Raw genomic sequence first — 57,671 nt, forward strand, 5'->3', positions numbered from 1 at the left:
CTCGGCGTCTCGTGCCTGGCGGTACCGGTTTTCGATATTCACGGCCGCGTGCCTTATGCCATTTCGATTTCGCTGTCGACTTCGCGTCTGAAACAGGTTGGTGAGAAAAACCTGCTCAAACCATTGCGTGAAACGGCAGAGGCGATTTCCCGCGAGCTGGGGTTTGTTATTCGCGAAGGCTAAGGCAACTGGCGAGATCTTGCTGGGTATTTGCCTAAAACGCAGCTGATTCCATTCAGGATCAAAGCGCACAGCGGGGTTTTTCTGGCACGCTGCGTTTTTATCCCGAATGGAGTTGAGGATGAACCGGTTTATTATCGCTGATGCACAAAAGTGTATCGGCTGTCGAACCTGCGAGGTGGCCTGCGTGGTGTCGCATCAGCAGGGACAGGATTGTTCTACCGTTTCTGCAAGACGCTTTGCGCCGCGGATCCGGGTAGTGAAGAGCGATGAGCTATCAACGGCGACGCTGTGCCGTCAGTGCGAGGATGCACCCTGCGCGAACGTCTGCCCGGAAGGGGCAATACGCCATGAAGGCGACGTCTGGCGTGTCGATCAACGGCTGTGCATTGGTTGTAAAAGCTGTATGGTGGCGTGCCCTTATGGGGCGATGACGGTGATGTTGACCGACGAAGGCGTGCAGGCGCTGAAGTGCGATCTGTGCGCGCACCGGCAAACGGGACCGGCGTGTGTAGCGGCCTGTCCGACTCAGGCGCTGCGCTGTATTGAGCCCGCCGAGCTGGAAAGATTAAGCGCCGAGCGCCGCCGTTGGGCGGCGCAGGCAATGTAATCGGATGTCCCCGGTCAGTCATGGCCGGGAGACACCATCAGGCGTCTTGCTCCTGCCAGGCGCGCTCAATCTCTTCGGCAAGAATTTTCACTCCCGCCTCGATTTTCTCCGGGTCCGGCACGTAGTTCATGCGCATGCACTGATGCGTATGCGGCCACGGCTTGTCCAGCCCCGGGAAGAAGTAATCGCCCGGCACCATCAGCACGCCGCGTTGTTTCAGGCGCTGATACAGCAGCTCGGTGGAGATTGGCAGATCCTTAAACCACAGCCACAGGAAAATCGCCCCTTCTGGTTTATGAATCAGGCAGCGTTCTTCCGGCAAATAGCGGCGAATGGTAGCGATGGTTTCCTGAACACGCTGATAATAGAACGGTTTAATCACCGTCTCCGACAGCCGTAGCAGGTCCTTACGCTTGATCATTTCGCACATCATCGCTGGCCCAATCCCGCCAGGAGCGAGGCTGATAATGCCGTTCATATTACTGATCGCGGTGATGATTTTCTCGTTGGCGATGATGATTCCGCAGCGGGTGCCCGGCAGCCCGAGCTTGGATAAGCTCATACATAGCACGATGTTCGGGTTCCACAGCGGGCGCGCTTCGCTAAAAATAATGCCCGGGAAAGGCACGCCATAGGCGTTATCAATAACCAGCGGCACGCCGTGCTGATTGGCGAGGGCATCCAGCTTAATAAGCTCTTCGTCGGTAATGACGTTGCCGGTCGGGTTGGTTGGCCGGGAGACGCAGATCATTCCCGTCTCTTCGGTGATCTGCAGGTGTTCGAAGTCCACGTGATATTTGAACTGGCCTTCCGGCAGCAGCTCAATGTTGGGGCGGGTGGCGACAAACAGATCCTCTTCCAGCCCGGAATCGGCGTAGCCGATATATTCCGGCGTCAGCGGGAACAGCACCTTGCGGGTGGTGCCGTCGGCACGGCGGCCGGCAAACAGGTTAAATAAGTAGAAAAATGCGCTCTGGCTGCCATTCGTCAGAGCAATATTCTGTGGTTCGATCTCCCAACCTAATTCTTCGCGCAGCATTTGCGCAAGCAAGGTCAGAAGCTCGCTTTTCCCTTGCGGACCATCATAATTGCAAAGCGCATCAAGGGCTTTGCCGTTATCCAGCATATCGGCCAGCAGGCTATTGAAGTATTCATTCATCTCCGGGATTTGCGCGGGGTTGCCTCCGCCCAGCATGATCGCGCCCGGTGTGCGCAGGCCGTCATTGAGGTCTTCCATCAGGCGGGTGATGCCTGAATGACGGGTGAATTTGTCGCCGAAAAGTGAAAATGTCATCGCGGATATTCTGTTGGTCTTCTGGAAAGGGAATTACCATAACGCCAGCGTCAACGCGGTGCAAATCGGCACAGGAGGGAGCGATTTATTTTTTGTTCTGCTAACAGTGTAAGTTTTAGTCATTTGTGCTGAAAAGGCTCCAGCCAGCGGCAAGGAGCCCGGTAAGCGACTGCTATTGCTGTCCGGCCCAGACAACCATCACTTTATCAGCGCTGCTTTCACGTACGAAACCATAGCCCTGCTCTAGCGTCAGCGTCTGTTGTTTTCCCATACCAATGGCCGGATGGCGGGTGCGGAATTGGGCGATTTTTTGCCAGTGCGCGACGTTATCGGATGCGCTACCGGCAACATCCTGCCAGTTCATATCGGAGCGGGTACCCTGCAGCGGGTCGGAACCCGTGGGGCCGAACGGGCGCGAAGACTCATCGCCATAGAAGAGTTGTACGGCGCCTGGGGCGAGTAATAACAGTTCCGCCGCCCGGCTGCCGCCTTCGCGGAACAAGCGGGTATCGTGCGAGGAGAGATAGCTCAGCACGTTGAAATCCTGCAGCTTGTCCGCCATCTGCTGCCAGGTGGCGTCCATGTTTGCCAGACAGTCCACCGCTTTCGCCGCCCGATCCTGATAATCGAAATTGATCATCGCGTCGAAGCCGTGGCGATAGTAGTCGCTTTGCATCACGCCGTGGCCCCAGGCCTCGCCGGTCATCCAGAATGGCGCGTCATCCAGCGCTTTCTGAGGATTCGCTTTTTTCCATTCCGCCAGCGCGGCCGTGGCCTGCGTTTTGAGCTGTTGCCAGGCATCCGGTTCGACGTGTTTTGCGGTATCGACGCGAAAGCCGTCAATACCGTAATCGCGTACCCATTGGCTGAGCCAGTGGGTCAGATAGTCGCGCGGCGTGAAGCCGGCTATCTCTTTGGCGGCGGTATCCGGCTTGTGACGGTAGAAATTTGGCAAGCCAGAAGGGAGCGTCGATTCGGTTTTCAGGTCCGGCAGGAACGCCAGCGACAGGGTGAAATCGTCGAAACCGGGATTGTCGTAGTCGCCGATATCGGTGCGGATCCATTTTTTTCCCCACCATTGTTCCCAGCCTGCTTTATCGCTGAAGTTGATGTAATCATTGAAGCTGTGCCAGCTTTGCCCTGGCGCCGGTTTCCAGTCGGTCCAGCGCTCGCCAAGCGTTTTTTTCAGTTCATCGCCTTTCAGGTACAGCGAGCCGAAGTGAAATTCCTGCATATCGGCAAGCGTGGCGTAACCGGTATGGTTCATGACGACATCAAACAGGACGCGCATGCCGCGCCGATGGGCCTCATCAACCAGTTGTCGAAGATCGGCTTCGTCGCCCATGTTGGCGTCAAGACGGGTCCAGTCCTGGGTGTAGTAACCGTGATAGGCGTAGTGGGGAAAGTCGCCTTTGGTGCCACCGCCGACCCAGCCGTGAATTTGCTCCAGCGGTGAACTTATCCATAGCGCGTTGACGCCAAGCTGTTGAAGATAATCCAGCTTGCTGGTCAGCCCCTGTAAATCGCCGCCGTGGAAGGTGCCTATCTCCTGCATACCGTCTTTATGGCGCCCGTAGCTGTTGTCGTTGGCCGGATTGCCGTTAACGAAGCGATCGGTCAGGACAAAATAGATAGTGGCGTTATGCCAGTTAAACGGCGCGCTGGCGGCGCTATCCGCTTTTTCAAGCAGCACGAGCCCATTACTGCCTGCGGCGGGCTGCAGCGTGATTTTACCTGCTTTCACCGTGGCGAGATTACCGCTGTAAAAATCACGCACCTGGCTTCCCTCGGCAAACGTCTGGCCGACATCGAGCGTCAGCGGTTTACCATCCCATTTCGGACACTGGCGCATCAGCGGTTGCGTGCTGGCCGTGTCCTGTGCCGCCAGCGACAGCATCAGCGTTGGCGTGCCGGAGCGGGTATCGACTTCCAGCGTATAGCGCCCGTCGCGGAACACGCGCCACTGCGGTGGCGTATCCCGACAAGGTTCCAGCGACAGCATCTGATTGAGTTTTATCGCCCCCGCAGGCTGCCAGCACTGTTGGTCAAAACTTATCCGCAAAGGGCGGGTACCCTTCGTCACCTCATTTTGCGTCGTGAAGCGGCCAGTATCCTGTTCAGTGAAGGCGGGAAAGTCAGCGGTTGTCCAGGCGGCAAAAGCCATCCCGGGCAGCAGTAGCGAGGCGAGCGCAGCGAGTTTCATGCCGGAGTCCTGTTAGCGGTTTTTATCACAGTGTGCCTGCGCGCCATAAGGTTGAACTCATCCTGCCGGTAATTTTGCGGGGAGGATGAAAAGGGGTGAGTGATTTAGTTCAAAAAATGAGCTATAAATGAGACGGAGATAGCATTTCTGCACCTTCGCGACGGTGCAGAAACCGATTTCAGATGACAGCGATTCGGAATTGGACTATTTCTCTTGATGCTCTCTCTGGGTATTTTTGATACTATTCGCGATTCAACTATCGATTTTTTGCGAAAAACAAGGTGTTGGAATGAGTAAATCCGACCAGGAGACCTAATGATATCGATTCCCATGCGACGATATGGGGCTGCGATACTTATGTTACTTACCTGTATCTTTTCAGGTAGTGTGTTGGCGACAACGCACACAGCAACAAAGAGTCATAAAGCCTCAGTAGTTAAGAAAGTAAAGAAGCCCAGTAGTATCAAGGTTAGCAGTAAACAAGAGTATTCTCGCAATAGTGTAAAGAGCAGTTCACTTCCTGATTTGCGAAAATACCCTTCCGGGACACCAAGGAAAAAAGCGTTTCTCCGGACGGTTATGCCTTACATTACAAAGCAAAATCAAGCGATCACGGCAGATCGTAACTGGCTTGTCTCTAAGCAATACGACGGCCGTTGGTCGCCGAGCGAGCAGGCGCGTCTGAAAGACATCGCTTCACGTTACAAAGTGAAGTGGTCTGGCAATACTCGCCATATACCGTGGAATTCGCTGCTTGAGCGCGTCGACATTATTCCGAACAGCATGGTGGCAACCATGGCGGCTGCGGAAAGCGGTTGGGGCACCTCGAAGCTGGCGCGTGAGAACAACAACCTGTTTGGTATGAAGTGTGGCGGCGGCAACTGCCGCGGTGCAATGAAAGGCTACTCCCAGTTTGAATCTGTCGAGCAGTCGGTTCAGGCCTATGTTAAAAACCTGAATACGCACCCGGCTTATTCATCCTTCCGTAAGTCTCGCGCACAGCTGCGTAAGACGGACCAGGAAGTAACTGCCAGCACCATGATCCACAAGCTGAAGGGGTACTCGACGAAAGGGTCGAGCTATAACAACTATCTCTTCGCCATGTATCAGGACAATCAGCGCTTAATTGCCGCTCATATGTAATCATCAATGCCCGGTGCGTAAGCCCGGGCATTTTTCTTTCCCGCTACATCATCACTTCACTGTGCCGATCGCGGTATTCTTTCGGCGTCACATCGTACTCTTTCTTAAACACCGAATAGAAATACTGCAGCGACGGATAACCGCACATCTGCGAAATTTCGTTTATCGATAGCGTGGTGGAGACCAGCAGGCTGCGCGCTTTTTCCAGCTTTTCGCTGTGGATCACCGTGTGGATGGTTTCCCCGACCTCTTCTTTAAAGCGTTTCTCCAGATTCGATCGGGAAATACCGACGGCGTCGAGCACCTGCTCAACCTTAATGCCTTTGCAGGCGTGATTGCGGATGTAATGCATCGCCTGAATCACCGCAGGGTCGGTGAGCGAGCGATAATCGGTGGAGCGCCGCTCAATGACGCGCATCGGCGGCACCAGCAGCCGCTGCAGCGGTAGCGCTTCGTTTTCCAGTAATCGATGCAGGAGTTTCGCCGCCTGGTAGCCCATCTGCCGGGTACCCTGCGCCACGGAAGAGAGCGCGACGCGGGAGAGATAGCGGGTCAATTCTTCGTTATCGATACCGATGACGCACAGTTTTTCCGGCACCGGAATATGCAGCAGCTCGCAGGCCTGCAGGACGTGACGGGCGCGGGCATCGGTCACGGCGATAATGCCGGTTTGCGGCGGCAGCGTTTGCAGCCAATCGGCGAGCCGATTTTGCGCATGCTGCCAGTTTTCCGGCGCGGTCTCCAGCCCCTGATAGACGACGCCACGGTATTTCTCTTTGGCGACTAGCTGGCAGAAGGCATGTTCGCGCTCCCTCGCCCAGCGCTTGCCGCTGGAGGTCGGCAGCCCGTAAAAAGCGAAACGGTTCACTCCTTTTTCTTTCAGATGCAGGAACGCGCTTTCGACCAGCGCGGCATTATCGGTGGCGATATAGTGGACTGGCGGGTAGCACTCTGGTTGATGATAGGAGCCGCCGACGCCGACAATCGGTACTTTGACATCTGCCAGCAGTTTTTCTATCTCCGGGTCGTCGTAATCGGCGATAACGCCATCACCCAGCCACTCTTTGATGTTTTCAATACGCGCGAGAAAATCCTCTTCGATAAAAATATCCCATTCCAGCTGCGATGCCTGCAGATATTCGCCAACGCCTTCAACCACCTGACGGTCATAGGCTTTGTTGGCGTTGAATAACAGCGTAATGCGGTGACGCTTTTCAAACATAGATGATATTCCTGCTCTTACCCCGGTCATACAATACCGGCTAATGCCCGAATTATTTCAAGCGCCTTATGGCGAAGTTTGGCGGTGGCGCAAGTTATTCGGGCATTTTTCATCGTGATACCGTTATGTTCTCCGTTTGGTAGCCGAATCCATCCAGACCGCCAACAGTAAAATGGCGCCCTTAACGATGTATTGCCAGAAGGTGGCGACGTCCATCATGCTCATGCCATTATCCAGCGCCGACATAATAAACGCCCCCATTACCGCCCCTGCCACGCTGCCGATGCCGCCCGCCAGACAGGTGCCGCCAATCACGCAGGCGGCGATGGCGTCGAGTTCGGCGATATTACCGGCAGAAGGCGATCCCGCTCCCAGTCGCGAGCTGAGAATCAACCCGGCGATGGCGACCATCAGGCCGTTAATGGCGAAGACCGCAAGCTTGGTGCGCTCGACGTTAATCCCGGAGAGGCGGGCCGCTTCCAGATTACCGCCAATGGCATAAATGCGGCGGCCAAAAGCGGTACGGGTCGCCATAAACATGCCCGCCAGCAGCAGGGCGGCGAGTATGAGTACCGGCGTCGGCACGCCGCGATAATCATTGAGCAGCCAGATAGCGCCCAGCACGATAACCGCGGTGATGGTCTGACGGCCAACCGCGCCGGTAGAACTGGTGGTCGCCAGCCCTAACGCCTGTCGGCGCATCCGACCGCGCCATTGCCAGATGATAAAAGCCGCCATGCCAATAACGCCGATTCCAAAGCCGATGCCGTCCGGTAAATAACTTTGACCGATTTGCGACATCGCCGGCGTGGTGGGCGAGACGGTGGTACCGTTGGTAATGCCGATTAAAATTCCGCGAAACGCCAGCATGCCGGCAAGGGTTACAATGAAAGAGGGCACCTTGCGATAGGCGACCCACCATCCGTTCCACGCGCCGAGCAGTAGCCCCATGACCAACGTAACGAGGATGGTGAGCGGCAGCGGCCAGCCGAGCCAAACGTCGAAAATCGCCGCCGCGCCGCCGAGCAAACCCATCATTGAGCCGACGGAGAGGTCGATTTCCGCCGAAATGATCACGAACACCATGCCGACGGCGAGGATGCCGGTGATGGCGGTTTGCCGCAGGAGGTTGGAAATATTACGCGCGCTCAAATAGGCGCCGTCGGTAACCCAGGTAAAGAACAGCATAATGGCGATAATCGCGGCGATCATCACGAAAACCTGGAGATTAAGCCCTTTCAGCGCCGGGAAAGCGGCAGGGGCGGAAGGGGTAAGTTTGATTTCAGACGACGTGTTTTTCGACATGGCGTTCGCTCCTCAGCGCGGCTTCCATCACCTGTTCCTGGGTCAGACCTTGATTATGCAAATTGGCCTTAAGCTTGCCTTCGTGCATCACCAGTACCCTATCGCTTAGCCCGAGCACTTCAGGCAATTCGGATGAGATCACGATGACGGCGATGCCTTGCTGCACCAGTTGATTGATAAGCTTGTAGATTTCGTATTTCGCGCCGATATCGATGCCGCGGGTTGGTTCATCGAGGATCAAAATGCGCGGGTTGAGCAGCAGGCAGCGGGCCAGAATCGCCTTTTGTTGATTGCCGCCGCTCAGGCGGCCAATCGCCAGATCCGGCGATGACGTTTTGATTTTCAGCCGCTGAATCGATTGCTGAATGCAGTGCTGCTCCGCGGCGTCGTCGAGGCTGCTCGCCGGGCCGGTGAACTGATTTAACGCCGCGAGAGTGATGTTCTTGCCGACTGCCATCACCGGCACGATGCCGTCTTTTTTGCGGTCTTCCGGCACCATGGCGATACCATGGGCAATCGCCTGTTGGCAGTTTTTAATCGTCACCGGCTGTCCGTCGATAAAGATGCTTCCTTGCCAGCGCCCCGGCCAGACGCCAAACAGACACTGTACCGCCTCGGTGCGCCCGGCGCCGACTAACCCGGCGATGCCGAGGATTTCGCCGCGGCGGAGGGAAAACGACACGTCGTTGACGCGCTTGATATGGCGGTTAACCGGGTGCCAGGCGGTGAGATGCTCGACCCGCAATATCTCATCGCCATGATTATGTGGTTCGTTTGGATACAAGGCCGTGAGCTCGCGTCCGACCATCATGGTGATGATGTCATCTTCGTTCATCCCGCTGGCGTCGCGGGTGCCAATATGCTGGCCGTCACGTATCACGCAGATAGTGTCGGAGATGGCTTTAACTTCATTGAGCTTGTGCGAAATATAAATACAGGCGATGCCGTGATTTTGCAGATCGCGAATAATCGCCAGCAGCGTCGCGGTTTCTTGTTCGGTTAACGATGCCGTGGGTTCATCGAGGATCAGCAGCCGTACCTGTTTATTCAGCGCCTTGGCGATCTCGACCAACTGCTGCTGGCCGAGGCCTAAATCGCCAACGCGGGTATCGGGCGAGATCGATAAATTCACCTGCGCTAATAGTTTCTGGCAGCGCAGGGTCATGGTTTCGTAATCCAGCAGGCCATGGCGTGAGACCTCGGCGCCGAGAAAGATATTTTCCAACACCGTGAGATGTTTCACCAACGCCAGCTCCTGGTGAATAATGGCGATACCTTTGCGCTCGGTATCGCGAATATGATTCGCCTGCAGCGACTCGCCGGCGAAAATGATTTCACCATCGTAACTGCCGTGTGGGTAGATGCCGCACAGCACTTTCATTAGCGTCGATTTTCCCGAACCATTTTCACCGCATAACGACACCACTTCCCCGGCATTCAGCCGCAGGCTGACGTTATCCACGGCCTTAACCGCGCCGAAGGCTTTGGTGATGTTCTTCATTTCGAGTAACCAGGACATAGAGACTCCGCAAAAGCGATATCCGGCAGGACGAAAACGACGCCCCGAGGCGGGGCGTCAGCCATTACAGTTCACTCTTTTTGTGGAAACCGTCTTTAATCACCGTGGCGTCAATATTCTCTTTATTGACTTCAATTGGCGTTAACAGGCGCGAAGGGACATCTTTTAAGCCGTTATTCAACGTGGCGTCGGCCTTGGGTTGCTGGTCATTACCTAATTCAACGGCGATTTCGGCAGCGTTAGTGGCAAGCGTGGTAATCGGTTTATAAACGGTCATCGTCTGGGTGCCGGAAATAATACGTTTCACGCCAGCCAGATCGGCATCCTGCCCGGAAATGGCGACTTTACCCGCCAGCCCCTGGGCGCTAAGCGCCTGGATAGCGCCGCCGGCGGTCGCATCATTGGAAGCCACTACCGCGTCAATTTTGTTGTTATTCGCCGTTAGCGCGTTTTCCATGATTTTTAACGCGTTTTCCGGCAGCCAGCCGTCGACCCACTGATCGCCGACGATCTTAATTTTGCCGTCATCAACATAAGGTTTGAGCACCTTCATCTGACCGGCGCGGAACAATTTGGCGTTATTATCCACCGGCGAGCCACCCATCAGGAAATAATTTCCCTGCGGCACTTTGTCGACCAGGCTTTTGGCCTGCATTTCACCGACTTTTTCATTATCGAAAGAAATATAAAAATCGATGTCAGCATTATTAATCATGCGATCGTAGGCGAGAACTTTAATTCCTTCTTGTTTCGCTTCTTTAATAACGTTGCTGAGCACCTGGCCGTTGTAAGGAATAATCACTAAAACATCGACGCCGCGGTTGATCATATTTTCAATTTGCGACATTTGCGTTTCTTCGTTGCCATTGGCGGACTGCACAAATACTTTGGCGCCTAAGGATTCCGCTTTATTAACGAAAATATCGCGATCTTTTTGCCAACGTTCCAGACGAAGATCGTCGATGGCCATCCCAATCTTAACTTCTTTAGCCATACCCGCCATGCTGGCGAGAAGGAGCGATGAGGCGCAGAGCGTAAGGCAAAGGTTCTTTATCTTCATAATAACGATACCTTTTCAAAGGGTAGGTAAGGCGAACAGGAATAAACTTCAGGTTGCAGATACGTTGCAGATTCTTAACGGGGAAGCGAGGGCTGGCAATTACCTGTTCTTATTTTCGCATTATGAAATTTAGTTTGTTTCGTAATTTATGACCGCGATCGTATTTTATTCAAGAGTATGCAGGTTATTTCATTCTTCTTCCATCATAGGGTTCCAGAAATGATGCAAAGAGGAATTGTTTTTGCGAGCTGGCGCACGTTTGTGGATTCTCTCAATGGCGGTGTGAAATAACGTAATTGAGGAAGATGAAAATGGAATTCTATATTGGCGTATCACTTGTTACTCGCCGCACCCCTGAATATGGAGTTCTCTATGAAAACCTATTTCGATCAACTCGATCGCGTTCGTTATGAAGGCCCGAAATCGACTAACCCGCTGGCTTTTCGTCACTACAATCCGGATGAATTAGTACTGGGTAAGCGCATGGAAGACCACCTGCGTTTCGCCGCCTGCTACTGGCACACTTTCTGCTGGAATGGCGCGGATATGTTTGGCGTGGGATCCTTCGATCGTCCATGGCAGCAGCCGGGTGAAGCGCTGGAAATGGCGAAACGTAAAGCCGAAGTGGCATTTGAGTTTTTCCATAAGTTGAATGTGCCGTATTACTGCTTCCATGATGTCGACGTTTCCCCGGAAGGCGCTTCGCTGAAAGAGTACAGCAACAACTTTGCTCAGATGGTGGACGTGCTGGCGGAAAAACAGCAGCAGAGCGGCGTGAAACTGCTGTGGGGGACGGCAAACTGCTTTACCAACCCACGTTATGGCGCAGGCGCGGCGACGAACCCCGATCCGGAAGTCTTCAGTTGGGCGGCGACTCAGGTAGTTACCGCAATGAATGCGACCCACAAGTTGGGCGGTGAAAACTACGTGCTGTGGGGCGGTCGCGAAGGCTACGAAACCCTGCTTAATACCGATCTGCGTCAGGAGCGCGAGCAGATTGGCCGCTTTATGCAACTGGTGGTTGAACACAAACACAAAATTGGTTTCCAGGGCACCCTGCTGATCGAGCCGAAGCCGCAGGAGCCGACCAAGCACCAATATGATTATGATGCCTCCACGGTTTACGGGTTCCTGAAACAGTTTGGTCTGGAAAAAGAGATTAAACTGAACATTGAAGCCAACCACGCCACCCTTGCCGGCCACTCTTTCCACCACGAGATCGCCACGGCTATTGCGCTGGGCCTGTTCGGTTCGGTTGATGCTAACCGCGGCGATGCGCAGCTGGGCTGGGATACCGACCAGTTCCCGAACAGCGTGGAAGAGAACGCCCTGGTGATGTATGAGATCCTCAAAGCGGGCGGCTTCACCACCGGCGGCCTGAACTTTGATGCTAAAGTTCGTCGCCAGAGCACCGACAAATACGACCTGTTCTACGGTCATATCGGCGCGATGGACACCATGGCGCTGTCGCTGAAGGTCGCGGCGCGCATGATTGAAGATGGCGAGCTGGATAAACGCGTGGCGAAACGCTACGCCGGCTGGAACGGTGAATTGGGCCAGCAGATCCTTAAAGGCCAGATGACGCTGACCGACATCGCGCACTATGCGACTCAGCACAACCTGGCGCCGCAGCACCACAGCGGGCACCAGGAACTGCTGGAAAACCTGGTGAATCATTACCTGTTCGATAAGTAATGCCGACAAAAGCGCCCGGTAAATCCGGGCGCTGGCTATAACCATTTTTGCTGCGCCACGCTTTGCCGTGGCGTTCGTGTTAAGGAGACGCTGCATGTATATCGGGATTGATTTAGGGACCTCGGGCGTAAAAGCCATTCTGCTCAACGAACAGGGCGACGTACTGGCGACGCATACCGAAAAACTGACCGTCTCGCGCCCGCATCCGCTCTGGTCCGAACAAGATCCCGAACAGTGGTGGCAGGCGACGAATACCGCGATGCAAGCGCTGGGCGCGCAACACTCCCTGCGCGAGGTAAAAGCTTTAGGGATTGCCGGACAGATGCATGGCGCCACGCTGCTCGACAAACAGCAGCGGGTCCTGCGTCCGGCGATTTTGTGGAATGATGGCCGCTGCGGCGAAGAGTGCATGCTGCTGGAAGAAAAAGTCGGCGCTTCGCGGCAAATCACCGGCAACCTGATGATGCCGGGTTTTACGGCGCCGAAGCTGCTGTGGGTACAGCGTCACGAAGCCGAAATCTTTAAACAGGTCGATAAGGTCCTGTTGCCGAAAGATTATCTGCGGCTACGCATGAGCGGCGAATTCGCCAGCGATATGTCCGACGCCGCCGGCACGATGTGGATGAACGTCGCGCGACGCGACTGGAGCGATGAGATGCTCGCCGCCTGCGGGCTCGGCCGCGACAATATGCCGGCCCTTTTTGAAGGCTGCGAAGTGACCGGCCAACTGCGTGCTGAGGTAGCCCAGGCGTGGAATATGCCGCGGGCGCTGGTGGTAGCGGGCGGCGGTGATAACGCGGCAGGCGCTGTCGGTGTTGGCATGGCCGATGCCGGTCAGGCGATGTTATCGCTGGGGACCTCAGGCGTCTATTTCGCCGTCAGCGATGGTTTTCTGAGTAAACCGGAAAGCGCGGTGCATAGTTTCTGCCACGCCCTGCCGGGCCGCTGGCACCTGATGTCGGTGATGCTCAGCGCCGCGTCTTGTCTGGATTGGGCGGCAAAGCTGACCGGCCTCGGCAGCGTACCGGCGATGATCGCCGCGGCGCAGTCGGCGGATGACAATGCCGACCCGGTGTGGTTCTTGCCTTATCTTTCCGGCGAGCGTACGCCGCACAACAATCCGCAGGCTAAAGGCGTGTTCTTCGGCCTTACCCATCAACATGGTCCCGCCGAACTGGCGCGGGCGGTGCTTGAGGGGGTGGGTTACGCGCTGGCTGACGGTATGGATGTTGTGCACTCCTGTGGTGTGAAGCCAGACAGCGTCACCCTTATCGGCGGCGGCGCGCGCAGCGCATACTGGCGGCAAATGCTTGCCGATATCAGCGGACAACAGCTGGATTTCCGCACCGGCGGCGATGTCGGCCCGGCGTTAGGCGCGGCAAGGTTGGCGCAGTTGGGCGTTCATCAAGGTGCGGCTTTCTCTGACCTCCTACCGCAACTGCCGCTGGAGCAGGCGCACCTGCCTGATGCTCAACGGTTTGCCCGTTATGCGCCGCGTCGTGAAACGTTCCGCCAGATCTATCAGCAGCTTAAGCCACTGATGTCATAAGTTGTTCTCGCCCCATTTATTGGGGCGAATTTCCTTTCTGAATGATTCGCTTTGCATTGATTTAATTCACATATTTATTTATTCCGAATTGTGGGTTTCAATTTGCGGAAACTGCCGCAACCGGCAATTCCCCGGTCATAATGAGCGCTACCATGGCCAGGGAGGCGCAATGAGATTAAAACGTACGACGGCAAGATTAGTCATGCTGCTGGGCTCGCTGGTTTACTTAATCGGTATCTGGCGAACGTGCCCGCTATTCAGCGGCAAAGGTTACTTTCTTGGTGTACTGGTGATGGGAATGTTTGCCGTACTTACGCATCAGCGAACGGAGCTGGAAGCGCAGCGAGACGATGATTTTATCTCTCTGTGCCGGCTGGTGCTGTTGCTATCGGTGGGATTGCTGCTGGTCGGCGCCTGGTTTGTCCCGGCGCCGTGGCGTGAAAAAAGCATCTACGTGGTGGCATGGTTTGTCTGTATGTATGGCGCTTCAGCGATATCTTATCCCGCCAGAGTCGCGGATAAAGCTCGCAATAGCTCAGTGGAATAAGCTGTCAGTCGACAGCGAAGAGAGGTAGTCAGCAATGGAAATGAAAGCGACGACATATTCACCCGCGTTTCACCTGATCTCATGGATTGCGCTGGTGGGCGGTATCCTCGTGTATTTGATTGGCCTGTGGAATGCGCCAATGGAGCTCAATGAAAAGGGCTACTATTTTGCCGTATTGGTGCTGGGTCTTTTTTCCGCCGCTTCTTATCAGAAAACGGTTCGTGATAAATACGACAAAATTCCAACCACCGCTATGTATTACATGTCCTGCTTGATCGCTTTCGTGATTGCGGTGGGTCTGCTGGTGGTGGGATTGTGGAACGCAACGCTGATGCTAAGCGAGAAAGGCTTTTATGGCCTGGCATTCTTTTTGAGCCTGTTCGGCGCGGTAGCAGTACAGAAGAATATTCGCGATGCCTGGGATCGCTCGCCGCTAAGTGAGGGGAGCGCAGTAACAGAAGAGACCGCGGAGTAATCGACGGCGCCCGCGTTAAACGGCGGGCGCTTTTTTTAGCTCACTAACCGGCGACGGTCAATTCGTTGAACCAGTATAGATAGCGCCAGGCTACCCAACAGCGCGGCGGCGAAAATCCATGCAATATCCAGTAATGGCCAGCGGTTAAGTTCCAGGCCACTTGCGCGTAGCGCGTGTATAAACAGCGCGTGAAAACCATAAATGCCTAATGAATGTCTGGAAATTAACGCAATACCCGGAAGCTCACGGCTATTGAGGACGTTTTTGCCCAGCGTCAGCAACGAGGTCGCGCAGACAAACACTGCCGGCCCGCAGTACAGATACCAGGTATCGCCGAAATCACCGCGCCATTGCAGTTCATGCAGCGTGCCGCGCGAAATGACCCACACCGCGGCGGTAAACAGCAGCGCGCACAGCAGGGTTAACCCTCTTCGGTCGGTATTCATGGCGCCGATCGCCCGGCCCAGTATTCCGTACAGTACGTAGTAAAAGGTATCGCCGTTGATGTAGAGGTTTACCGGTAGCCATTCAATGCCGCCGGCTTTAATACTTACCGTATTAGGGTTGGCGATGAGGCCAATCACCAGCATCAGCGCCAGCAGCATTTTGCCGCTGACCTGCTTCACCTGAATCAGCGGCGAGAGCAGATAAATCACCACAATGGCAAAGAAAAACCACAGGTGATAAAACACCGGCTTTTGCAGTAAATTTTTTAATGACAGCTCAACGTTGATATGGGTAAACAGGGTGATATAGAGCAGCGCCAGCGCGCTGTAGAACAGAATGCACAGCCCGATGCGCAGATAATGGCGCGACTGGGCGCTGCGCTCGCCAAAAAACAGATAACCTGAAATCATGAAAAAAAGCGGGACGCTGACGCGCGATGCCGAGTTAAGCAGGTTAGCGATATTCCATTCAAACAAGCTGATGCTATGAGGATGGGTAATGTACCAGGTGGTGCTGTGAATCATCACGACCATCAGACATGCTATGCCGCGCAAGTTGGTAATCCAGCTTATTTTTTCCTGCATCTGTACCTCATTGGCCCTTGCGTAAAAAGAGTCTGACTCCCGTAGTTTGTCGTCATCACAATGGAATATTCTGAGTTTATCGCCACACTCTTGTAGAGCATCCGCGAGATTCGCAAAATGTTTGTCTGGTTTTACATGGTCTGCACGATAACAATTGGCTAACAAGGCGGTTGAGAAAAATGGTGATGAAATATTTCGTATCTGCCCTGGTGGCGCTGCTGCTGGTTGGCTGCAGCCAGACACCTGCTCAACCTGTCCAAAAAGCGCAAAAGGCACGTATCACGCCGCAAACGACGCTGAACATGGAGAAACTATGCAAGGATCAGGCGGCGTTACGTTATAGCACAGACACCCGTCGCGTCGACGTTAATCATTTCGAGCAGTTCCAGGCAAGCTATGAGCTTTCCGGCCTGACTTCGCGGAATGAGCGTTTTATCTGTTCTTTTGATCCGGACGGCCAGTTTTTGCATCTTTCTATGCGCTAAATGCGGCTTAAACGCCGCATGATGGCGCCGCTTTGCTCAAATTTCGCTAAACAAAGGCGTTTCATACTGTATATCTCGCAGCCAGCGGGTATACTGATCCCTTCCTTTAAATCCACACGTATCCAGCACGAAATAATATGCAAAAGTTTGATACCAGGACCTTCCAGGGCCTGATCCTGACCTTACAGGATTACTGGGCTCGTCAGGGCTGCACCATTGTTCAACCACTGGACATGGAAGTCGGCGCCGGCACCTCCCACCCGATGACCTGCTTACGCGCGTTGGGGCCAGAGCCGATGGCGACCGCTTACGTGCAGCCATCTCGTCGCCCGACCGACGGTCGCTATGGCGAAAACCCGAACCGCTTACAGCACTATTACCAGTTCCAGGTGGTGATTAAGCCGTCTCCGGACAACATTCAGGAGCTGTACCTCGGATCTCTGAAAGAGCTGGGTATGGACCCGACTATCCACGATATCCGCTTCGTTGAAGATAACTGGGAAAACCCGACTCTGGGCGCCTGGGGGCTGGGTTGGGAAGTGTGGCTGAACGGTATGGAAGTGACGCAGTTCACTTACTTCCAGCAGGTTGGCGGCCTGGAATGTAAACCGGTGACCGGTGAAATTACTTACGGCCTGGAGCGTCTGGCGATGTACATCCAGGGCGTGGACAGCGTCTACGATCTGGTCTGGAGCGATGGTCCGCTGGGCAAAACCACCTACGGCGACGTGTTCCACCAGAACGAAGTGGAACAATCCACCTATAACTTTGAATATGCGGACGTAGACTTCTTGTTCACCTGCTTCGAGCAGTATGAGAAAGAAGCGCAGCAACTGCTGGCGCTGGAAAACCCGCTGCCGCTGCCAGCCTACGAACGTATTCTTAAAGCCGCCCATAGCTTTAACCTGCTGGATGCGCGTAAAGCCATCTCCGTCACCGAGCGTCAGCGCTATATTCTGCGCATTCGCACCCTGACTAAAGCAGTGGCAGAAGCTTACTATGCTTCCCGTGAGGCCCTTGGCTTCCCGATGTGCAACAAAGATAAATAAGAGGCGGCCATGTCTGAGAAAACTTTCCTGGTGGAGATCGGCACCGAAGAGCTGCCACCAAAAGCACTGCGCAGCCTGGCTGAATCCTTCGCTGCCAACTTTACTGCGGAACTGGACAACGCTGGCCTTGCGCACGGCGCCGTCGAATGGTTTGCCGCGCCGCGCCGCCTGGCGCTGAAAGTGGCGAATCTGGCCGCCTCGCAGCCGGATCGTGAAGTCGAAAAACGCGGCCCGGCCCTTGCCCAGGCGTTTGACGCGGAAGGTAAACCAAGCAAAGCGGCCGAAGGCTGGGCGCGTGGCTGTGGTATTACCGTCGATCAGGCTGAACGTCTGACCACCGATAAAGGCGAATGGCTGTTGTATCGCGCCCACGTTAAAGGTGAAAGCGCGCAAACGCTGCTGCCGAACATGGTTGCGACCTCGCTGGCGAAGCTGCCAATCCCGAAACTGATGCGTTGGGGCGCTTCCGACGTTCACTTCGTGCGTCCGGTACACACCGTAACCCTGCTGTTGGGCGATCAGGTTATCCCGGCGACCATTCTGGGTATCGCTTCCGACCGTATCATTCGCGGACACCGTTTTATGGGCGAGCCGGAATTCACCATCGACAATGCCGACCAGTATCCGCAGATTCTGCTGGAGCGCGGTAAAGTGATGGCGGACTACGCCGAGCGTAAAGCCAAAATCAAAGCGGATGCTGAAGCGGCGGCGCGTAAGATTGGCGGTAACGCTGACCTGAGCGAAAGCCTGCTGGAAGAAGTGACCTCTCTGGTCGAGTGGCCGGTAGTGCTGACGGCGAAGTTTGAAGAGAAATTCCTTGCGGTGCCGTCCGAAGCGCTGGTTTACACCATGAAGGGCGACCAGAAGTACTTCCCGGTCTACGCTAATGACGGCAAACTGCTGCCGAACTTCATCTTCGTGGCGAATATCGAGTCCAAAGATCCGCAGCAGATCATCTCTGGTAATGAGAAGGTCGTTCGTCCGCGTCTGGCCGATGCCGAGTTCTTCTTCAATACCGACCGTAAAAAACGTCTGGAAGATAACCTGCCGCGTCTGGAAACCGTGCTGTTCCAACAGCAGCTGGGAACCCTGCGCGACAAGACCGATCGCATTCAGGCGCTGGCGGGCTGGATTGCCGAACAAATTGGCGCTGACGTTAACCATGCGACCCGCGCGGGTCTGCTCTCCAAGTGTGACCTGATGACCAACATGGTCTTCGAGTTTACCGACACGCAGGGCGTGATGGGTATGCACTACGCGCGTCATGACGGCGAAGCGGAAGATGTCGCAGTGGCGCTGAACGAGCAGTATCAGCCGCGTTTTGCCGGCGATGCGCTGCCGTCTAACCCGGTTGCCTGCACGGTGGCTATTGCCGACAAGATGGACACTCTGGCGGGTATCTTCGGTATCGGCCAGCATCCGAAAGGCGATAAAGACCCGTTTGCGCTGCGCCGCGCCGCGCTGGGCGTGCTGCGTATCATCGTTGAGAAGAACCTGAATCTCGATCTGCAAACGCTGACCGAAGAAGCAGTGCGTCTGTACGGTGAGAAGCTGACTAACGCCAACGTCGTTGATGACGTTATCGACTTCATGCTGGGCCGCTTCCGTGCCTGGTATCAGGACGAAGGCTACGGTGTTGACACTATCCAGGCGGTACTGGCGCGTCGTCCGACCCGCCCGGCGGATTTCGATGCGCGCATGAAGGCCGTATCGCACTTCCGTACGCTGGAAGAGTCCTCCGCCCTGGCGGCGGCAAACAAACGCGTATCCAACATCCTGGCGAAATCCGACGAGACCCTGAACGATATCGTTCATGCCTCGGTGCTGAAAGAAGCGGCGGAAATCAAGTTGGCCGGTAATCTGGTGGTGCTGCGCGATAAGCTGCAGCCGTACTTCGCCGAAGGCCGTTATCAGGATGCGCTGATTGAGCTGGCTGCGCTGCGCGAGCCGGTTGATGAGTTCTTCGAAAATGTGATGGTTAACGCTGAAGACAAAGATGTTCGCATCAACCGTCTGACGCTGCTGTCCAAACTGCGCGAGCTGTTCCTGCAGGTTGCGGATATTTCACTGCTGCAGTAACTATCTCGTGAGAGGTTAAAAGCCTGCCATCCGGCAGGCTTTTTTTTGCCTTATTGCCATGGTGAAAAAATAATCTTGAAATCCAGGCTCAGGCCTGGCTATCCTATGCCCCGACGAATCCCTCGTCTCACTGGAGCGCACACGACAAATGAACAAACACGACTGATGAATTTCACGCCTTACCTCGCAGAGGCTGCGGGTAGGGGAGTATTGATTTCATTCAGGAGTGCTTATGGCTCATTGCGCCCACACCCCCTCTTTTGTTTTACATCAGGTCACCTGTCAGTTCGCGACGGGACAGACGCTTTTTGGCCCGCTGAATTTATCGCTGGAACCGTTGCGTTGCGGCCTCGTTGGTCGCAACGGCGTTGGCAAAACACGCCTGTTACGTCTGCTGACGGGCCTCGATTCTCCCTCCGGCGGGCATATTGAACGATCGGTTTCCGTTGCCTGGGTGGCGCAGCAGCCGACCCTCATGGCCGGGACCACCATTGCCTCGCTATTGGGTTATGCACCGCTATTTGACGCCTTGTCCCGTCTTGAACAGGGGAAAGGGCTGGCGGATGACTTCGAACTGTTAGATGGTCGTTGGGATCTGCCCGATCGCCTGAGTTCAGCCTTTCGCGATGCCGATCTCCCGGCATTCTCCGCCGATCGTCCCGCTTTTTCGCTCAGCGGCGGCGAACGAATGAAGGCGCTGCTGTGCGGCGCGTTAGTTTCCGGCGCGGACTATCTGCTGCTGGATGAACCTACTAATCATCTCGATCGTCAGGGCCGGGAGTGGCTGTATCAGCAACTGGAAATCTGGCGGGGCGGGGCATTAATCGCCAGCCACGACCGTGAATTACTGGCTCGAATGTCGAAGATTATTGAGCTGACGCCGGCGGCGCTGTGCAGCTACGGTGGTAATTATGCCGAATATCAGCAGCAGCATGAAGCGGAGCAACAGGCCGCCCGCTCGGCGCTGGAGCATGCCGCAATCGAACGGCGGCGCACCCGGGCGCGGATGCAAAAGGAGCATGATGCGGCCCAGCGGCGATCGGCGCAGACGCTGCGTACCGTCGATGCGCTGAATATCGCTTCTTTCGAACGCGTGAAGTACAAAGGGGCGGCAAAAGAGCGTCCGGGAACGCTGCGCCGTCAGCATCGAGAGCAGAACAGTAGCCTGAATGCCGCCGTGCAGCAGGCGCGGGAGCGGGTAGAAGAAGATAATCCGGTGATGTTTACGCTGCCGGGCAGTGAAGTGGCCGCCGGCAAGCAGGTACTGGTGCTGGAATCACTGCAGTTAGCTCACTCATCCCCCGCCCCGCTCGACTGGCGGGTGGATGGCCCGATGCGCATTGCGCTAAGGGGGCCAAACGGCTGCGGCAAAACAACATTGTTGAAAACCCTGATGGGGCTGGAGCAGGCAACTGCTGGCGACGTTCGGCTGTCGGTGAGCGCGGCGTATCTCGATCAGCATCTGACGCAGCTGGATTTATCACTATCGGTAATGGAGCACTTGAACTTAGGAAACACTCCGCTGGATGAAGGAATGCTGCGTAGCCGTCTGGCGCAGCTCCAGTTGGGGGCTGACAAGGTGAGTCTTCCGCTAGCGGCGCTAAGCGGCGGCGAACGACTGAAAGCGGCGCTTGCCTGCGTGCTCTGGCGGCGGGACTCAACCCAACTGCTGCTACTGGATGAGCCAACCAATCATCTCGATCTGGCTTCAACGCAGGCGATTGAAAGCGCGCTGGCGGCGTTTCCCGGCGCTATGCTGGTGGTATCGCATGACGAGGCATTTTTACAAGGCCTGAAATTGACCCATAGCCTGGAGTGGCGGGATACGGGCTGGCATTTTGCCGCCCTCTGAATGACAACAGGCGCCATCTGCTGATGGCGCCTGTTGATGACAGATAAAAAAAATCCCCGCCATAAGGCAGGGATTTATTATTCTTAGCGGCTTGAACTTACAGAGAAGTTACGTTGCCAGCTGCCGGGCCTTTAGCGCCGCTTTCGATGGTGAAGGAAACTTTCTGACCTTCGTCCAGGGATTTGTAGCCATCGTTCTGGATAGCGGAGAAGTGTACGAACACGTCTTTAGAGCCATCGTCAGGAGTGATGAAGCCGAAGCCTTTGTCAGCGTTGAACCATTTTACGATACCAGTCATTTTACCGGACATAGTGAATTACCTTTAAAAAAATTAGTGAGCCTTGCGGCGTAGTGGTCTGGACTACAGATTTAAAGCGATAAAGGGAAAGTTCACTACGGGGATATCTAATGGATAACCTTTGAAGGACTGCTCTATTCGACTGCTCTGTGGTCTGTAAATCAAACCTGCGAGCATTAACGCATGTTCTCAGTCGGATAGCAAACTTTTTTTCATCAGGATATAAAACGGCCCTGCATCAGGACCGTTACCAAAAGAAGATAGTAAACCAGTTTTTCAATCTATTAGCTGCCTTGAGAGCTGGGGATTGGCCATCATCAGGCGCATCAGTTTGAGCTCAGTGGATGACGGTTTAACCCGTCGCGACTCCCACTCTTCAACCATCGCAACGCTGACGCCCATGGCATTGGCGAAATCATCGGTCTTAAGTCCTGTGCCCTTACGCAGCTGTTCAAATTCATTAAAAACGCTTGGGGTACGGGCAAGCGTGGCCGTTTGCGGCTGATCTTTAAAAACAATTTGTTCCAGGTTACTCAACAAATCAAATACGGGATCTTTATATTCCATTGAGAGCTCCTATTCTGTCTCACTGCGGAGAGGAAAATACATCGAGCCATTTAAGAATAGTCGCAAAAACAAGGAAAATAATAACCGAAGTGATTATTTGTCGGCGTGGTTTCGTTAATCACCTGGAAAAGCGGCGTGCGTAAAAGCTAAGGGGATGATTACTAAGAGTGTCAGCAGCTTTGGAAAATTTATGTAAATGATGGTTAGCGGCAAGAAAAAGCCAGCGCAGAGCGCTGGCTGGATTGATTAGGCTTTCTGTAAATTCTTGCTGTCATTTTCGCTGACGCCTGGCTGGCGCTGACTCATTTTGTATTTCACCAGTAGAGCGATAGCAGATAAAAACGCCGGGATCGCCAGCATGGTGAAGATGGTCTCAAACGACAATTGCGCCTGCATCAGGAAAGCGCCGCTGAAGGCACCGAGGATCCCGCCGAAGCGGCCGATACCGAGCATCCAGGCAACGCCGGTGGCACGGCCCTGGGTTGGATAGAAACCAGCAGCCAGCGCCGGCATTGATGATTGCGCGCCGTTCATAATGCTGCCGGCGATAAACACCATTACTCCCATCAACAGCAGGTTGCTGGTTGAGAATCCGACCAGGCAAACAAAGACGCCGGTGAGCAGCCAGCCGACGGCAACCACCTTGTTAGGGTTGATCTTGTCCATTAGCGCGCCGAGGATCAGCACGCCAATCCCGCCGCCGAGTGGGAACAGGGCGGTGATGATAGAAGCCTGGCTCATCGAGGCTCCGGTTTCACGGATCAGCAGCGGTAGCCAACTGGTCAGCAGATAGAAAATCAGCAATCCCATAAAATAGGTCAGGCACAGCATCACGGTGCCCACGGCGTAGCGCGGGGAGAAAATCACGCCAATGGCTGACTTTTCCTTCACCTGGCCTGCTTCACGTAGCTCAAATTCAACCGCATCCGGCAGCGGCGCGATACGCTTCAGGATAGCGGCGATCCGCTGTGCCGGCTGTCGTTTCACGACCATATAGCGGGCGGATTCCGGCAGCAGGAATATTAACGCTACCGCCAGCAGCAGCGGCATCACGCCGCCAAGCACCAGCACGCTTTGCCAGCCATAATGCGGGATCATCCAGGCTGACAGAAACCCTCCCAGCGACGACCCCATCGGAAAGCCGACGAACATCAGGTTTACCATCAGCGCGCGGCGGCGTTCCGGAGCATATTCGCTCATTAGCGTCGCGGCATTCGGCATTGCCGCGCCTAAGCCCAACCCGGTGAGGAAGCGTAATAATGTCAGCTGGTTAAGGCTGCTGGCAAACGCGGTTAACAAACTAAAGCCGCCGAATACCAGGATCGACATAATCAACACTTTCTTGCGGCCAATACGGTCGGCGAGCGGCCCGGCCGTCAGCGCGCCGACGGCGAGCCCGACCAGAGCGGCGCTCATTACCGGGCCCAGCGCGGATTTCTCAACGCCCCATTCCTGTACCAGGTCTGAGGCGATAAAACCAATAATCGCGGTATCAAATCCGTCCATCGCGACGGTAATAAAACATAAGGCGAGAATCATCCATTGGTACTTCGTGAATGGATGTTCGTTGATAAAAGCCTGAATATCGATGGTTGTTTTCTTCATACGGCATTCCTGGCAGGCTGAGCGGGGGACAGAGGTATTGTTATAGTCTCCCTCGCTGTCATTGATGTTGTTTGTGCGATAATCGAACATAACGCCGTTAATCGCTCATTAATCAAACCATTGAACCTGCCTGTAGACAATGCGCCGCCTTCAGGAAGCGTGCGATTATCGTCCGCTTTGCCCATTTATTTGGCTGGTGATTTCATTAATTTTAATTAAATCAAAAAGATATTTACTATTTTTGCGGGTTACGTTATCGCGTTAAATGTGATGAACTTAACAGCGGGCCTGGCTTACGCGGGGAGGCGAAAAAGGGCGTTTTCCGCGGTAAGATTATCAGGAAAGGGTATCCTGCAAGCCCGTCCTGGACTATCCTTGTCAGCGTCTGGCACGCGTGTGCCTGTTTGCGCTTTTTTTGGCTGAAGGAGTAAAAAAATGGCGACAGGAAAGTCCTGCTCTCGCTGGTTTGCGGCCGTTGCGGCCATATTAATGGTGGTTAGCCTGAGTGGGTGTTTTGATAAAGAAGGCGATCAGCGCAAAGCGTTCATCGACTTCCTGCAGAATACGGCGATGCGTAGCGGCGAACGTCTGCCAACGCTTACTGCCGATCAGAAAAAACAGTTCGGCCCCTTCGTTTCCGATTATGCGGTGATTTACGCTTATTCACAGCAGGTCAGCCAGGCGATGGATGCGGGTTTGCGCCCGGTGGTTGATAGCGTTAACGCCATTCGCGTGGCGCAGGATTATACCACTCAGCGTGAACCGCTGCGTCAGGCTAACGGCGCGCTGGGCGTGCTGAGCCAGCAGCTGGAAAACGCCAAAATGCAGGCCGATGCTGCGCATGGCGCGCTGAAGCAGGCTGAAGACCTTAAGCCGGTTTATGACCAGGTGTTTAATAAAGTCGTGACGGCGCCGGCGAATGCGCTGCAACCGCTGATCCCGGCCGCGCAGATCTTTACTCAGCAGCTGGTCCAGGTGGGTGATTTTGTCGCTCAGCAGGGGACGCAGGTGAGCTTCGTGGCTAACGGTATTCAGTTCCCGACGTCTCAACAGGCGAGTCAGTATAATGCGCTGATTGCTCCGCTGGCCGCTCAGCATCAGGCCTTTAATCAGGCCTGGACGGCGGCGGTTAACGCCACGCGTTAATCAGTATATCGCTGTTCTCCCGGCTGACTGCGCAAACGCCGTCAGCCGGGCTTTTCCTTTCCTCGCTTACTTCACCTGCGGGTTCACGCAGTTCTTCTCTACCTTGCCGTTCAACGCGTCAATCAGATTGTCTACCGCGCAGGCCGCCATGTTATAGCGGGTCTCGTGGGTAGCTGAACCAATATGCGGCAGCGCGACCACGTTCGGCAGTTTCAGTAATGGCGAATCTTTTGCCAGTGGTTCATGTTCAAAGACATCAAGACCGGCGGCGTGAATCTCACCGGCCTGCAGCGCCGCAATCAGCGCCTGCTCGTCAACCACCGGACCGCGCCCGGCGTTAATGAAGATGGCGGAAGATTTCATTTTGGCAAACTGCGCTTCGCCGAACAGGTGGTGGGTCTCTTCGCTCAGCGGCAGGATCAGGCAGACGAAATCCGCTTCCTGTAACAGGGTATCGAGATCGCAGTAGCGGGCGTTAAAGCGCTCTTCCGCCTGCGGATGCTGACGACGCGCGTTATACAGAATCGGCATGCCGAAACCGAAATGCGCGCGCTGCGCCAGCGCCATGCCAATGCGGCCCATGCCGACGATGCCTAAGGTTTTATGGTGCACATCGCAGCCGAACCAGTCCGGCCCGATGCTTTTGGTCCATTCGCCCGCTTTCACGCGTTCAGCGACCTCAACCACCCGACGCGCGGTGCTCAGTACCAGCGCCATCACCGTATCGGCGACGGTTTCGGTCAGCACGGTCGGCGTATGCATCAGCAAAATCTTGCGCGCGTTCAACGCATCGACATCAAAATTGTCGTAGCCAACGGAAACGGTAGAGGTCGCACGCAGCTTCGGCATTTTCTCCAGTAACGCGGCGTCAACCTTTTCACTCGAACCCAGTAAACCTTCCGCCTGGGCGAAGGCCTCCGCGTGTTGCGAAACGGTTTCCGGACGCAGGTTTTTCACCTGGGTGACGGAAAAATGTTCCTCCAGACGATGTAACAGGTCGTCGGGAAGCGTTTTATAGAGAATGACAGACGGCTTCATGCGAATCTCCGTAGCGTAAGTAGTTCAGGCGTGATGAGCGCCAAGCGGAAGTTTTTGATTCTTAGCAGGCTTAACAATTAAAGTAAGCCATACCGAGGCGAAAAGCGCCACACCCATGAAAATGTACGAGGCGGACGGACTGCCGGTTGCGCCGTTGAGATAGCCGACGAACCACGAGCCAAAGAAGGAACCCAGCGCTCCCATACTGTTGATCAGCGCCATCGCGCCGCCGGCGACGTTGCGCGGCAGCATCTCCGGGATAATCGCAAAGAACGGGCCATACGGGGCGTACATGGCCGCGCCGGCGATCACCAGCAGGGTATAAGAGACCCAGAAATGGTTGGCGCCGACGGCCCACGAGCCGATGAACGCCAGCCCGCCAATGAGCAGCAGCGGCCAGACAAACAGCTTACGGTTCTGCATCTTATCGGAAGCCCAGGAGACGGCGATCATCGCAATCGTTGCCGCCAGATAGGGTACTGAAGAGAGCCAGCCTACCTCGACCATCCCCATGTTTTCGCCGCCGCTGCGGATGATTGACGGCAGCCACAGTACGAAACCGTACACGCCGATGCTCCAGGCGAAATATTGCATACACAGCAGTACCACGTTGCGTGAACGGAAGGCTTCGCCATAGTTACGCACCGCTTTGATACCCTGCTGTTCGCGCTCCAGCTGTTCCTGCAGCGCCGCTTTTTCACTTTCCGCCAGCCAGTTCACCTGCGACGGTTTGTCTTTCACCAGTACCCACCAGCAGAAGGCCCAAATCACCGCAGGGATCCCTTCAAGGATAAACATTTCACGCCAGCCGAAGGCCTGGATCAGATAACCCGATACGACCGACATCCACAGTACGGTGACCGGGTTGCCGAGGATCAGGAAGGTGTTGGCGCGCGAGCGCTCTGATTTTGTGAACCAGTTACTGATGTAAATCAGCATCGCCGGCATGACCGCCGCTTCCACCACGCCAAGGATAAAGCGGATGGCCGCCAGCGCCGGAATGTTATGCACTACGCCGGTCAGCGAGGCGCAGCCGCCCCAAAGGATCAGACAGATAAAGATAAGTTTACGCACGCTGCGGCGTTCGGCGTAAATTGCCCCAGGGATTTGGAAGAAGAAATATCCAAGGAAGAAAAGGGCGCCAAGCAGCGATGAGATGCCTTTAGTGATGCCAAGGTCTTCGGTAATGCCCGCGGCCGATGCAAAGCTGAAGTTGGCGCGGTCAAGGTACGCCAGGCTATACGTGATAAACACGATAGGCATGATATACCACCAACGTTTTGCTGCATTTGTTGAACTGTTCATAGGCTTGCCTCTGTCAATGAGGTGACATACGCCCGCCGGGACGGGCGCTGCTGTGCCGCGCTGCATGTAGGGTACAGGACGGCTGTTTTAGGTGAAAAGTTTATTCGCCCAGCGTTTCGCGGGTGGGCAGCCCTTCGCTATCGCCCTGTACCTGAATGGCCAGCGAGCCAATTTTGTTACCGCGGTTCACGGCTTGCGTCAGCGTTTTGCCTTCCAGCAGCGCGCTGATCACCCCGACGGCAAAGCCATCGCCCGCGCCGACGGTGTCCACCACGTTATCGACTTTAATCGCGGCGATGGCACCCTGTTCGCCGTCGGCGGTCTTGAACCATGCGCCGTCGCAGCCGGTTTTAATCACCACCGCCTTAACGCCGCGCGACAGATAGAAATCAGCGATACCTTCCGGCGTCTGTTGGCCGGTGAGAATGACGCCCTCTTTTAAGCCTGGCAAAACCCAATCAGCCTGGAAGGCGAGGCGGTTCAGTTTCTCCACCATCTCGGCTTCGCTTTTCCACAGTACCGGGCGCAGGTTTGGATCAAATGAGAGGGTTTTCCCTTCGGCTTTCATCACCCTGGCCGCATGTTCCAGCAATGCATACGAGCTGTCGGACAGCGCGGCGGCGACGCCGCTTAAGTGCAAATGGCGGGCGCTGGTGAAGTAATCAGCGCGGAAATCTTCCGTCGACAGATGGCTGGCAGCCGATCCTTTACGGAAATATTCCACGATGGGATCGGTTCCATTTTCGACTTTAGATTTCATCTGGAAGCCGGTAGCGTAGCGCTCGTCAATGACTACGCCGCGCGCGTCGATGCCTTCTTTGGCCAGCGAATTCAGCACGAAGCGGCCAAAGCTATCGTTGCCGACGCGGCTCACCCAGCCCACCTTCAGCCCCAGGCGCGCCAGGCCGGTCGCCACGTTCAGTTCAGCGCCGGCGACGCGTTTGATAAAGCGTTCAACCTCCGCCAGTTCGCCGGTTTCGGTGGCGACAAACATCGCCATGGCTTCGCCAATGGTAATGACATCTAAGTTTTCCATGGCTTAATCCTCGCGTAACAGATCAACGTAATGGCGGGTGACGGCGGTCAGGTCGTCGCCGACCAGCGGGAATTCAATACCGCGCGGCGCGTCGGCGGGCAGGTTATCGAGCAGCGCCAGCCAGCGAGCGTCCGCCTGGTCCGGTGGGACGGCGCGATACTTCTCATGATGAGGCTTCGCCGCCTTCACATGAATATAGCTGACTGCAGGGGCGAGGTAGCGCGCGGCTTCTTCCGGCGAATCGCCGACCCACAACCAGTTCCCCATGTCGAAAGTCAGCGTCACCGGCATCTGATGGACCCGGCAGGCGGCTTTGAAACGCTGCATCGGCGCCAGTTGGCCGCAATCGGTCTGGTCATTTTCCACCACCAGCGCCATGCCGCTGGCGCTCAGAATGTCGCGCAGCGTCTCCAGCTGTTGGTTATGGATGAAATGACCGAGGGAGAGCTTCAGCCACAGAGCGTTGAGGGTTTGCGCTTCCTCAAGTAACGAGGGGAGATGGGGATTGAGCTCGCCGTGGTCGGTGAACAGCGCTTGTGGCGCGGAGTAGCAGGCCAGCAGCCCCTGTTTTTCAATGTCGGCCGCCAGCGTTGGCAACTGCTTCAGTTCCGCCGCGCTGAATAGCTCGCGGCGAATTTCCACGCCATCGGCGCCGGAACCGGCGATAAAGGGTAATACGGCGGACTGCCCGCCAAGCGCTTTAACGTGGTCGTTGCCATAAGCGGCGGTGACGACAATGATTTTTCTGGCCATTGAACAAACTCCTGGCGTGGTGGGGCTTAACTCCCTATTACGCTAGATGGTACCGGTTCCAAAGAAAAGGCCAGGATGTTTAATTTATGATCGTCATCACGATGAATCGTTAACGAGACGTTGATCCCCGGACGATAAGTTCGCCGGAGAAGACCCGCTCGCAGATGGGGTCGCTGCCGCCTTCGATACGTCTGACGACCTGTTCGACCGCGGCATAGCCAATCTGCCAGGTTGGCTGTTTGAGGGTGGTGATACCGACGCCCGCCAGCTCCGCCCATTCCAGCTCATCGAAGCCCAGCAGGCCGATATCGCTGCCCCAGATGAGATCAACGCGCTTCAGTGAACGGGCGACCTGTAACGTCAGGGCGCCATTGGCGGAAATCACCGCTTTGCGCATTCCGCGGTGGCGGGCGTGGAACTGACGCAGGACGTTATCCATCATGGCGCCGTCGTTGAGCGGGACCTCGGCGTTTTCCGCCACTATTCCGGTATGGCGCTGCAGAGTCGCGCGAAAGGCGTCCAGGCGCTCGCGGCGGGTGTTTACGGAGCCTATCGGCTCGCTTAAAAACAACAGCGCTTCAAAACCCTTTTCCACCAGATGCTCGGTGGCGGTGGTGGCGGCCTGAGTGTTATCCAACCCCACGACATCACAGGCGAAATCGGGGATTTTACGGTCGATAAGCACCATCGGCAGCGAGGATTGCTGCAGGCGGTTGAGGCCTTCTTCGCGCATGCCGACCGCATTAACCACAATCCCTTCAACCTGATAGCTGCGTAGGAGGTCGAGATAGTGAAGCTCCTGATCGATTTCGTTGTTGGTATTACACACCAGCAAGGTGAAGCCTTTTTCGCGGCAGGCGGCTTCAATCCCGCTTAACACGTTCACGGAGTAAGGGTTGGTGATATCGGCGATGATCAGGCCAATCAGGCGGGTACGACCATGTTTTAGGCCACGGGCCATCAGGCTGGGACGGTAGTTGAGCTCGGCAATCGCTTTCTCAATCCGCGCCAGCAGATCGTCGGAAAGCAGATGCTTTTCGCCGTTGAGATAGCGTGAAATGCTGGTTTTACCGGTTTTCGCGGCTTTCGCCACGTCGCTGATGGTTGCTCGCGCCGCTTTCGCCATGATGGCTTCCTTTGCTGAAAATCTGCCAACACCTTAGCGCGAAAAATAGCGATATCAAGCATTTTGCCCGGCAGGAAGGCTGCCGGGCCGGAAACAAGAGGATTACTGCAGCGGGCTGAGGGTAATTTCCACGCGACGGTTCTGCGCTTTGCCTTCCGCCGTGCTGTTGCTGGCGATCGGGTTCGCCGGGCCCATGCCGGTGGTGCGAATACGGTTGGCCGCCACGCCCTGAGTGATGAGCGCGCTGGCGACGCTATCGGCACGCTGTTGCGACAGACGCATGTTCAGATCGTTGCTGCCGGTGCTATCGGTGTAGCCGACGACGTTGACGGCGGTTTTCTCGTACTCTTTCAACACCATCGCGACGCCGGTCAGGGTGTTGGCGCCTGCAGGTTTCAGGTTGGCGCTGCTGCTGTCAAAAGTGACGTTATTCGGCATGTTAAGCACGATGTTGTCGCCATTTCGCGTCACGCTGACGCCGGTTCCCTGCATTTTTTCGCGCAGTTTCGCTTCCTGCACGTCCATGTAGTAACCGATGCCGCCGCCGAGCGCCGCGCCTGCTGCTGCGCCAATCAGCGCGCCTTTGCCGCGGTCATGCTTGGAAGAGGAGAGCGCGCCGACGCCTGCGCCCACTAAGGAGCCGATACCCGCGCCGATGCCGGATTTTCCCGCTTCGCGTTCGCCGGTATAAGGGTTGGTAGTACAACCAGAAATAGCCAGTGTGCCGCTAACGATAGCAGCAATCATGAGTACGCGTTTTTTCATCTTATTTCCTTAATCCTTTTTATTCTTTGCCACCGCAAGCGTGACGGTTGATTATGACGTCCGAATACGGAGAAAATTCCCCGCAGGGTATCTCTTTTTGTAAGTAACATTGAACGGTTGACTAACAAACCGTCACAACACCTGCATTCGCTGACCCAGGAGCCTGCTTTGCCAACCTCATCTGCAACTAAAACCATCTTAACCGCGGCCCACTGGGGGCCAATGCTGGTGGAGACGGATGGTGAAAATGTGATTTCGTCCCGCGGCGCGCTGGACACCCCCTTCGCCAACTCGCTGCAAACGGCGGTGCGCGAACAGGTGCACAGTAAAACTCGCGTTCGCTATCCGATGGTGCGAAAGGGCTTTCTTGCTTCGCCACAACAGCCGCAGGGCGTACGCGGCCAGGATGAATTCGTGCGGGTAAGCTGGGAGCAGGCGCTTGACCTGATTGATGCTCAGCATCGACGGATCCGCGAAAGCTTCGGCCCGCAGTCGATTTTCGCCGGTTCCTATGGCTGGCGTTCTAACGGCGTGTTGCATAAGGCGGCAACCCTGCTGCAGCGCTATATGAGTCTTGCCGGGGGCTATACCGGACACCTCGGCGATTATTCAACCGGCGCGGCGCAGGCGATCATGCCTTATGTGGTAGGCGGTAATGAAGTTTATCAACAGCAAACCAGCTGGCCGCTTATTCTGGAGCACAGCGAGGTGGTGGTACTGTGGAGCGCCAATCCGCTGAATACGCTGAAAATTGCCTGGAACGCCTCGGATGAACAAGGGGTCCCCTGGTTTGACCGCCTGCGCCAGAGCGGCAAACGGCTGATCTGCATCGATCCTATGCGATCGGAAAGCGTTGATTTCTTTGGCGAATCAATGGAGTGGATCGCGCCGCATATGGGCACTGACGTCGCGTTGATGCTGGGGATCGCCCATACCCTGGTAGAGCATGGCTGGCAGGACGATGAATTCCTCGCCCGCTGTACCAGCGGTTATGACATTTTCGCCCGCTATTTGAGTGGTGAAAGCGATGGCATCGCCAAAACCGCCGAATGGGCGGCGGCAATCTGCGGCGTACCGGCGGATAAAATCCGTGAACTGGCGAAACTTTTCCACGAAAACACCACCATGCTGATGTCCGGCTGGGGCATGCAGCGCCAGCAATTCGGCGAGCAAAAACACTGGATGCTGGTGACGCTGGCGGCGATGCTGGGGCAGATTGGCACGCCAGGCGGCGGTTTTGGGCTTTCTTACCACTTTGCCAACGGCGGCAACCCGACGCGCCGCGCCGCGGTGCTGGCTTCCATGCAGGGCAGCGTAGCGGGCGGCGTAGACGCGGTGGAAAAAATCCCGGTCGCCCGTATCGTTGAGGCGCTGGAAAACCCAGGGGCAAGCTATCAGCACAACGGGATGACGCGGCGCTTTCCCGACATCCGCTTTATCTGGTGGGCGGGCGGCGCCAACTTTACCCATCATCAAGATACCAACCGCCTGATTCAGGCCTGGCAGAAGCCGGAGCTGATTGTGATTTCCGAATGTTTCTGGACCGCCGCCGCGCGCCATGCCGATATCGTCTTACCGGCGACCACTTCGTTTGAGCGCAACGATCTGACCATGACCGGGGACTACAGCAATCAGCATCTGGTGCCGATGAAGCGGGTGGTCGCGCCACGCGATGAAGCGCGCGACGATTTTGATGTCTTTGCGGATCTGAGCGAACGCTGGGAGGCGGGCGGCCGCGAACGCTTCACCGAAGGAAAAAACGATTTGCAATGGCTGGAGAGCTTCTACCAGATTGCCGCCCAGCGCGGGGCGCAGCAGCAGGTGACGCTGCCGCCGTTTGCCGAATTCTGGCAGGCTAACCAGCTAATTGAAATGCCGGAAAACCCGGATAACGCCCGTTTCTCTCGTTTCGCGGCATTCCGCGCAGACCCGCAGGCTAACCCGTTAAAAACCGCGAGCGGGAAAATTGAAATTCACTCGCCGACCATTGCCGGCTTTGGCTATGCCGATTGTCCGCCGCACCCGATGTGGCTCGAACCTGATGAGTGGCACGGCAACGCCGAGGAAGGTCAGCTACAGGTGCTTTCCGCCCATCCGGCGCACCGCCTGCATAGCCAGTTGAACCAGACCTCGCTGCGCGAAAGGTATGCGGTGGCCGGGCGTGAGCCGCTGACTATCCATCCGCTGGACGCGCAGGCGCGCAATATCACCGACGGCGATCTGGTGCGGGTGTGGAATTCACGTGGTCAGGTACTGGCCGGCGCGGTGGTCACGGAAGGTATTCGTCCGGGGGTGATTTGCCTGCATGAAGGCGCATGGCCGGATATCGACCCCGATGCCGGAATATGCAAAAACGGTGCGGTGAACGTGCTGACGAAAGATATTCCGACCTCGCGTCTGGGCAACGGTTGCGCCGGGAATACGGCGCTGGCATGGCTGGAAAAATATGATGGGCCCGCGCTGGCGCTCAGCGCATTTGATCCGCCGGCCAATGCATAATCCAGGTTGGGTGCTGGGTGTCGTCCTGCCATGCGCAGTCTTCTATTCGGAAGCCCTGCGCGTGGTAGAAATTCACCGCCCGCACGTTTTTCTGATAAACCTCCAGGCTTAGCCAGTCGTAGTGCTGCTTGACCTCATCAAGCAGCGCGCGGCCGATACCGTGGCGGATCGCTTGCGGGGCGACGAAAAGCGCCCCGACGAAGCGCGAATCCATCACGCTGACAAACCCTTTCAGCGCGTCATTCTCCTGCCACACCCAAGTGGCGGCGGCGGGGAGATAGACATCACGCACGACTTCCAGACTCTCCCGCCAGTAGCTTTCGGCAATAAACGGATGCGCATAAATGGTGCTTTCCAGCCACAACTCGAGCAGCGGGCCGGTCTCTGTGGCATCCCATTTTTGGATCATGCTGGTCTCCCTGGGTGGCAAAAGCAGCCTGTCACGTGATCGTTGACTAACCCGCAGGCCTGCATAAACGAATAACAGATGGTGGAGCCGACAAACTTAAAGCCGCGCTTTTTCAGCGCCTTAGATAGGGCATCAGAGGCTGGTGTGGTGGTGGGGATTTCGGCGAGCGTCGCGGCATGGGTCATTTGCGGCTGGTTCTCGACAAATGACCAGACGAAATCGCTGAATGCTTCGCCGTTGGCTTCCATGGCGAGAAACGCCCGCGCATTGCCGATGATGGCCTGGATCTTTCCCCGATGGCGGATGATGCCCGCATCCTGTAGCAGGCGCTCGACGTCTGCTTCATCCATGGCCGCTACGCGAACTGGGTCGAACTGGTGAAAGGCCTGACGATAGTTTTCCCGTTTTTTCAGTACGGTTATCCACGAAAGCCCCGCCTGCTGGCCTTCGAGGCAGATCATTTCAAACAGCTTTTGCGGCGTTCTCTCGGCGACTCCCCATTCGTTATCGTGATACTGGATATAAAGAGGATCCTGGCTTACCCATCCGCAACGTTGCATGTTTCTCTCCCTTTCGTCAGAAAACTTTTTCATCCGCCTTGACGGCTGAAAGATAAAGATAATAGTTAATACAGGGAAACCACTTCCCATCAACTCCTTATACTTCAAGTTGCGTAGAAGTGGGCGGCAGCTCGAATTATTTTGAGTATAAAAACACAGCAACATTGCCGATTCGGCTCTTTTGGAGTCGCATTAATGATAATAAAGAAATGCAATGGCCTCCGGGGTGGGTTGATCCCGGCGTGCATCACTATCTGGGTGTCGTGTGTTTCAGGCGCTAATGCCTGGCAACAGGAATATATCGCTAACGATACAAAAAGTAATACGTCCGAACGCTATACATGGGATAGCGATCACCAACCGCGTTATGAAGACATTCTTGCCGAGCGTATGAGAGCGTCAGAAGCGCCCGCCGGACTGGCATTGAATCAGGCGCTGGCGCCGCCGGATTTGGGGCACGGCATGAGCGTGGGATGGAACTATTCACTGGCCAGCGGCGTGACCTCCGGGCCGGTCGCCAGCTTGCGTAGCGATCTCAACCCGCCGCCAGCGACGCGTCGCGCGGGCGAAAGTATTTACGTCAACACGCTCGGCTGGCGTATGGATTATCAGCAGCTGTGGGGCGTGCATCCATGGGCGCAGGTGAGCTATAACCAGTCTATCTCTATCGATAACAATGCGTCGATTAGCCGCGGCAAAGACGGTAGCTGGGGCGATGTGACGCTGGGCGCCGATATGCCGCTTGGTTCTCATCTGGCGGCATGGGCCACACTTTCGCAGGCGGATAATGTGCCGTCGGGTGAAAACACGCTATATCTGATGGGCGTCAGCGCCAATTTCTAACCTGTTTTGTTACGCATTTGAAACTCAGTCGTTACTGTTAAATCTCAGTAACGGCGCGTTTCTGTGAGATAGCGCACACTAACTTTTTAGGTAAAATTTAGGGAATGAATGTTTTGCAATGTCATTCATTCCGCCATAAATGCATTTCATTCCTCGTTGATGGCAGTTCATGCCGTTTTCCCCCACCGGATTTGGGGATTTGGTTATTGTGGCGGCAGTTAATCCTTCAGGACATCTGCTATGAACGCTGCAAACACTCAATATACCCGTTGGCTCACGCTGATTGGCACGATCATTACGCAATTCGCACTGGGATCGGTTTATACATGGAGTTTGTTTAATAGTTCTCTGGCCAGCAAACTGGACGAGCCAGTAAGCCAGGTGGCATTTTCCTTCGGCCTGTTAAGTCTTGGGCTGGCGTTATCCTCTTCCGTTGCCGGTAAATTGCAGGAACGCTTTGGCGTGAAACGCGTCACCATGGCATCCGGTATCCTGCTTGGCGTCGGGTTTTTCCTCACGGCCCATGCCAACAGCCTGATGATGCTGTGGCTGAGCGCCGGCCTGCTGGTCGGTCTGGCGGACGGCGCGGGCTATCTGCTGACGTTGTCGAACTGCGTGAAGTGGTTCCCGGAACGTAAGGGTCTGATTTCCGCCTTCTCGATTGGCGCTTATGGCCTTGGCAGCCTCGGTTTTAAATTTATCGATAGCCACCTGTTGGCGACGGTCGGGCTGGAAAAAACCTTTGTTATCTGGGGCGCTATCGTACTGGTGATGATCGTCTTTGGCGCCACCCTGATGAAAGATGCGCCGAATCATCCCGCGACAACCACCGCTAACGGCGTCGTCGAAAATGATTTCACCCTCGCTGAATCCATGCGTAAACCGCAGTACTGGATGCTGGCGGTGATGTTCCTGACGGCCTGCATGAGCGGACTGTATGTGATTGGCGTAGCAAAAGATATCGCCCAGGGTATGGTGCACCTCGATGTGGCGACGGCGGCGAATGCGGTTACCGTGATTTCTATCGCCAACCTGAGCGGCCGCCTGGTGCTGGGCATCCTGTCTGATAAGATCTCCCGTATCCGCGTGATTACCATCGGTCAGGTGGTCTCCCTGGTCGGTATGGCGGCCCTGCTGTTCGCGCCGCTAAATGCGATGACCTTCTTTGCAGCGATTGCCTGTGTGGCCTTTAACTTCGGCGGCACCATTACCGTCTTCCCTTCGCTGGTAAGCGAGTTCTTTGGCCTCAATAACCTGGCGAAAAACTACGGTGTGATTTATCTCGGCTTCGGTATCGGTAGTATTTGCGGTTCGCTGATTGCCTCCGTGTTCGGCGGCTTCTATGTCACCTTCTGTGTCATCTTCGCTCTGCTGATTTTGTCACTGGCGCTTTCCACCACAATTCGCCAGCCGAAAAGCGAAATTTACCACCAGGCGCACGCCTGATAGCGTCACCTTTCCTAAGCTAATAATGCCTTGCCAGCCAGATATTTTGTAAATATCTGGCTGAATCACATTCCTCGCGGATACTTTTGCCATTTGCTGTGGTCTACTTAGCGCGCTTTGTAGAGGTTTCCGATAACCAACCCAGACGCACTTAATTAATCTTCCTGTTTATATCGTTTTAATCAGGGCGGTTTTATCTCTTCGTTTCCCAGGTTTGCTTGCATGAAATACATTAAAACGATGTCACAGCAGAAGCTGAGTTTTTGGCTTGCGCTGTACATCGGCTGGTTTATGAACGCCGCGGTGTTTTTCCGTCGTTTCGATGGTTACGCTCAAGAGTTTACCGTCTGGAAAGGGTTGTCCGGAGTGGTGGAACTGGTGGCGACGGTGCTGGTCACCTTCTTCCTGCTGCGTCTGCTCTCGTTATTTGGTCGCCGGGTCTGGCGCATCTTAGCTACGCTGGTGGTGTTGTTTTCCGCTGGGGCAAGTTATTACATGACTTTCCTTAATGTGGTCATTGGCTACGGCATAATCGCTTCGGTGATGACCACCGATATTGACCTGTCGAAAGAGGTTATCGGCTGGCATCTGATCCTGTGGCTGGCCGCGGTTAGCGTTTTGCCGCTCCTTCTTATCTGGAGCAACCGCTGCCGTAAGACGCTGCTGCAACAGGTCAAAACGCCGGGTCAGCGGGTGAAAAATATCCTGATAGTCGTGCTGGCCGGGCTGATGGTCTGGGGGCCGATTCGCCTGCTTGAGCTACGTCAGCATGATATCGAGCGTAACTCTGAAGTCGATATGCCAAGCTACGGCGGCGTCATTGCCAACTCGTATCTGCCTTCGAACTGGCTGTCGGCGCTTGGGCTGTACGCCTGGGCGCAGGTGGATGAATCGTCTGATAATAAGTCGCTGATTAACCCAGCGAAAAAATTTACCTATGTGGCGCCGCAGGATCTTGATGATACTTACGTGGTGTTTATTATCGGCGAGACCACCCGCTGGGATCATATGGGTATTCTCGGCTATAACCGTAATACCACGCCGAAGCTGGCGCAGGAGAAGAATCTTGTCGCCTTCCGCGGCACCTCTTGCGATACCGCCACCAAGTTATCGTTGCGCTGTATGTTCGTACGCGAGGGCGGGGCGGATGATAATCCGCAACGGACGCTGAAAGAGCAGAATGTGTTTGCCGTACTGCATCAGCTGGGCTTTGCAGGCGACCTGTACGCCATGCAGAGTGAGATGTGGTTCTACAGCAATACGATGGCCAACAATATCGCCTATCGCGAGCAGATCGGCGCCGAGCCGCGCAATCGCGGCAAGAACGTGGATGATATGCTGCTGGTCGATGAAATGAAGCGCGGCATGGAGCAAAATCCTGATGGCAAGCGCTTGATTATCCTGCATACCAAGGGATCGCACTTTAACTACACCCAGCGTTATCCGCGCAGCTTCGCGCAATGGAAACCGGAGTGTATCGGCGTGGACAGCAAATGCTCGAAGGCCGAGTTGATTAACTCCTACGATAACAGCGTCACCTACGTGGATCACTTTATCGTCAGCGTGCTGGACCAACTGCGGGATAAAAAGGCTATCGTGTTCTACGCCGCCGATCACGGCGAGTCGATTAATGAACACGAACATCTGCACGGTACGCCGCGCATGATGGCGCCGCCGGAGCAGTTCCGCGTGCCGATGATGGTCTGGATGTCGGATAAATATCTGGCGAACCCGGACCATGCCGCCTCCTTTGCGCGTCTCAAGCAGCAGGCGGCGACGAAGGCTCCGCACCGTCACGTTGAGCTGTATGACACCATTATGGGTTGTCTTGGTTATACCTCGCCGGATGGCGGGATTAATGAAAACAACAATTGGTGTCGCGTACCGGCTTCGAAGAAAGCGGCGAAGGAATAGCAGTAGTGGCGAGATTCTCGCCGCTTGATTGATTTTTTGCTAATAAGGCATTGACGGGGGTGCATCCCAGCAGTAAGATGCGCCCCGCATTCGGTGATTGGCGCAGCCTGGTAGCGCACTTCGTTCGGGACGAAGGGGTCGGAGGTTCGAATCCTCTATCACCGACCAAATTCGAAAAGCCTGCTCAATGAGCAGGCTTTTTTGCATCTGCGGCCCGAAGAGGATGAGAACCTCCGGGGGCAGAGGTTCGACTCGAGCGTAGCGAGAGAACGTTGCGTCAGCAACGGCCCGTAGGGCGAGCCACGAAGTGGCGAGTCATCCTCTATCACCGACCAAATTCGAAAAGCCTGCTCAACGAGCAGGCTTTTTTGCATCTGCGGCCCGAAGAGGATGAGAACCTCCGGGGGCAAAGGTTCGACTCGATCGCAGCCCGGTAGCCCGGCTCAGCGCAGCGCAAGCCGGGGCGAAAACCCCGCCAGAGTCACAAAAATCGCATCTCCCCAGGTATCTCGCCAGCTATTCGCTATTTTGTGACATCTTCCATTGCATTTTTTTATCGATGAACAGATCTTTTTTCGCGAAGCTTATGGCTAACTACAGCATTTTCCGCTGTGCGTTTTAACGTTCGCGCTATTAATCGCTCACATAATGGTCACACGGGAAGAAATTTTCACCATTTTTAAGAATTGTTTATCACCAGATGTTGCAAACTATTAAGGGCTTTATTCTGGTTTATTGCCGGTAGCATAAATTTCTCTGCTGAAAATAGCGCCATCAAGTTTTTTTAATCTTTGCCCACCGATTCTCACCCCTGACGCAAAACCCGGTTAGCTGTATTGACGTTTCTCCATTCTGTTGACAGATTGTACGGCATGAGGGGCATTTCATGGAGAATCCGTACTGCAACTCAGTCGTTTTAGCGAACGGAATCCCCATCTCTCTCAACGCCTTCGGGCACCACCGACCAGACCGGGTAAAAAATAAATAAAGGTCTGGCGGCTATATGCAAACAACATCACAGTTTTGGAGCAGAATAATGAGTATTTCCTTGAAAAAGTCAGGGATGCTGAAGCTTGGTCTGAGCCTGGTCGCCATGACCGTCGCCGCAAGCGTACAAGCTAAAACCCTGGTTTATTGTTCTGAAGGTTCGCCGGAAGGCTTTAACCCACAGCTATTCACCTCTGGTACCACCTATGACGCCAGCTCGGTGCCTATTTACAACCGCCTGGTTGAATTCAAAACCGGTACGACAGAAGTTATTCCTGGCCTGGCTGAGAAGTGGGATGTCAGCGAGGACGGTAAAACCTATACCTTCCACCTGCGTAAAGGCGTGAAGTGGCAGGATAATAAAGACTTTAAACCAACGCGCGAGCTGAATGCCGACGACGTGGTGTTCTCCTTCGACCGCCAGAAAAATGACAAAAACCCGTACCATAAAGTCTCAGGCGGCAGCTATGAGTACTTCGAAGGGATGGGCCTGCAGGACCTGATTAGCGAAGTGAAGAAAGTGGACGATAATACCGTCCAGTTCGTGCTGACTCGCCCGGAAGCGCCGTTCCTTGCTGACCTGGCGATGGACTTTGCTTCTATCCTGTCGAAAGAGTATGCCGACAATATGCTGAAAGCCGGCACGCCGGAAAAAGTAGACCTTAACCCAATCGGTACCGGTCCATTCCAGCTGCTGCAGTACCAAAAAGACTCGCGCATTCTGTATAAAGCCTTCCCGGGCTACTGGGGCACCAAGCCGCAGATCGATCGCCTGGTCTTCTCCATCACTCCGGACGCTTCCGTACGCTACGCCAAGCTGCAGAAAAACGAATGCCAGGTGATGCCGTATCCGAACCCGGCTGACATCGCGCGCATGAAGGAAGATAAAAACATCAACCTGCTGGAACAGCCGGGTCTGAACGTGGGTTATCTCTCCTTCAACACGGAGAAAAAACCGCTGGATAACGTCAAAGTTCGCCAGGCGCTGACCTATGCGGTGAACAAAGAAGCGATCATCAAAGCCGTTTACCAGGGCGCAGGCCAGTCGGCGAAGAACCTGATCCCGCCGACCATGTGGGGCTATAACGATGACGTTAAAGACTATACCTACGATCCTGAGAAGGCGAAGCAACTGCTGAAAGAAGCAGGCATGGAAAAAGGCTTCACCATTGACCTGTGGGCAATGCCGGTACAGCGTCCGTATAACCCGAACGCGCGCCGTATGGCTGAAATGATCCAGGCCGACTGGGCGAAAGTTGGCGTACAGGCCAAGATCGTCACCTACGAGTGGGGCGAGTACCTGAAACGCGCGAAAGCGGGCGAGCATCGGACCGTGATGATGGGCTGGACCGGCGACAACGGGGATCCGGATAACTTCTTCGCGACCCTGTTCAGCTGCGCTGCGGCGAAAGACGGCTCTAACTACTCTCGCTGGTGCTATAAGCCGTTTGAAGACCTCATTCAACCGGCGCGCGCCACCGACGACCACAACAAGCGTATTGAACTGTACAAACAGGCTCAGGTAGTGATGCATGACCAGGCTCCGGCGCTGATCATCGCCCACTCCACCGTTTACGAGCCAGTGCGTAAAGAAGTCAAAGGCTATGTGGTTGATCCGCTTGGCAAACACCACTTCGATAACGTCTCTGTCGAATAATAAGCACGATGCCTGACCCCCTCTCCCCGCGCGGGAGAGGCGGGGGGCGTATTCCCGCTATTCGGGGAATACTTTTGTGAGCAATACAGACGCCTTGTCACCAGGCCTGGCGTCACTATAGAGAAACCGGGTTATGTTGCAGTTTATTCTCCGACGTTTGGGACTCGTCATCCCGACATTTATCGGTATTACCCTTCTCACCTTTGCTTTCGTTCATATGATCCCCGGCGATCCGGTGATGATTATGGCGGGCGAACGTGGTATTTCCCCCGAACGTCACGCGCAGCTGCTGGCCGAAATGGGCCTTGATAAGCCGCTGTGGCAGCAATATGCCCATTATATTTGGGGCGTACTGCACGGTGATTTAGGGATCTCGCTGAAAAGCCGAATTCCCGTGTGGCAAGAGTTTGTGCCGCGCTTCAAGGCCACCCTCGAACTGGGTGTCTGCGCGATGATTTTCGCCGTCGCGGTCGGTATTCCGGTGGGCGTGCTGGCTGCGGTAAAACGCGGCTCCATCTTTGACCACACCGCCGTGGGCCTGGCGCTGACTGGTTACTCGATGCCTATCTTCTGGTGGGGCATGATGCTGATTATGCTGGTTTCGGTACAGCTGAACCTGACGCCGGTCTCCGGGCGTATCAGTGATACGGTATTCCTTGATGATACCCTGCCGCTGACCGGTTTTATGCTGATTGACACCGCCATCTGGGGCGAGCAGGGCGACTTTATCGATGCCTTAATGCATATGATCCTACCCGCCATCGTGCTGGGCACGATTCCGCTGGCGGTGATCGTGCGTATGACCCGATCGTCGATGCTGGAAGTGCTTGGCGAGGATTACATCCGTACCGCACGCGCTAAGGGGTTGACCCGCATGCGGGTGATTGTCATCCATGCGCTACGCAACGCGATGCTGCCGGTGGTGACGGTGATTGGTCTGCAGGTGGGCACGCTGCTGGCGGGCGCCATTCTGACCGAAACCATTTTTTCGTGGCCAGGTTTAGGCCGCTGGCTCATCGATGCGCTACAGCGCCGCGATTATCCAGTTGTGCAGGGCGGGGTTCTGCTGGTGGCGACGATGATTATTCTCGTCAACCTGCTGGTCGACCTGCTGTACGGCGTGGTGAACCCGCGTATCCGGCATAAGAAGTAAGGGGCCATCATGTCACAAATTACAGAAAATAAAGTTGTCGCCGCACCGGTGCCAATGACCCCGTTGCAGGAGTTCTGGCACTATTTCAAACGCAATAAGGGTGCCGTCGTCGGGTTGGTGTATGTGGCGGTGATGATTATCATCGCGGTATTCGCCAACTTTCTCGCCCCTTATAACCCGGCAGATCAGTTCCGTGATTCACTGCTGGCGCCGCCGTTCTGGCAGGATGGCGGTAGCTTGACGCATCTGCTAGGCACCGATGACGTGGGTCGCGATATTCTCTCGCGCCTGATGTACGGCGCGCGCCTGTCGCTGCTGGTGGGCTGTCTGGTGGTGGTGCTGTCGCTGATCCTCGGCGTGGTGCTGGGGCTGGTTGCTGGCTATTTCGGCGGGGTGGTGGACTCCATCATCATGCGCGTGGTCGATATCATGCTGGCGCTGCCGAGCCTGCTGCTGGCGTTGGTGCTGGTGGCTATCTTCGGACCATCAATCGTCAATGCTTCGCTGGCGCTCACCTTCGTCGCCCTACCGCACTATGTGCGTCTGACGCGCGCGGCGGTGCTGGTGGAAGTGCACCGCGATTACGTTACCGCTTCACGCGTGGCGGGCGCCGGCGCAATGCGCCAGATGTTCGTTAATATTCTCCCTAACTGTCTTGCGCCGCTGATCGTTCAGGCGTCGCTGGGCTTTTCTAACGCCATTCTCGACATGGCAGCGCTGGGGTTCCTCGGCATGGGCGCGCAGCCGCCGACGCCTGAGTGGGGCACCATGCTCTCCGACGTGTTGCAGTTCGCGCAAAGCGCCTGGTGGGTGGTGACCTTCCCGGGTGTGGCGATCCTGCTGACGGTGCTGGCATTTAACCTGATGGGTGACGGTCTGCGTGACGCGCTCGATCCCAAACTGAAGCAGTAAGAGGTTCGAGATGGCGTTATTAAATGTAGATAAGTTATCGGTGCATTTCGGCGATGAGAATGCGCCGTTCCGCGCCGTAGACCGCATCAGCTATAGCGTGAAGCAGGGTGAAGTAGTTGGCATCGTGGGTGAATCGGGTTCCGGTAAGTCGGTGAGCTCGCTGGCGATTATGGGGCTGATTGATTACCCCGGCCGGGTGATGGCGGACAAACTGGAATTTAACGGCCGCGATTTGCAGCGAATTTCGGAAAAAGAGCGGCGCCAGCTGGTGGGGGCGGAAGTGGCGATGATCTTCCAGGATCCGATGACCAGCCTCAACCCGTGCTTTACCGTCGGCTACCAGATTATGGAAGCGATTAAGGTCCATCAGGGCGGCAATAAGCAAACCCGCCGCCAGCGGGCGATCGATCTGCTGAACCTGGTGGGTATTCCTGACCCGGCGTCGCGGCTGGACGTTTATCCGCACCAGCTTTCCGGTGGGATGAGCCAGCGCGTGATGATCGCGATGGCGATCGCCTGCCGGCCAAAGCTACTGATTGCCGATGAACCGACCACCGCGCTGGATGTGACCATCCAGGCGCAGATTATCGAACTGCTGCTGGAGTTGCAGCAGCAAGAGAATATGGCGTTGGTGCTGATTACCCACGATCTGGCGCTCGTAGCGGAAGCCGCGCATAAAATTATCGTCATGTACGCGGGTCAGGTGGTGGAGACCGGCGATGCGAAAGATATCTTCCGCGCGCCGCGTCATCCTTACACCCAGGCGCTGCTGCGCGCGCTGCCGGAGTTTGCCCAGGATAAAGCGCGTCTGGCGTCGTTACCGGGCGTGGTGCCGGGGAAATACGATCGTCCGAATGGTTGCCTGCTGAACCCGCGCTGCCCCTATGCAACGGATAAATGCCGGAGCGAAGAGCCCGCGCTCGCGGATCTCGACGGCGGCCGTCAGTCTAAATGCCACTACCCACTCGATGATGCCGGGAGGCCTGGATTATGAGTACGCAAAAGGTCGCCACGCAACAACCGCTGTTGCAGGCCATTGATCTGAAAAAACACTATCCGGTAAAGAAGGGGCTGTTTGCTCCGGAACGGCTGGTGAAAGCGCTGGACGGCGTCTCCTTTACTCTTGAGCGCGGTAAAACGCTGGCAGTGGTGGGGGAATCAGGCTGCGGCAAATCGACGCTGGGTCGTTTGCTGACGATGATTGAAATTCCGACCGGCGGCGAGCTGTATTATCAAGGGCAGGATCTGCTCAAGCACGACCCGCAGGCGCAAAAGCTGCGGCGGCAAAAAATCCAGATTGTGTTCCAGAACCCGTATGGCTCGCTGAACCCACGTAAAAAAGTGGGGCAGATTCTGGAAGAGCCGCTGTTGATTAACAGCAGTCTGAGCAAAGAGCAGCGACGTGAAAAGGCGCTGGCGATGATGGCGAAGGTGGGCCTCAAAACGGAGCATTACGATCGCTACCCGCATATGTTCTCCGGCGGTCAGCGTCAGCGTATCGCCATTGCTCGCGGGCTGATGTTGGATCCGGACGTGGTGATTGCCGATGAGCCGGTTTCCGCGCTGGATGTTTCGGTACGCGCCCAGGTGCTGAACCTGATGATGGACCTGCAGCAGGATTTAGGTTTGTCCTACGTGTTTATCTCCCACGACTTATCGGTCGTTGAGCACATCGCTGATGAAGTTATGGTGATGTATCTTGGCCGCTGCGTGGAGAAGGGGACCAAAGACCAGATCTTTAATAACCCACGTCATCCGTATACCCAGGCGCTATTGTCGGCGACGCCGCGTCTGAACCCGGACGATCGTCGCGAGCGTATCAAGCTGACCGGCGAACTGCCGAGCCCGCTGAATCCGCCGCCGGGCTGCGCCTTCAATGCGCGCTGCCGCCGACGCTTTGGCCCATGCACCCAGCTTCAGCCGCAGCTAAAGGATTACGGCGGCCAACTGGTGGCCTGCTTTGCCGTTGATCAGGATGAGAATCCGGAGAAAGCGCGAGCGTGATGGTAGGCGGGTTGTCGCGTGATGAATTCTGCGGGGGAGGGCTGGAATGCGCCTCGCAGATTGCCGAAGGGCGTGGTGAAGGCGATGACACGGAGCGGTAGAATCGACGCTAAGCCGGGTTCGCCCGGTGAGGCGCAATGTTGCGGGGGCTTGAACCCCGGCGGCATAGATAAGTTGCTGGAAAGAGAAAACCCTCGCACGTTGCTGGTGTTAACCAGGCAACTGAACGAGGGCTATCACTAACTCCAAGCAAGTTAAAGATAGCCGCGAACGGTTGCCATTGCAATACAGGCGGCTCTATGACGCTCACACAGTTAGGTCTGATCTTATGGGACGATCTGGCGGCGCCGATAATCGCTGGCATTGTGGTCAGCATTATCGTCAGCTGGATGCATAACCAGAAGTGACGGACCGGCGGGCGTGAGTCTGCTGCGTTGGCAATTTGCGCCCGAACAGGCCGCAGGAATTCTCCTGCGGCCTTTTTCGTTTTGCCAGGCTGCACGCAGAATGTGGTTGGTTGCTGGAATGCGCCTCGCAGATTACCGAAGGGCGTGGTGAAGGCGATGACACGGAGCAGTAGAATCGACGCCAAGCCGGGTTCGCCCGGTGAGGCGCAATGTTGCGGGGGCTTGAACCCCGGCGGCATAGATAAGTTGCTGGAAAGAGAAAACCCTCGCACGTTGCTGGTGTTAACCAGGCAACTGAACGAGGGCTATCACTAACTCCAGACAAGTTAAAGATAGCCGCGAACGGTTGCCATTGCAATACAGGCGGCTCTATGACGCTCACACAGTTAGGTCTGATCTTATGGGACGATCTGGCGGCGCCGATAATCGCTGGCATCGTGGTCAGCATTATCGTCAGCTGGATGCATAACCAGAAGTGATGGACCGGCGGGCGTGAGTCTGCTGCGTTGGCAATTTGCGCCCGAACAGGCCGCAGGAATTCTCCTGCGGCCTTTTTCGTATTTACTGCGGATACGGTACCCAACTGCCGCCGTTGAGCTGCACGTAAGGTTTGCCTTGATACTGAATGACAATAGCGTTGGAGTTTTCCGATACCGCAGCGGTCTGCGGCAGGTTAGCGGTGTATTGCTGCCAGTTGACGTTATCCTCGGTAAACATCTTACCGTCGAGGGCGCGTACCACCAGTTCAGAAACTGCGAGGTAGCTGGAAGGCTGAGTGATTTCCACCGCGGCGCCCTGATGCGGCGCCTTCATGCCGAAGAATTTCACCGCCGCCGGCACGTTAGTGATCGACGGGCTTGGAATATCGCGCAGCCCGGAGACCTGCATTTTATCACCCTTCAGCGCGCCGCCGTGTTCTGGCACCACCACCACCATCACTTTACGCCCGGATTTTTCCAGCGCGGTGAAGAAGGCATCCAGCTCATCAAAGAATTTCTGCGCGCGGGCCTTATAGTCGGCCGTTTTGCTTTGGCCGGGATAATGGTTGCCATCGTGCAGCGGCAGCGTGTTGTAGAAGGTCGCGGTACGCGGCGTGTTGAGCTTTTCTGTGGTTTGTAGCCAGCGATCGAGCGTTGCCCGATCGTCATAAACCGGCGATCCGTCGAAGCCCTGGAGAATAACCGGTAAACCACTCTGATCCATTAATGGACTCTGCATACCGCCGAGCGAGCGAACCTCTTTGAGGAAGTCGCCGAATACGCCGTTATGTCCCAGCATCAGCTGTTGGGTAAAGCCGAGTTTAGCCAGATTTTCGAACAGATAGCACTCGTTGCCCGACGGCTGATACAGGTTGTTATGTGATAGCTGGCCGCAGCTGGCGCGCAGCAGGCGAACCGCTGCCGGGCCGCTGTAGGAGGTGGCGGAGTTGAAGTTTTTGAAGACGATATCGAAATGTTTCCACAGTGGATGGTCCATCAACCCGGCAGCCTCAATGTCTGACCATGACAGGGAACAGATATTGATTACCAGCAGATCGAACGGCTGCGCATCACCAGGAAGCTGAGCCGGGAACGGCGTTTTTCTTTTCTGTTCAGAAGCATAGAAAGTTTTCAGCCAGTTGCTAAGGTTAGCCGAGGTGGGCGGTTCGGTCTGCGGCGGGATATCGCCGCTGGCGTCAGCGCTGGCGGATGCCGCGGCTGTTGTCGTTCCACCAGTCGTTGCCGCGGGCGTGGCCGCAGCGGTGGTCGGCTGGCCGGCGGGCCACAGAGTAAAGGAGGGCAGCAGCGGGCTGATAACCAGCCAGACCATGATCGCCGAAACAAACACGGTAACGCGCAGCCACTGGCTGATGAATAGCCACAGCACCAGCAGCACAAAGAAGGCGCCGACCATATTCCAGTTAATAAAGCGGGTGATCAGGTCCCAGATGTAATCGGCGCTGAAACCGGCGATTTGCGAGCCCTGGCTCATAATGCTTTCCGGACCGGGTAACCAGGTATCATGCCAGAACAGGGCAAAGCCGAGCGGAATCGCTATCCAGTGGCGTATCCGGTGCAGTTTTTCGCTGGGGATCGGCACCAGCAGAAAGGCGAGGAACACCAGGTTAAGCATTGGATGGAAGTTCAGGTATCCCGCCCACAGCAGGGCAAACTTCACGAGAAAATAGAAGTTCCAGCCAGACAGGCCGTGCCAGTACTGCCATAGCGGAAGCGGCGTAGCGGTAGTTTTTGTTTTGGTCATTTTTTCAGTTTGCCCTGCCTGGTCGCGTTATCCCGGCGCAGCACGCCGGCCGGTTTCACGTAACGGGGTTTAAAGAACATCAAACGTAAAGTCGTGCGAATACGGCGCTGATAATGGCGCGTTAGATACCCCAGCGGAAAAAACAGCAGGGCGCACAGTACAATCAGCTGAATGATATCGGCGATAGACATCATGACCGCGGTTCTCCGTCGGTGGAGAGGCGCCAGGGTTCCGGGATTCGCCGCCACTGGCGACCATCGTGCTTAACGTTAAGGGCTTCGTTTTTGCCCACCGTAATTGGCAGCGGCGTGTTCCAGTTGTCCGGGGAGAGGCCCCGCATCAACAGTATTTCCGCAGAAATTTGCTTGTCTTCGAACCAAATCATACGGTTAGAGAAAATGTCTCCAGTCGGTAATGGGAAGATATGGTTTAACGCCGTGTCCAGATCGTTTACCCGGCAAAACGATAAAAACAGCACTAATCGATTATTACCGATCGTCACGATATCGCCCATGCGGTTGGGTTTACACAGGGTTAATGCCTGTTCGACACGTAGTCCCGGCGCGGGGCGCAGCGCCACCATCACCCCTTTACTATCCGGCGGCAGCAGCGTGTTGCCCATGATATTGCTGACCGCTTCGCAGAAGGCGTCCCACTTTTGATAGCCGCGAAGTTTAAGCGGCCGGCTCCAGGTTAGCAGCGTGTTGAAGTCTTCCGGAACGTGGCGAGTAAACTTCTGTTTTTGCACGCTTTCAATCAGCGTCAGGCAGCGTGAAAGCCCGGCGCTGCAGGGGATCACCATGTTGGCGCCGCTGCTTAGCAGCAAACGTTCATCCGTGGCGCGCAGGCTTGGCGTTTGTTCGCGTACCACGATTTTTAAGGCGCTGCCGCGCTGGCGGCGCAGGATATGGATATAGCGGCCGAGCTGCTCTATTTGTTCGTTCTGGGTGATGGAAAATAGCAGGGTGGCCGCTTGCGCGGTACGACCGGCTTCAAAGACCGCATCGTTGGTTTCGAACAGCGTCCAATACTCGGAAAGCGCAGGCGCCCCTTCCAGCACGCGCAAATTACTGAGGACGATTTTTTCGTCGCTGCGTGGCTGTACCACAGCTTCTTCGTTCTGCGCCAGCCGCCAACCCTCATCATCGTGTAAAATAACCAGTTGCTGCTGTGCGCTAATACCTTTCTCGCTTCCCCACCACGCGATATCAAATAGATGGCTGTCGCCCTGATAACGAATGCTTGCCAGCCCGGAAAGGGCGCGGTACTGGCGTAATAATGGAGAAAGTTGTTTATCGGTATCGTTAGCCGAATTAAGTACCATAAGAGAGCAGTTATGGTATTTGGTCCATCGATTAGATTTTTCTACCCAATGGAGTAATTCATCTATTTTTATATTTTGCCAGGAATTTTCTGTACATAGCAGAATAAATAAATAGTTGCCAGGTTCCATAGAACAAAGTATGTCGCGGTGCAACTCCTGCAGGCCTTCCGGGCGATCGGGCATAGTGAATAATGCGATTTTGTTGGGACCGCGATCTTTTTTTAATGATATGACTTCATTAGGTTTTTTACCCATCACTATGGCCGCGACCTTGCTGTCCTGCGCCTGGCTTTCCAGCGTTTGATTCAGCAGGCTGACGGCGTCGGCATAGCGGTCGACATTAAGCCACCATACCCCGCCAACGGGCATATGGCATACTTCGTCCCATAACGATGAAATACCCAACGTATATACAATATCCACGATGTCCCTCGCGCGCCCTATTTACAATGATTAGTTTACTAGCGAAAGCGTGAGAGTAAACCTAACATTGAAATTAAAGGACATCAGTTTTAGCATGTACACGTAATTTTAGGGATGAGCGGTTTACACTTCCTGGTTTTATAATGTGTTTTTCGAATGGACAGAGAAATGCCGGAAAAAGACCCTGCGGTACCTGGCGATGCGACGCTGGGATATACCTTCCAAAATGATTTCCTGGCATTAAGCCGGGCATTTTCCCTGCCGGATATTGATTACCACGACATTTCCCGACGCGAACAGCTCGCTGCGGCGTTGCAACGCTGGCCGCTGTTGGCCGAATTAGCTGAGAAAAAGTAAGGAAGCCGTCGATGGCGATTCTGGGATTACAAGGCATACGCGGCGGCGTAGGCACCACATCTATTACCGCCGCACTGGCCTGGGCACTACAGCTGCTCGGTGAAACTGTGCTGGTGGTCGATGCCAGCCCGGACAATATGCTGCGCTTTTTCTTCAACGTTGATTTCGACCATCGCAACGGCTGGGCACGCTCGTTGATTGACGGTGGTGACTGGCGCGACGCCGGACTGCGCTACACCGCGCATATCGATCTCCTGCCGTTTGGCCGACTGACGCCTGGCGAACGTGAGCACGTTGATAAACTCAGTTCAGCGCTTGAACCCATCGCGGAACAAATCAAATTGCTCGACCAGCAGGGAAGCCACCGCTGGCTGCTGATTGATATACCAGAGGGTTATTCTCCGCTTACCCGCGAGTTGCTGAGCGTGTGCGATCGTGTGCTACAGGTTGTGCACCCGGACGGCAACAGCCATATTCGCCTGCATCAGCAGGCGCTGCCTGCGAACGCGGATATTTTGATTAACGACTTACGCGTAGGCAGCCAACTGCAGGAAGATCTCTATCAACTATGGCTGGAAAGCCAGCGGCGGATCCTGCCGGTCACGATTCACCGCGATGAAGCGATGGCGGAGTGTCTGGCAGCGAAACAGCCGCTTGGCGAATATCGTCAGGATGCCCTGGCGGCGGAAGAGGTGCTGACGCTGGCCAACTGGTGCCTGCTGCACTATGCCAGGGAGGGGGCGGCATGATCCGCCTGAGTACGTTGCTGCTGGCGCCGCCGGTGGGCGAGCGCTTGAGCGAACGTTATGATGACTATCGTCAGCATGGCGCGTCGGTGCTTTCGGCTTTTCTCGGTTGCCTGTGGGTGTCGTTGGCGTGGGCGTTAATGCCGCTTGAGACGCCGCGCTGGCAAGCTATTCGCGAACACCATGCCGACTATTTTCCGCATATTAATCCGCATCGCCCACGCCCGTTAGATCCGCTGCGCTATTTGCTGCAGTCGCTCTGGCTACTGGCGACCCGGGTGCCGGAACCGGATAAAAAAATTAACTGGCGCTCGCTGGCGGCGTTGGAAGGGGTGCACGGGCGCTACGCGCAGTGGATGGAAAAATTACCGGAAAAGGTCAACACCCGTACCGGCCACCTCGATAAGCAGAAAGAGCTTGAGCACCTGCATCCGCAACTGCGGCGGCTAGTGCTTGGCACCGTCACCTTCTTCTCACTGATTCTGGCGTTGTTGTGCATTACCCAGCCGTTTAACCCGCTGTCACAGTTTATTTTCCTGCTGCTGCTGTGGGGCGTCGCGCTGCTGGTGCGGCGTATTCCGGGGCGTTTCTCCGCCCTGATGCTGATCGTGTTGTCGCTGACCGTTTCCTGTCGCTATATCTGGTGGCGCTATACCTCCACGCTTAACTGGAACGATCCGGTCAGCCTGGTATGTGGGCTGATCTTGCTGTTTGCCGAAACCTACGCCTGGATTGTGCTGGTGCTGGGCTATTTCCAGGTGGTGTGGCCGCTTAATCGCCAGCCGGTGCCGCTACCGGAAGACATGAACGAATGGCCGACGGTGGATATCTTCGTCCCGACCTACAACGAAGACCTTAGCGTGGTGAAAAATACCATCTACGCTTCGCAGGGTATCGACTGGCCGAAGGATAAGCTCAATATCTGGATCCTTGATGACGGCGGGCGCGAAGAGTTTCGCCAGTTCGCGAAAGACGTCGGCGTCCATTACATCGCGCGTACCAGCCACGAACATGCCAAGGCCGGTAATATCAACAATGCGCTGAAGTATGCGAAAGGCGAGTTCGTCTCTATTTTCGATTGCGACCACGTGCCGACCCGTTCCTTCTTGCAGATGACCATGGGCTGGTTCCTGAAGGATAAAAAGCTGGCGATGATGCAGACGCCGCACCACTTCTTCTCGCCGGATCCGTTCGAACGCAACCTGGGCCGTTTTCGTAAGACGCCGAACGAGGGGACGCTGTTTTACGGCCTGGTGCAGGACGGCAACGACATGTGGGATGCGACCTTTTTCTGCGGATCCTGCGCGGTCATTCGCCGCGGCCCGCTGGATGAAATCGGCGGTATCGCCGTTGAAACGGTCACCGAGGATGCCCATACCTCACTGCGTCTGCATCGTCGTGGCCATACCTCCGCCTATATGCGCATCCCGCAGGCGGCGGGTCTGGCGACGGAAAGCTTATCGGCGCATATCGGCCAGCGTATTCGCTGGGCGCGCGGGATGGTGCAAATTTTCCGTCTCGATAACCCCTTATTTGGTAAAGGGTTGAAGCTGGCGCAGCGTATCTGTTACGTCAACGCGATGCTGCACTTCTTGTCCGGTATCCCACGGCTTATCTTCCTCACCGCGCCGCTGGCATTCTTGTTGTTACACGCCTATATCATCTATGCGCCCGCGTTGATGATCGCGCTGTTCGTGCTGCCGCATATGATTCACGCCAGCCTGACGAACTCGAAGATTCAGGGTAAGTACCGCCACTCCTTCTGGAGTGAAATCTACGAAACGGTGCTGGCATGGTATATCGCGCCGCCGACCTTCGTCGCGCTGATTAACCCGCACAAAGGCAAGTTCAACGTCACCGCCAAAGGCGGACTGGTGAAAGACGAGTATGTCGATTGGGTTATCTCCCGCCCCTACATTTATCTGGTATTGCTTAATCTGGTGGGCGTGGCGGTCGGCATCTGGCGCTTTATGTACGGACCCGAGAACGAAATTTTGACCGTCTGGGTCAGTATCATCTGGGTGTTTTATAACTTAATCATCCTCGGCGGCGCCGTGGCGGTGTCGGTGGAGAGCAAGCAGGTGCGGCGTTCGCACCGCGTAGAGATGTCGATGCCGGCGGCGATTGCTCGCCCGGATGGTCACCTGTTCTCCTGTACCGTTCATGACTACTCCGACGGCGGGCTGGGGATAAAAATTCACGGCGAAGCGCGGGTACTGGAAGGGCAACACGTGAATTTGCTGCTCAAACGCGGACAGCAAGAATACGTTTTCCCGGTTCGCGTCGCGCGGGTGAACGGCGGTGAAGTCGGCCTGCAATTGCTGCCGCTGACTAACCAGCAACATATTGATTTTGTGCAGTGTACGTTTGCCCGCGCTGATACGTGGGCGCTTTGGCAGGACAGCTTCCCGGAAGATAAACCGATGGAAAGCCTGCTGGATATCCTCAAGCTGGGGTTCCGTGGATATCGTCACCTGGCGGAGTTCTCACCGCCGTCGGTGAAGGTTATTTTCCGCTCGCTCACCTCGCTGGTGGCCTGGGTTGTATCATTTTTACCGCGCCGTCCCGAACGTGCCGCGGCGGTGCTCTCGGCAGAACCGGCAATGGCTCAACAATGATGATAATGCGATGAAAAGAAAACTTTCCTTGATTTGTGCAGTGGCGGTGGGAATGAGCAGCTGGTACCCCTTCGCAACATTTTCGGCTCCGGCGGTGACGCCTAATGCCGCGGTGGTCGACGCTCCCGCCACAACGGTTACGGCTCAGCCAGCGCCGGTGATTAACGATAGCCAGCCGACCGCGGCGGTTATCGATCCTGCCGCGCCGGTGGTGGTGGCGGACAATATCCCGACTCGCGACGTGAAGCTGACTTTCGCGCAAATCGCGCCGCCGCCGGGTAGCATGGTGCTGCGTGGTTCGCATCCAGAGGGCGCCGTGGAATTCGGCATGCGCAGTGATGAAGTAGTCGCTAAAGCGCTGCTCAATCTTGATTACACGCCTTCGCCATCGCTGCTGCCGGTGCAATCACAGCTGAAGGTTTATCTCAACGACGAATTAATGGGCGTGTTGCCGGTCACCAAAGAGCAACTGGGTAAAAAAGTGAGCGCCCAGATCCCGGTCGATCCGCTGTATATTACCGATTTTAACCGCGTGCGGCTGGAGTTTGTCGGCCACTATCGCGACGTTTGCGAAAACCCGGCCAGCAGTACGCTGTGGCTTGATATCGGCCGTGAGAGCTCGCTGGATTTAACCTATCAGTCGCTGCAGGTACGTAACGACCTGTCCCACTTCCCGGTTCCGTTTTACGACTCGCGCGACAACCGTCCGCTGACGTTGCCGATGGTTTTTGCTTCTGCGCCTGACGTCAAACAGCAGCAGGCGGCAGCGATTGTCGCCTCCTGGTTTGGCAGCAAGGCCGGCTGGCGTGGTCAGCAGTTCCCGGTCCGCTTCAATGAGATACCGGAACGTAACGCTATCATCTTCGCGACCAACGATAAGCGTCCGGACTTCCTGCGCGACCATCCGCCGGTAAAAGCGCCGACCATCGAAATGGTCAACCACCCGAGCAACCCCTACGTCAAGCTGCTGGTGATCTTCGGCCGTGATGATCAAGATCTGCTGGTGGCGGCGAAGGGTATTGCCCAGGGCAATATTCTATTCCGCGGCGATAGCGTGGTAGTGGATGGCGTGAAAGAGTTGAAGGCCCGCCAGCCGTATGACGCGCCAAACTGGGTTCGTACCGACAGGCCGGTGACTTTCGGCGAGCTGAAAACTTATGAACAGCAGCTGCAATCAAGCGGCCTGGTGCCAGATTCGATTAACCTGGCGCTGAATCTGCCGCCGGATCTGTACCTGCTTCGCGCTAACGGCATCGATATGGACCTGAAATATCGCTATACCATGCCGCCTATCAAAGATAGCTCGCGGATGGATATCAGCCTTAACGATCAGTTCCTGCAGTCGTTTAGCCTCAATAGCTCGCAGGATGTGAATAAGCTGATTTTACGCCTGCCGGTGCTGCAGGGGCTGTTGGATGGCCAGAACCAGGTGACCATACCCGCGCTGCGCCTCGGCGCGATGAACCAGCTGCGCTTCGATTTTCAGTATATGAACCCGATGCCGGGCGGCAACATCGATAACTGTATTACCTTCCAGCCGGTGCAGAACCACGTGGTGATCGGCGATGACTCCACCATCGATTTTTCGAAATATTACCACTTCCTGGCGATGCCGGACCTGCGCGTCTTCGCTAATGCCGGTTTCCCGTATACCCGCATGGCCGATCTCTCTCAGACGCTAATCGTGGTGCCGAAAACGCCTGATGCGGGTCAGGTGGAGACATTGCTGCAGGCGGTAGGCGGCATTGGCGCGCAGACCGGGCTGGCGGCTATCAGCATGCAGATGACCGACGACGGCAACCAAATTAAGGGCAAAGATGCCGATCTGATGCTGATTGGCGCTATCCCGCCATCGCTGAAAGACGATACTAAAATCAATCTGCTGGTCGAGGCGACCAAAAGCTGGGTGAAAACGCCGATGCGTCATTATGACCTGGCTAGCATCTATCCGGACGATGATGCCCGCACGCCGCATACGCGGACCGATATCACCTCTTCCGGGCCGATGGCGGCCATTATTGGCTTCCAGTCGCCGTATAACGACCAGCGCAGCGTGATCGCCCTGATGGCCGATAGCCCGCGCGGTAATGAGCTACTCACAAACGCCTTAAATGACAGCGGTAAACGGGCGGCGATGTTCGGTTCGGTGGCGGTGATTCGCGAATCTGGCGTCAATAGCCTGCGGGTTGGCGATATCTATTATGTCGGCCACCTGCCGTGGTTCGAGCGCATCTGGTTTGCGCTCTCCAGCCATCCGATACTGTTGGCGATTCTGGCGGCCGTCAGCATTGTGCTGCTGGCGTGGGTGCTGTGGCGCATGCTGCGTATTCTCAGCCGTCGCCGTCTTGATCCTGATGATGAGTAATTGCTGATGAACGCATTTCGTGGGGTACTTCTCTCGGTATTCATACTGGCGGCGGGGCAGGTTAGCGCCGCCTGCCAGTGGCCCGCCTGGGAGCAGTTTAAAAAAGCGTATGTCAGCGCCGAAGGGCGAGTCATCGACCCCAGCGATGCGCGCAAAATCACCACCTCCGAAGGACAAAGCTACGCGTTGTTTTTCGCCCTGGCGGCCAACGATCGCCAGGGCTTCGATAAGCTATTCCAGTGGACGCAGAACAACCTGGCGCAGGGCGATCTGCGCGCCCATCTGCCGGGATGGCTATGGGGGAAAAAGAGCGAGGACGAATGGACGATGCTGGACAGCAATTCGGCATCGGATTCTGATTTGTGGATTGCCTGGTCACTGCTGGAAGCCGGACGCCTGTGGAAGGTCGCTAACTATACTGAGGTAGGAAAAGCGCTGCTGGCGCGGATTGCCGATGAAGAAGTCGCCGATGTTCCGGGACTGGGGCCGTCGGTACTCCCGGGGAAAGTCGGTTTCGCGGACGACAAGGGCTGGCGCTTTAACCCAAGCTACCTGCCGCCGCAGCTCGCAACCTATTTTACCCGCTTTGGCGCGCCGTGGCTGAAGATCCGCGACAGCAATCTGCGGCTGCTGCTGGAAACGGCGCCAAAAGGCTTCTCACCGGACTGGGTGCGCTATGAGAAAGGCAGCGGCTGGCAGCTGAAAACCGATAAGCCGATTATTGGCAGCTATGACGCTATTCGCGTCTATCTGTGGGTCGGGATGCTCAATAACGCCGATAAACAAAAAGCGCCGCTATTGGCGCGTTTCAAACCGATGGCGACCCAGACTATCAAACAGGGATTGCCGCCGGAAAAAACCAATATCGCCAGCGGGAAAACCACCGGTGAGGGGCCGGTTGGTTTCTCGGCTTCCATGTTGCCGTTTTTGCAAGATGACGACGCCCGCGCGGTACAGCGTCAACGGGTCGCCGATCATTACCCCGACGCGGACGCCTACTACAGTGCGGTGCTGACGCTGTTCGGCCAGGGGTGGGATCAACATCGTTTTCGTTTCGCCGCGGGTGGCGAATTACAACCTGACTGGAACCAGGAATGCGCAAGTTCTCACTAAGCTTCATCACGCTGTCTGTTAGTCTCGCGCTGCTGCCGCTGGCGCAGGCGGCGAATACCCCTGCGCAGCAGCATCTGCTGGAACAAGTGCGTCTCGGCGAGGCGAGCAACCGTGAAGATCTGGTGCGTCAGTCGCTTTATCGACTGGAGCTAATCGACCCGAATAATCCCGATTATCTCGCCGCCCGGGCTCGCTACCTGCTGCGCCAGGGCGACACCGCCGGCGCGCAAAAGCAGCTCGATCTGCTGGCGAAACTGGCTCCTGAATCATCGGCGCTAAAAGCGACGCGCAGCGAGATCGATCTCAGCGGAGGCAAAGGTCAGCAAGAACTGCAGCAGGCGCGCCTGCTAGGCGTTTCCGGGCACGTCGACGAGGCCATCGTCGCCTATGAAAAACTATTCGACGGCGTTCCGGCGGATGTTAATTTTGCTATTGAATACTGGACACTGGTCTCGCGTTTGCCGGCGCGGCATAACGAAGGCATTAGCCAACTGAAAAAACTGAATGCCAGCTCGCCGGGTAACGTGGCATTGCAAACGACATTGGCAAAACAGATGTTTGCCGATAATAAACCGGATGAAGGTTTCGCTTATCTCGAACAGATGTCTCGATCGGCCGCTGGGCGAGATGCGGCTTCAGCGATGTGGTTTGATGAAATTAAAAATTTGCCGGTTAGCCGCGCCAGCGTGCAGGCGCTGCAGCGTTTTCTGGTCGTATTCACCACCGGAGAAACGGTTGCTAATGCCCGGGTGCTAC

The 57,671-nt window shown here is 55.7% G+C and carries 49 protein-coding genes, 1 tRNA gene, 1 other RNA gene and 1 pseudogene (2 of these 52 running past the window's edge); 31 read left to right on the plus strand and 21 right to left on the minus strand.

Translation table 11 applies throughout. From position 1 onward, the window contains the following. Positions 1–183, plus strand: partial view of an IclR family transcriptional regulator YiaJ gene (yiaJ, locus tag PGR79_RS12945; protein ID WP_045390824.1) — the final stretch only. The gene continues 636 nt to the left of window position 1, outside the view; the window shows 183 of its 819 coding nt (coding positions 637–819); its start codon lies beyond the left edge, outside the window; the stop codon is at positions 181–183. Positions 184–301: 118 nt separating this feature from the next. Next, on the plus strand, positions 302–790 hold the full coding sequence (locus PGR79_RS12950; protein WP_045390701.1) for a 4Fe-4S binding protein: 489 nt from the start codon (positions 302–304) through the stop codon (positions 788–790). A gap of 37 nt (positions 791–827) precedes the next feature. Here PGR79_RS12950 and avtA read toward each other — a convergent pair whose 3' ends face one another. Together avtA and PGR79_RS12960 are read right to left on the minus strand one after the other, a co-directional pair. Further along, a complete protein-coding gene (gene avtA, locus PGR79_RS12955) occupies positions 828–2,084 on the minus strand; it encodes a valine--pyruvate transaminase (protein ID WP_015369199.1) in 1,257 nt (418 codons plus the stop codon). Positions 2,085–2,256: 172 nt separating this feature from the next. After that, complete coding sequence (locus PGR79_RS12960) at positions 2,257–4,287, minus strand: alpha-amylase (RefSeq protein WP_430921788.1); 2,031 nt, start codon at positions 4,285–4,287, stop codon at positions 2,257–2,259. 315 nt (positions 4,288–4,602) lie between these two features. On the opposite strand from PGR79_RS12960, the gene PGR79_RS12965 reads away from it, so the two are divergent. Then, the gene (locus tag PGR79_RS12965) at positions 4,603–5,430 is read left to right on the plus strand and encodes a protein bax (RefSeq protein WP_087858963.1); all 828 of its coding nucleotides are present in this window, start codon (positions 4,603–4,605) and stop codon (positions 5,428–5,430) included. A 43-nt stretch (positions 5,431–5,473) separates the two neighbouring features. Here PGR79_RS12965 and xylR read toward each other — a convergent pair whose 3' ends face one another. From xylR to xylF, 4 genes are all read right to left on the minus strand, one after another. Continuing rightward, entirely contained in the window at positions 5,474–6,652 is a 1,179-nt protein-coding gene (gene xylR / locus PGR79_RS12970) for a D-xylose utilization transcriptional activator XylR (RefSeq protein ID WP_430921790.1), read from the minus strand. A 123-nt stretch (positions 6,653–6,775) separates the two neighbouring features. Then, entirely contained in the window at positions 6,776–7,957 is a 1,182-nt protein-coding gene (gene xylH / locus PGR79_RS12975) for a xylose ABC transporter permease XylH (RefSeq protein ID WP_430921792.1), read from the minus strand. Then, complete coding sequence (locus tag PGR79_RS12980; protein ID WP_430921794.1) at positions 7,935–9,476, minus strand: xylose ABC transporter ATP-binding protein; 1,542 nt, start codon at positions 9,474–9,476, stop codon at positions 7,935–7,937. The genes xylH and PGR79_RS12980 overlap by 23 nt, the downstream gene beginning before the upstream one ends. Positions 9,477–9,540: 64 nt before the next feature. After that, positions 9,541–10,536 (minus strand): D-xylose ABC transporter substrate-binding protein, encoded by a 996-nt coding sequence (gene xylF / locus PGR79_RS12985; RefSeq protein WP_087858966.1) that lies wholly within the window; start codon positions 10,534–10,536, stop codon positions 9,541–9,543. Positions 10,537–10,908: 372 nt separating this feature from the next. Between xylF and xylA the strand changes: the two genes are divergently transcribed. The 4 genes from xylA (at position 10,909) to yiaA (ending at position 14,802) form a co-directional block, all read left to right on the plus strand. Further along, a complete protein-coding gene (xylA, locus tag PGR79_RS12990) occupies positions 10,909–12,231 on the plus strand; it encodes a xylose isomerase (RefSeq protein WP_430921796.1) in 1,323 nt (440 codons plus the stop codon). A 94-nt stretch (positions 12,232–12,325) separates the two neighbouring features. Beyond that, the gene (xylB, locus tag PGR79_RS12995; RefSeq protein WP_430921798.1) at positions 12,326–13,780 is read left to right on the plus strand and encodes a xylulokinase; all 1,455 of its coding nucleotides are present in this window, start codon (positions 12,326–12,328) and stop codon (positions 13,778–13,780) included. Between the two features lie 169 nt (positions 13,781–13,949). Beyond that, positions 13,950–14,327, plus strand: a complete 378-nt coding sequence (gene yiaB / locus PGR79_RS13000) for an inner membrane protein YiaB (RefSeq protein ID WP_430921800.1) — start codon at positions 13,950–13,952, stop codon at positions 14,325–14,327. 34 nt (positions 14,328–14,361) lie between these two features. Further along, entirely contained in the window at positions 14,362–14,802 is a 441-nt protein-coding gene (gene yiaA / locus PGR79_RS13005) for an inner membrane protein YiaA (protein WP_087858970.1), read from the plus strand. 35 nt (positions 14,803–14,837) lie between these two features. Here the strand turns inward: yiaA and PGR79_RS13010 are convergent, their stop codons facing one another. Continuing rightward, a complete protein-coding gene (locus PGR79_RS13010; protein ID WP_430921802.1) occupies positions 14,838–15,833 on the minus strand; it encodes an acyltransferase in 996 nt (331 codons plus the stop codon). Positions 15,834–16,018: 185 nt separating this feature from the next. Between PGR79_RS13010 and PGR79_RS13015 the strand changes: the two genes are divergently transcribed. The 4 genes from PGR79_RS13015 (at position 16,019) to PGR79_RS13030 (ending at position 21,298) form a co-directional block, all read left to right on the plus strand. After that, the gene (locus tag PGR79_RS13015; RefSeq protein ID WP_162750193.1) at positions 16,019–16,318 is read left to right on the plus strand and encodes a YsaB family lipoprotein; all 300 of its coding nucleotides are present in this window, start codon (positions 16,019–16,021) and stop codon (positions 16,316–16,318) included. A 137-nt stretch (positions 16,319–16,455) separates the two neighbouring features. Continuing rightward, entirely contained in the window at positions 16,456–17,367 is a 912-nt protein-coding gene (gene glyQ / locus PGR79_RS13020; protein WP_001168551.1) for a glycine--tRNA ligase subunit alpha, read from the plus strand. A 9-nt stretch (positions 17,368–17,376) separates the two neighbouring features. Then, positions 17,377–19,446 carry a glycine--tRNA ligase subunit beta gene (glyS, locus tag PGR79_RS13025; RefSeq protein ID WP_430921804.1) on the plus strand — a complete coding sequence of 690 codons (2,070 nt, stop codon included), beginning with the start codon at positions 17,377–17,379 and terminating at the stop codon, positions 19,444–19,446. Between the two features lie 232 nt (positions 19,447–19,678). After that, on the plus strand, positions 19,679–21,298 hold the full coding sequence (locus PGR79_RS13030) for an ABC-F family ATP-binding cassette domain-containing protein (protein WP_430921806.1): 1,620 nt from the start codon (positions 19,679–19,681) through the stop codon (positions 21,296–21,298). 97 nt (positions 21,299–21,395) lie between these two features. Here PGR79_RS13030 and cspE read toward each other — a convergent pair whose 3' ends face one another. The 3 genes from cspE to PGR79_RS13045 all read right to left on the minus strand — a co-directional run bounded on the left by cspE (position 21,396) and on the right by PGR79_RS13045 (position 23,768). After that, positions 21,396–21,608, minus strand: a complete 213-nt coding sequence (gene cspE, locus PGR79_RS13035) for a transcription antiterminator/RNA stability regulator CspE (RefSeq protein WP_000014594.1) — start codon at positions 21,606–21,608, stop codon at positions 21,396–21,398. Positions 21,609–21,872: 264 nt separating this feature from the next. Next, a complete protein-coding gene (locus PGR79_RS13040; protein WP_087858974.1) occupies positions 21,873–22,163 on the minus strand; it encodes an HTH-type transcriptional regulator in 291 nt (96 codons plus the stop codon). Positions 22,164–22,409: 246 nt separating this feature from the next. Then, the gene (locus PGR79_RS13045) at positions 22,410–23,768 is read right to left on the minus strand and encodes an MFS transporter (protein WP_113374012.1); all 1,359 of its coding nucleotides are present in this window, start codon (positions 23,766–23,768) and stop codon (positions 22,410–22,412) included. Between the two features lie 435 nt (positions 23,769–24,203). On the opposite strand from PGR79_RS13045, the gene PGR79_RS13050 reads away from it, so the two are divergent. Further along, positions 24,204–24,914: a DUF3053 domain-containing protein gene (locus PGR79_RS13050; protein WP_045375371.1), complete on the plus strand. Its 711-nt coding sequence runs from the start codon at positions 24,204–24,206 to the stop codon at positions 24,912–24,914. Positions 24,915–24,980: 66 nt separating this feature from the next. Here PGR79_RS13050 and ghrB read toward each other — a convergent pair whose 3' ends face one another. From ghrB to PGR79_RS13080, 6 genes are all read right to left on the minus strand, one after another. After that, positions 24,981–25,952: a glyoxylate/hydroxypyruvate reductase GhrB gene (gene ghrB, locus PGR79_RS13055; RefSeq protein WP_087858976.1), complete on the minus strand. Its 972-nt coding sequence runs from the start codon at positions 25,950–25,952 to the stop codon at positions 24,981–24,983. Between the two features lie 24 nt (positions 25,953–25,976). Next, entirely contained in the window at positions 25,977–27,257 is a 1,281-nt protein-coding gene (locus PGR79_RS13060; RefSeq protein WP_087858977.1) for an MFS transporter, read from the minus strand. Between the two features lie 100 nt (positions 27,258–27,357). Next, on the minus strand, positions 27,358–28,293 hold the full coding sequence (locus PGR79_RS13065) for a sugar kinase (RefSeq protein WP_113374011.1): 936 nt from the start codon (positions 28,291–28,293) through the stop codon (positions 27,358–27,360). A gap of 3 nt (positions 28,294–28,296) precedes the next feature. Continuing rightward, complete coding sequence (locus tag PGR79_RS13070) at positions 28,297–29,046, minus strand: sugar phosphate isomerase/epimerase family protein (RefSeq protein ID WP_430921809.1); 750 nt, start codon at positions 29,044–29,046, stop codon at positions 28,297–28,299. 109 nt (positions 29,047–29,155) lie between these two features. After that, positions 29,156–30,172, minus strand: a complete 1,017-nt coding sequence (locus PGR79_RS13075) for a LacI family DNA-binding transcriptional regulator (protein ID WP_087858980.1) — start codon at positions 30,170–30,172, stop codon at positions 29,156–29,158. Positions 30,173–30,274: 102 nt separating this feature from the next. Continuing rightward, positions 30,275–30,937: an OmpA family lipoprotein gene (locus PGR79_RS13080; protein ID WP_015369222.1), complete on the minus strand. Its 663-nt coding sequence runs from the start codon at positions 30,935–30,937 to the stop codon at positions 30,275–30,277. Positions 30,938–31,105: 168 nt separating this feature from the next. On the opposite strand from PGR79_RS13080, the gene PGR79_RS13085 reads away from it, so the two are divergent. Next, a complete protein-coding gene (locus tag PGR79_RS13085; protein ID WP_113374009.1) occupies positions 31,106–33,436 on the plus strand; it encodes a molybdopterin guanine dinucleotide-containing S/N-oxide reductase in 2,331 nt (776 codons plus the stop codon). On the opposite strand, the gene PGR79_RS13090 is transcribed toward PGR79_RS13085, so the two are convergent. Together PGR79_RS13090 and tag are read right to left on the minus strand one after the other, a co-directional pair. Next, positions 33,405–33,845, minus strand: a complete 441-nt coding sequence (locus tag PGR79_RS13090) for an N-acetyltransferase (RefSeq protein WP_042893599.1) — start codon at positions 33,843–33,845, stop codon at positions 33,405–33,407. The two genes, PGR79_RS13085 and PGR79_RS13090, sit on opposite strands and share 32 nt — an antisense overlap. Further along, a pseudogene (gene tag / locus PGR79_RS13095) lies at positions 33,829–34,405 on the minus strand (DNA-3-methyladenine glycosylase I); the annotation flags it as partial. The pseudogene tag and the gene PGR79_RS13090, both read right to left, overlap by 17 nt. Positions 34,406–34,663: 258 nt before the next feature. Between tag and PGR79_RS13100 the strand changes: the two are divergent. From PGR79_RS13100 to PGR79_RS13155, 12 genes are all read left to right on the plus strand, one after another. Beyond that, the gene (locus PGR79_RS13100) at positions 34,664–35,248 is read left to right on the plus strand and encodes an autotransporter outer membrane beta-barrel domain-containing protein (protein WP_162750192.1); all 585 of its coding nucleotides are present in this window, start codon (positions 34,664–34,666) and stop codon (positions 35,246–35,248) included. A 240-nt stretch (positions 35,249–35,488) separates the two neighbouring features. Continuing rightward, positions 35,489–36,694 carry an L-lactate MFS transporter gene (locus PGR79_RS13105; RefSeq protein ID WP_020077719.1) on the plus strand — a complete coding sequence of 402 codons (1,206 nt, stop codon included), beginning with the start codon at positions 35,489–35,491 and terminating at the stop codon, positions 36,692–36,694. 222 nt (positions 36,695–36,916) lie between these two features. Continuing rightward, positions 36,917–38,608, plus strand: coding sequence for a kdo(2)-lipid A phosphoethanolamine 7''-transferase (gene eptB / locus PGR79_RS13110; RefSeq protein WP_087858983.1), 1,692 nt, complete (start codon positions 36,917–36,919; stop codon positions 38,606–38,608). A 91-nt stretch (positions 38,609–38,699) separates the two neighbouring features. After that, positions 38,700–38,776: transfer RNA gene (locus tag PGR79_RS13115), tRNA-Pro, on the plus strand. Positions 38,777–38,810: 34 nt separating this feature from the next. Beyond that, positions 38,811–38,943, plus strand: a non-coding RNA gene (locus PGR79_RS13120) — RtT sRNA. 701 nt (positions 38,944–39,644) lie between these two features. After that, positions 39,645–41,252 (plus strand): dipeptide ABC transporter periplasmic-binding protein DppA, encoded by a 1,608-nt coding sequence (gene dppA / locus PGR79_RS13125; protein ID WP_430921811.1) that lies wholly within the window; start codon positions 39,645–39,647, stop codon positions 41,250–41,252. Positions 41,253–41,385: 133 nt separating this feature from the next. Further along, on the plus strand, positions 41,386–42,405 hold the full coding sequence (gene dppB / locus PGR79_RS13130) for a dipeptide ABC transporter permease DppB (RefSeq protein WP_002921786.1): 1,020 nt from the start codon (positions 41,386–41,388) through the stop codon (positions 42,403–42,405). 9 nt (positions 42,406–42,414) lie between these two features. Beyond that, a complete protein-coding gene (gene dppC, locus PGR79_RS13135) occupies positions 42,415–43,317 on the plus strand; it encodes a dipeptide ABC transporter permease DppC (RefSeq protein WP_213794179.1) in 903 nt (300 codons plus the stop codon). A gap of 10 nt (positions 43,318–43,327) precedes the next feature. Continuing rightward, positions 43,328–44,311: a dipeptide ABC transporter ATP-binding protein gene (dppD, locus tag PGR79_RS13140; protein WP_015703765.1), complete on the plus strand. Its 984-nt coding sequence runs from the start codon at positions 43,328–43,330 to the stop codon at positions 44,309–44,311. After that, on the plus strand, positions 44,308–45,321 hold the full coding sequence (gene dppF / locus PGR79_RS13145) for a dipeptide ABC transporter ATP-binding subunit DppF (protein WP_045386512.1): 1,014 nt from the start codon (positions 44,308–44,310) through the stop codon (positions 45,319–45,321). Before dppD ends, dppF begins: the two co-directional genes overlap by 4 nt. Positions 45,322–45,620: 299 nt before the next feature. Further along, the gene (locus PGR79_RS13150; RefSeq protein ID WP_015703763.1) at positions 45,621–45,728 is read left to right on the plus strand and encodes a type I toxin-antitoxin system toxin Ldr family protein; all 108 of its coding nucleotides are present in this window, start codon (positions 45,621–45,623) and stop codon (positions 45,726–45,728) included. Positions 45,729–46,099: 371 nt separating this feature from the next. Next, entirely contained in the window at positions 46,100–46,207 is a 108-nt protein-coding gene (locus PGR79_RS13155) for a type I toxin-antitoxin system toxin Ldr family protein (protein WP_015703763.1), read from the plus strand. 82 nt (positions 46,208–46,289) lie between these two features. Here the strand turns inward: PGR79_RS13155 and bcsG are convergent, their stop codons facing one another. The 3 genes from bcsG to bcsE are packed head-to-tail and all read right to left on the minus strand — an operon-like array spanning position 46,290 to position 49,716. After that, the gene (gene bcsG, locus PGR79_RS13160; protein ID WP_430921813.1) at positions 46,290–47,969 is read right to left on the minus strand and encodes a cellulose biosynthesis protein BcsG; all 1,680 of its coding nucleotides are present in this window, start codon (positions 47,967–47,969) and stop codon (positions 46,290–46,292) included. Further along, on the minus strand, positions 47,966–48,163 hold the full coding sequence (bcsF, locus tag PGR79_RS13165; protein ID WP_015369235.1) for a cellulose biosynthesis protein BcsF: 198 nt from the start codon (positions 48,161–48,163) through the stop codon (positions 47,966–47,968). The genes bcsG and bcsF overlap by 4 nt, the downstream gene beginning before the upstream one ends. Further along, the gene (gene bcsE / locus PGR79_RS13170; protein WP_113374007.1) at positions 48,160–49,716 is read right to left on the minus strand and encodes a cellulose biosynthesis protein BcsE; all 1,557 of its coding nucleotides are present in this window, start codon (positions 49,714–49,716) and stop codon (positions 48,160–48,162) included. The genes bcsF and bcsE overlap by 4 nt, the downstream gene beginning before the upstream one ends. Before the next feature lie 168 nt (positions 49,717–49,884). On the opposite strand from bcsE, the gene bcsR reads away from it, so the two are divergent. The 6 genes in view from bcsR to bcsC are tightly spaced (at most 11 nt apart) and all read left to right on the plus strand, a layout consistent with a single transcriptional unit that may run on beyond the window. Continuing rightward, positions 49,885–50,073 (plus strand): cellulose biosynthesis protein BcsR, encoded by a 189-nt coding sequence (gene bcsR, locus PGR79_RS13175; protein WP_015369237.1) that lies wholly within the window; start codon positions 49,885–49,887, stop codon positions 50,071–50,073. An 11-nt stretch (positions 50,074–50,084) separates the two neighbouring features. Further along, positions 50,085–50,822, plus strand: a complete 738-nt coding sequence (gene bcsQ / locus PGR79_RS13180; protein ID WP_087858988.1) for a cellulose biosynthesis protein BcsQ — start codon at positions 50,085–50,087, stop codon at positions 50,820–50,822. Further along, entirely contained in the window at positions 50,819–53,437 is a 2,619-nt protein-coding gene (gene bcsA / locus PGR79_RS13185) for a UDP-forming cellulose synthase catalytic subunit (RefSeq protein ID WP_087858989.1), read from the plus strand. The genes bcsQ and bcsA overlap by 4 nt, the downstream gene beginning before the upstream one ends. Positions 53,438–53,447: 10 nt before the next feature. Further along, positions 53,448–55,802, plus strand: coding sequence for a cellulose biosynthesis cyclic di-GMP-binding regulatory protein BcsB (bcsB, locus tag PGR79_RS13190; RefSeq protein ID WP_087858990.1), 2,355 nt, complete (start codon positions 53,448–53,450; stop codon positions 55,800–55,802). Between the two features lie 6 nt (positions 55,803–55,808). After that, the gene (gene bcsZ, locus PGR79_RS13195; protein WP_430921815.1) at positions 55,809–56,915 is read left to right on the plus strand and encodes a cellulose synthase complex periplasmic endoglucanase BcsZ; all 1,107 of its coding nucleotides are present in this window, start codon (positions 55,809–55,811) and stop codon (positions 56,913–56,915) included. Beyond that, positions 56,897–57,671: the 5' end (the start) of a cellulose synthase complex outer membrane protein BcsC gene (gene bcsC, locus PGR79_RS13200; protein ID WP_430921817.1), read on the plus strand. Its footprint extends 2,711 nt past the window's final position; the window shows 775 of its 3,486 coding nt (coding positions 1–775); the start codon lies at positions 56,897–56,899; the stop codon falls past the right edge of the window. Before bcsZ ends, bcsC begins: the two co-directional genes overlap by 19 nt.

The sequence above is a fragment of the Klebsiella sp. 141161 genome (genome assembly GCF_050600815.1).
In the GTDB taxonomy this organism is placed as follows: Bacteria; Pseudomonadota; Gammaproteobacteria; order Enterobacterales; family Enterobacteriaceae; genus Klebsiella; species Klebsiella aerogenes.

Coding starts and splice junctions, on each gene's coding strand:
- PGR79_RS13050 (WP_045375371.1), top strand. CDS start 24,204: ATGGCGACAGGAAAGTCCTGCTCTCGCTGGTTTGCGGCCGTTGCGGCC.
- bcsA (WP_087858989.1), top strand. CDS start 50,819: ATGATCCGCCTGAGTACGTTGCTGCTGGCGCCGCCGGTGGGCGAGCGC.
- dppD (WP_015703765.1), top strand. CDS start 43,328: ATGGCGTTATTAAATGTAGATAAGTTATCGGTGCATTTCGGCGATGAG.
- bcsF (WP_015369235.1), bottom strand. CDS start 48,163: ATGATGTCTATCGCCGATATCATTCAGCTGATTGTACTGTGCGCCCTG.
- PGR79_RS13150 (WP_015703763.1), top strand. CDS start 45,621: ATGACGCTCACACAGTTAGGTCTGATCTTATGGGACGATCTGGCGGCG.
- xylH (WP_430921792.1), bottom strand. CDS start 7,957: ATGTCGAAAAACACGTCGTCTGAAATCAAACTTACCCCTTCCGCCCCT.
- PGR79_RS12965 (WP_087858963.1), top strand. CDS start 4,603: ATGATATCGATTCCCATGCGACGATATGGGGCTGCGATACTTATGTTA.
- PGR79_RS13105 (WP_020077719.1), top strand. CDS start 35,489: ATGAACGCTGCAAACACTCAATATACCCGTTGGCTCACGCTGATTGGC.
- glyQ (WP_001168551.1), top strand. CDS start 16,456: ATGCAAAAGTTTGATACCAGGACCTTCCAGGGCCTGATCCTGACCTTA.
- PGR79_RS13010 (WP_430921802.1), bottom strand. CDS start 15,833: ATGCAGGAAAAAATAAGCTGGATTACCAACTTGCGCGGCATAGCATGT.
- bcsR (WP_015369237.1), top strand. CDS start 49,885: ATGCCGGAAAAAGACCCTGCGGTACCTGGCGATGCGACGCTGGGATAT.
- dppC (WP_213794179.1), top strand. CDS start 42,415: ATGTCACAAATTACAGAAAATAAAGTTGTCGCCGCACCGGTGCCAATG.
- avtA (WP_015369199.1), bottom strand. CDS start 2,084: ATGACATTTTCACTTTTCGGCGACAAATTCACCCGTCATTCAGGCATC.
- yiaB (WP_430921800.1), top strand. CDS start 13,950: ATGAGATTAAAACGTACGACGGCAAGATTAGTCATGCTGCTGGGCTCG.
- bcsG (WP_430921813.1), bottom strand. CDS start 47,969: ATGACCAAAACAAAAACTACCGCTACGCCGCTTCCGCTATGGCAGTAC.
- PGR79_RS13045 (WP_113374012.1), bottom strand. CDS start 23,768: ATGAAGAAAACAACCATCGATATTCAGGCTTTTATCAACGAACATCCA.
- xylF (WP_087858966.1), bottom strand. CDS start 10,536: ATGAAGATAAAGAACCTTTGCCTTACGCTCTGCGCCTCATCGCTCCTT.
- PGR79_RS13070 (WP_430921809.1), bottom strand. CDS start 29,046: ATGGCCAGAAAAATCATTGTCGTCACCGCCGCTTATGGCAACGACCAC.
- PGR79_RS13060 (WP_087858977.1), bottom strand. CDS start 27,257: ATGAACAGTTCAACAAATGCAGCAAAACGTTGGTGGTATATCATGCCT.
- eptB (WP_087858983.1), top strand. CDS start 36,917: ATGAAATACATTAAAACGATGTCACAGCAGAAGCTGAGTTTTTGGCTT.
- ghrB (WP_087858976.1), bottom strand. CDS start 25,952: ATGAAGCCGTCTGTCATTCTCTATAAAACGCTTCCCGACGACCTGTTA.
- PGR79_RS12950 (WP_045390701.1), top strand. CDS start 302: ATGAACCGGTTTATTATCGCTGATGCACAAAAGTGTATCGGCTGTCGA.
- bcsZ (WP_430921815.1), top strand. CDS start 55,809: ATGAACGCATTTCGTGGGGTACTTCTCTCGGTATTCATACTGGCGGCG.
- PGR79_RS13075 (WP_087858980.1), bottom strand. CDS start 30,172: ATGGCGAAAGCGGCGCGAGCAACCATCAGCGACGTGGCGAAAGCCGCG.
- yiaA (WP_087858970.1), top strand. CDS start 14,362: ATGGAAATGAAAGCGACGACATATTCACCCGCGTTTCACCTGATCTCA.
- bcsQ (WP_087858988.1), top strand. CDS start 50,085: ATGGCGATTCTGGGATTACAAGGCATACGCGGCGGCGTAGGCACCACA.
- xylB (WP_430921798.1), top strand. CDS start 12,326: ATGTATATCGGGATTGATTTAGGGACCTCGGGCGTAAAAGCCATTCTG.
- PGR79_RS13090 (WP_042893599.1), bottom strand. CDS start 33,845: ATGATCCAAAAATGGGATGCCACAGAGACCGGCCCGCTGCTCGAGTTG.
- PGR79_RS13040 (WP_087858974.1), bottom strand. CDS start 22,163: ATGGAATATAAAGATCCCGTATTTGATTTGTTGAGTAACCTGGAACAA.
- xylR (WP_430921790.1), bottom strand. CDS start 6,652: ATGTTTGAAAAGCGTCACCGCATTACGCTGTTATTCAACGCCAACAAA.
- PGR79_RS13065 (WP_113374011.1), bottom strand. CDS start 28,293: ATGGAAAACTTAGATGTCATTACCATTGGCGAAGCCATGGCGATGTTT.
- cspE (WP_000014594.1), bottom strand. CDS start 21,608: ATGTCCGGTAAAATGACTGGTATCGTAAAATGGTTCAACGCTGACAAA.
- glyS (WP_430921804.1), top strand. CDS start 17,377: ATGTCTGAGAAAACTTTCCTGGTGGAGATCGGCACCGAAGAGCTGCCA.
- dppF (WP_045386512.1), top strand. CDS start 44,308: ATGAGTACGCAAAAGGTCGCCACGCAACAACCGCTGTTGCAGGCCATT.
- PGR79_RS13015 (WP_162750193.1), top strand. CDS start 16,019: ATGAAATATTTCGTATCTGCCCTGGTGGCGCTGCTGCTGGTTGGCTGC.
- PGR79_RS13080 (WP_015369222.1), bottom strand. CDS start 30,937: ATGAAAAAACGCGTACTCATGATTGCTGCTATCGTTAGCGGCACACTG.
- dppA (WP_430921811.1), top strand. CDS start 39,645: ATGAGTATTTCCTTGAAAAAGTCAGGGATGCTGAAGCTTGGTCTGAGC.
- PGR79_RS12960 (WP_430921788.1), bottom strand. CDS start 4,287: ATGAAACTCGCTGCGCTCGCCTCGCTACTGCTGCCCGGGATGGCTTTT.
- PGR79_RS13155 (WP_015703763.1), top strand. CDS start 46,100: ATGACGCTCACACAGTTAGGTCTGATCTTATGGGACGATCTGGCGGCG.
- bcsB (WP_087858990.1), top strand. CDS start 53,448: ATGAAAAGAAAACTTTCCTTGATTTGTGCAGTGGCGGTGGGAATGAGC.
- dppB (WP_002921786.1), top strand. CDS start 41,386: ATGTTGCAGTTTATTCTCCGACGTTTGGGACTCGTCATCCCGACATTT.
- PGR79_RS12980 (WP_430921794.1), bottom strand. CDS start 9,476: ATGTCCTGGTTACTCGAAATGAAGAACATCACCAAAGCCTTCGGCGCG.
- xylA (WP_430921796.1), top strand. CDS start 10,909: ATGAAAACCTATTTCGATCAACTCGATCGCGTTCGTTATGAAGGCCCG.
- PGR79_RS13030 (WP_430921806.1), top strand. CDS start 19,679: ATGGCTCATTGCGCCCACACCCCCTCTTTTGTTTTACATCAGGTCACC.